The organism is Candidatus Zixiibacteriota bacterium (assembly GCA_034439475.1).
GTDB lineage: Bacteria > Zixibacteria > MSB-5A5 > GN15 > FEB-12 > JAWXAN01.
Genome location: JAWXAN010000016.1, coordinates 1 through 57,671, shown reverse-complemented (window position 1 = coordinate 57,671; position 57,671 = coordinate 1). Strand labels below are relative to the sequence as shown.

General features: G+C 48.4%; 27 protein-coding genes, 3 tRNA genes and 3 rRNA genes (1 of these 33 running past the window's edge). 10 read left to right on the top strand and 23 right to left on the bottom strand.

The genetic code is table 11. The features are described from left to right. On the bottom strand, positions 1–1,108 hold the 5' portion of the coding sequence (locus tag SGI97_01855) for an aminopeptidase (protein ID MDZ4722641.1). It extends 32 nt beyond the left edge of the window; the window shows 1,108 of its 1,140 coding nt (coding positions 1–1,108); its start codon is at positions 1,106–1,108; its stop codon lies off the left edge, out of view. Between the two features lie 120 nt (positions 1,109–1,228). Here SGI97_01855 and SGI97_01850 point away from each other — a divergent pair, with 120 nt between their 5' ends. Further along, positions 1,229–2,410, top strand: a complete 1,182-nt coding sequence (locus SGI97_01850) for a hypothetical protein (GenBank protein ID MDZ4722640.1) — start codon at positions 1,229–1,231, stop codon at positions 2,408–2,410. A 51-nt stretch (positions 2,411–2,461) separates the two neighbouring features. On the opposite strand, the gene SGI97_01845 is transcribed toward SGI97_01850, so the two are convergent. The 6 genes from SGI97_01845 to glgP form a co-directional block, all read right to left on the bottom strand. After that, entirely contained in the window at positions 2,462–4,942 is a 2,481-nt protein-coding gene (locus SGI97_01845) for a hypothetical protein (protein MDZ4722639.1), read from the bottom strand. Positions 4,943–5,056: 114 nt separating this feature from the next. Then, the gene (locus SGI97_01840) at positions 5,057–7,474 is read right to left on the bottom strand and encodes a hypothetical protein (GenBank protein MDZ4722638.1); all 2,418 of its coding nucleotides are present in this window, start codon (positions 7,472–7,474) and stop codon (positions 5,057–5,059) included. Positions 7,475–7,870: 396 nt separating this feature from the next. Next, entirely contained in the window at positions 7,871–10,537 is a 2,667-nt protein-coding gene (locus SGI97_01835) for a hypothetical protein (GenBank protein MDZ4722637.1), read from the bottom strand. A gap of 403 nt (positions 10,538–10,940) precedes the next feature. Continuing rightward, the gene (locus tag SGI97_01830; GenBank protein ID MDZ4722636.1) at positions 10,941–13,076 is read right to left on the bottom strand and encodes a pitrilysin family protein; all 2,136 of its coding nucleotides are present in this window, start codon (positions 13,074–13,076) and stop codon (positions 10,941–10,943) included. 18 nt (positions 13,077–13,094) lie between these two features. Further along, positions 13,095–14,600 carry a pitrilysin family protein gene (locus tag SGI97_01825; protein ID MDZ4722635.1) on the bottom strand — a complete coding sequence of 502 codons (1,506 nt, stop codon included), beginning with the start codon at positions 14,598–14,600 and terminating at the stop codon, positions 13,095–13,097. A gap of 359 nt (positions 14,601–14,959) precedes the next feature. Continuing rightward, the gene (gene glgP / locus SGI97_01820; protein ID MDZ4722634.1) at positions 14,960–17,539 is read right to left on the bottom strand and encodes an alpha-glucan family phosphorylase; all 2,580 of its coding nucleotides are present in this window, start codon (positions 17,537–17,539) and stop codon (positions 14,960–14,962) included. A 224-nt stretch (positions 17,540–17,763) separates the two neighbouring features. Here glgP and SGI97_01815 point away from each other — a divergent pair, with 224 nt between their 5' ends. Together SGI97_01815 and SGI97_01810 are read left to right on the top strand one after the other, a co-directional pair. Continuing rightward, complete coding sequence (locus SGI97_01815) at positions 17,764–19,152, top strand: MBL fold metallo-hydrolase (protein MDZ4722633.1); 1,389 nt, start codon at positions 17,764–17,766, stop codon at positions 19,150–19,152. An 11-nt stretch (positions 19,153–19,163) separates the two neighbouring features. Further along, positions 19,164–20,096 (top strand): TIGR00730 family Rossman fold protein, encoded by a 933-nt coding sequence (locus SGI97_01810; GenBank protein ID MDZ4722632.1) that lies wholly within the window; start codon positions 19,164–19,166, stop codon positions 20,094–20,096. Positions 20,097–20,111: 15 nt separating this feature from the next. Here the strand turns inward: SGI97_01810 and SGI97_01805 are convergent, their stop codons facing one another. The 5 genes from SGI97_01805 to SGI97_01785 all read right to left on the bottom strand — a co-directional run bounded on the left by SGI97_01805 (position 20,112) and on the right by SGI97_01785 (position 31,316). Then, positions 20,112–20,888, bottom strand: a complete 777-nt coding sequence (locus SGI97_01805) for a nitroreductase family protein (protein MDZ4722631.1) — start codon at positions 20,886–20,888, stop codon at positions 20,112–20,114. A gap of 106 nt (positions 20,889–20,994) precedes the next feature. After that, positions 20,995–23,685 (bottom strand): zinc-dependent metalloprotease, encoded by a 2,691-nt coding sequence (locus tag SGI97_01800; GenBank protein MDZ4722630.1) that lies wholly within the window; start codon positions 23,683–23,685, stop codon positions 20,995–20,997. 56 nt (positions 23,686–23,741) lie between these two features. Next, entirely contained in the window at positions 23,742–26,423 is a 2,682-nt protein-coding gene (locus SGI97_01795) for a zinc-dependent metalloprotease (protein ID MDZ4722629.1), read from the bottom strand. A 359-nt stretch (positions 26,424–26,782) separates the two neighbouring features. Further along, a complete protein-coding gene (locus SGI97_01790) occupies positions 26,783–27,454 on the bottom strand; it encodes a protein-L-isoaspartate(D-aspartate) O-methyltransferase (GenBank protein MDZ4722628.1) in 672 nt (223 codons plus the stop codon). Between the two features lie 115 nt (positions 27,455–27,569). Then, positions 27,570–31,316 (bottom strand): S8 family serine peptidase, encoded by a 3,747-nt coding sequence (locus tag SGI97_01785; protein MDZ4722627.1) that lies wholly within the window; start codon positions 31,314–31,316, stop codon positions 27,570–27,572. Positions 31,317–31,559: 243 nt separating this feature from the next. On the opposite strand from SGI97_01785, the gene SGI97_01780 reads away from it, so the two are divergent. Further along, positions 31,560–32,036 carry an EVE domain-containing protein gene (locus SGI97_01780; GenBank protein ID MDZ4722626.1) on the top strand — a complete coding sequence of 159 codons (477 nt, stop codon included), beginning with the start codon at positions 31,560–31,562 and terminating at the stop codon, positions 32,034–32,036. An 8-nt stretch (positions 32,037–32,044) separates the two neighbouring features. Here SGI97_01780 and SGI97_01775 read toward each other — a convergent pair whose 3' ends face one another. The 11 genes from SGI97_01775 to SGI97_01725 form a co-directional block, all read right to left on the bottom strand. Then, positions 32,045–34,645, bottom strand: a complete 2,601-nt coding sequence (locus SGI97_01775) for a T9SS type A sorting domain-containing protein (protein MDZ4722625.1) — start codon at positions 34,643–34,645, stop codon at positions 32,045–32,047. A gap of 40 nt (positions 34,646–34,685) precedes the next feature. Further along, positions 34,686–36,890 (bottom strand): FlgD immunoglobulin-like domain containing protein, encoded by a 2,205-nt coding sequence (locus SGI97_01770; protein ID MDZ4722624.1) that lies wholly within the window; start codon positions 36,888–36,890, stop codon positions 34,686–34,688. Continuing rightward, the gene (locus SGI97_01765; GenBank protein ID MDZ4722623.1) at positions 36,887–40,576 is read right to left on the bottom strand and encodes a S8 family serine peptidase; all 3,690 of its coding nucleotides are present in this window, start codon (positions 40,574–40,576) and stop codon (positions 36,887–36,889) included. The genes SGI97_01770 and SGI97_01765 overlap by 4 nt, the downstream gene beginning before the upstream one ends. A 173-nt stretch (positions 40,577–40,749) precedes the next feature. Further along, positions 40,750–42,600 (bottom strand): PKD domain-containing protein, encoded by a 1,851-nt coding sequence (locus SGI97_01760; protein MDZ4722622.1) that lies wholly within the window; start codon positions 42,598–42,600, stop codon positions 40,750–40,752. Between the two features lie 62 nt (positions 42,601–42,662). Next, on the bottom strand, positions 42,663–44,510 hold the full coding sequence (locus tag SGI97_01755; GenBank protein ID MDZ4722621.1) for a PKD domain-containing protein: 1,848 nt from the start codon (positions 44,508–44,510) through the stop codon (positions 42,663–42,665). Between the two features lie 292 nt (positions 44,511–44,802). After that, positions 44,803–44,876, bottom strand: a tRNA-His gene (locus SGI97_01750). Between the two features lie 106 nt (positions 44,877–44,982). Beyond that, the gene (locus tag SGI97_01745; protein MDZ4722620.1) at positions 44,983–45,138 is read right to left on the bottom strand and encodes a hypothetical protein; all 156 of its coding nucleotides are present in this window, start codon (positions 45,136–45,138) and stop codon (positions 44,983–44,985) included. 265 nt (positions 45,139–45,403) lie between these two features. Beyond that, positions 45,404–46,603, bottom strand: a complete 1,200-nt coding sequence (locus tag SGI97_01740; GenBank protein MDZ4722619.1) for a hypothetical protein — start codon at positions 46,601–46,603, stop codon at positions 45,404–45,406. 294 nt (positions 46,604–46,897) lie between these two features. Next, on the bottom strand, positions 46,898–47,698 hold the full coding sequence (locus tag SGI97_01735) for a choice-of-anchor V domain-containing protein (GenBank protein ID MDZ4722618.1): 801 nt from the start codon (positions 47,696–47,698) through the stop codon (positions 46,898–46,900). A gap of 204 nt (positions 47,699–47,902) precedes the next feature. After that, on the bottom strand, positions 47,903–48,553 hold the full coding sequence (locus SGI97_01730) for a hypothetical protein (protein MDZ4722617.1): 651 nt from the start codon (positions 48,551–48,553) through the stop codon (positions 47,903–47,905). 105 nt (positions 48,554–48,658) lie between these two features. Continuing rightward, positions 48,659–50,221, bottom strand: a complete 1,563-nt coding sequence (locus SGI97_01725; GenBank protein MDZ4722616.1) for a hypothetical protein — start codon at positions 50,219–50,221, stop codon at positions 48,659–48,661. Between the two features lie 706 nt (positions 50,222–50,927). Here SGI97_01725 and SGI97_01720 point away from each other — a divergent pair. The 6 genes from SGI97_01720 to SGI97_01695 all read left to right on the top strand — a co-directional run bounded on the left by SGI97_01720 (position 50,928) and on the right by SGI97_01695 (position 57,165). After that, positions 50,928–52,479: ribosomal RNA gene (locus tag SGI97_01720) — 16S ribosomal RNA — on the top strand. 143 nt (positions 52,480–52,622) lie between these two features. After that, positions 52,623–52,696, top strand: a tRNA-Ile gene (locus SGI97_01715). A gap of 10 nt (positions 52,697–52,706) precedes the next feature. Next, positions 52,707–52,779 (top strand) — tRNA-Ala (locus tag SGI97_01710). Between the two features lie 229 nt (positions 52,780–53,008). Then, positions 53,009–56,009: ribosomal RNA gene (locus SGI97_01705) — 23S ribosomal RNA — on the top strand. 98 nt (positions 56,010–56,107) lie between these two features. After that, positions 56,108–56,224, top strand: a 5S ribosomal RNA gene (rrf, locus tag SGI97_01700). The 16S, 23S and 5S rRNA genes sit together here with 2 tRNA genes alongside, the layout of an rRNA operon. A 122-nt stretch (positions 56,225–56,346) precedes the next feature. Then, the gene (locus SGI97_01695; protein ID MDZ4722615.1) at positions 56,347–57,165 is read left to right on the top strand and encodes a hypothetical protein; all 819 of its coding nucleotides are present in this window, start codon (positions 56,347–56,349) and stop codon (positions 57,163–57,165) included. The last annotated feature ends 506 nt before the right edge of the window (positions 57,166–57,671 follow it).

The window sequence follows — 57,671 nt, the reverse complement described above, 5'->3', positions numbered from 1 at the left end:
GCGAGAATGACCGTTCCATTTCGGTATCGGTGAACACCCCGTCTTTTCTGATGAGCTTGCCGTCAAACCAGATTTCACCTCCGCCGTATTCAGGGCGCTGGATGAGCACATTATCCCAGTGGATTGCGGACTGGTTGCCGTTATAGGCTTCATCGTAGCATTGGCCGGGGGTAAAATGGAATGAGCCTGCGATTTTCTCGTCAAAAAGAGTGTCTTTCATCGGATGCAGAATAAAGGGATTCACACCGATGGCAAATTCGCCGATATAACGGGCTCCTTCGTCGGTGTCAAAAACTTTGTTCAGCTTATCGACATTGGCATCGGCATGTGCCTTGATAATTTTGCCGCTCTCGAAGGTCAGGGTAATGTCATTATATACGACTCCCTGATAGAGAGATGGCGTATTGAAACGGATAGTACCATTAACGGAATCGCGCACCGGGGCAGTGTATACCTCGCCATCGGGTATATTGCGATGACCATCGCATTTGACGCAGTCAATTCCTTTGAGCGAGAAAGTCAAATCTGTTCCGGGTGATTTGATATGAACTTTATCTGCGGCAGTCATAAGGGCGTGGAGTTTGTCCTGGGCTTTGGACATTTTGTCATAGTCAGCGCAGCAGACATCGAAATAGAAATCTTCGAATGCTTCCTGCGATGTTTGTGCAAGTTGGGCCATGGCATTATTAGGATATCTGAGAACAACCCACCGCGTGCGTTTGACACGCTCTTCCAGATGGACGGGTTTGTAGAAAAGGGTGTTGTGCTTGTCCATTTGTTTGGGATCAATGTCGGCAAGGTCAAAGGGGTTGTCTGAACCGCGCAAGCCCATATAGCAGTCTGCTTTCTGCATTATGTGCATATGCAGATCGGCCTGCTTTTTGAACTGCTCGTCTTTGGCAGAGCGAAGCCACTGACGAAGTATCGATTCATCGCTGTAGTACCAAAAGACGACCACACCTTTCTCGGTAGCATGGCGAATCACCTGTTTACCCAGTTCGAACGTTTCTTTTCCTTTAATCTCAAGGTACAACGTTTCGAGCGGCTTCATTTCAAGAGAATAATCAACTAGCTGTTTCGCAAGGATTTCGTTTCGCTTATCTTTCATTGTCATGCCTCATAATACTAAACTGTCTTTTGCGATTTATATTGTCACAGAAGATAGCAGGAGTCGAGACGGTTGGCAAGTAGGCTGTGTGATAATGCCGAATATGGCTGGTGGTGACTAATGCCAATTGATTTTCTCTATTCAAATATAGGCCGCGGGCATGCCTTCTATCTGGATGAAATCATCGAAGCGCTAAAGTCCGGGTCTAACTTACAAAGCGTCGGGGAGGTTCGTGATGTGTTTACCGTGTCGCATGGTACATCCCGTTTGGCATGGCGGTTTGCCCGAGTGCTCTATACACGTGGTTCGTCCGGGGGAGTTCTGGGGAAAGTGTATTCCAAGCTCAGAAAATCCTCAGACTACAATAATCCGAACTCTGCGCTTAAAGTGCTCAGCAGAGACATTGTGGCACAATATCGAGATTCGTCGACTCCCCTTGTTGTCGACCATCCAATTTTAGTCGGCATTCTCAAGGGACGCAAAAACACAATTTACCAGCATGGAGAGCTTGTGGTGCCAGATGAAGCATGTGTCAGGGGTGCGTCGTTGGTAATAGTTCCAACAGCAGAATGCGCTCAGCGATTCATTGATGCCGGCTATGACTTGTCCTCAGTACTCGTATCAGGACTTTGTATCGAGCTGTCGCTTGTTAAACAAGCTAAAGGGGCGTTTACGAGACGAATTGAGAGAATCAAGAACACAGAATATTTGTCCGGAGGGTTTTTCTCATCGGGGGCCGAACCAAAGCAACATGTACACTCACTTATTGCGGCCGTTGAATCCTCGGTAGCGGCTGGAGGACGGGCGATATTATTCGCTACAGGAGGTGGACAACTGGAGAAAGCGGCGTTGAAGACCTTTGGAAGCAGGGTCAAAGTCATACATGGGTCATCCGAGGAGGAACACAATATTGACAGTACATTGGCTGAAAAAGAGACTCTTGTTCTCGCCATTTACACAACTCGCCAAGAAGAGAATGAACTTGTCGCATCCATGTTCCCGTATTTGGACTATTTCGTCGCGCCATCGCATGAGCGCACAAACTGGAGCATAGGGCTCGGGCTTCCCATATTCATGCTTGAACCGTCAATTGGTTCGTTTGCTCCTCTAAATCGCGCCCTTGCTGAAGCGCGCGGTGTCGGCATTGCCATCAATCAGACTGCCGCGCCGGATTTTGGCAGTATGCTGGCTGATTTTCGGCAAAGCGGGCGATTGTTGGAAATGTCACAGAACGGATGGGGCAGAGATCGAATAGACGGCTTTTCCTGTATCGCGCAGAGTCTTACAAAGCGACACACCTGACCATTAACAATCTGACGAATTATTTCGTCGAACTACAAATTCGTACGCCAGCTACTTAATAATAACAAATTTGCCAATCTGATTTCGACCTTCGGACTCGATGCTATAGTAATAGAGACCTGACTTTACGGCCTGAGTGTTTCGCGTAACAAGGTCCCATGAGTGCTGTTGGGAGGTCGGTCCGCCATCGGGGAAGTTGTGGTCCAGCTCTCTCACCAAATCTCCGTCAAGTGAAAAGATTCTGATAGTGCAAACACTCGGCAAGTTTGCAAAATAAATTCGCCTGCTTCGCTCTTTGGTCTGTGTGAGGCCGCGATTTTCGAATCCATCATCCGCATATTCGCCATCGGAACGATAGGGATTAGGGTACACATACGCATCAAGTGAATATGCCACGACTGAGTCCGATGATGTCTGCGGAAATTCGCGGATCATATTGTCGACAGGTTTGGTTTCAAGCGACGGAACCCCACTGGCGGCCGAGCCGAAATCGAATGCGGTCACGGCGACATAATAGGGAACTGTCGGAAGTATACTGTCGTACACATATTGGTACTCAAAATATTTGGGTAGTGGCCGGTCGTAGTCATAGATGACATCGTCTTCAGTCCACTTATTCGGATCAAGTCCGGGAAACGGTGCGTCCGGAAAGACTTTGTGAATGCCTTGAGTTGAACCCAAATCAGATGAGTTATAATCCTGAGAGGCGAAGAAGTAGTATTCATCGCCGATATTTAAAGGGTTTTCGCGGGTATACACTAATGGATTAAAATTGGAATCGTTATATTCAGCTCTGTAAACTTCTAAGCTTCGCGGGTTTCCTTCCTGAATCCATGTAGGGTCTCCATTCGAGAGCAGTTCAAACCGAAAACGGTTGTAATTTTCTCGGTCATAGGAACTGAGCAAGGCAAAGCTTGTGTTGCGGTCATCGAGAGCGGCATATACGCGATACCCTTCAAAATCAATCAGACCGGCAAGCGGATCGGCAATCTGTTCAGTGTAGTAACCGTTCCAGCGGATAGTCAGCTTTCCGTCGCTGGGCACGACATGAATAAAAGGTTTCTGCGGCGGGCCATCGGTACGAAAGTCGGCGACACCATCCCCCTTGTACCACATCGTATCATCGTTGCACATGCGATATTCGCCAAAATAACCATCGTTGTCGGTATCATAGCCAGGGTTGTCATACACCCATTCCGCCCATCGAGCGTTGAGCGCAAAATTAGAAAAATCCAAAGATTCATAAAACGTCCATGGATAACTGAAGGCAAAGAAATTTTTGTAATCGTTCGGATTTTGGTGAACATTGGAGCCGCCGACGAGAGCAATTGTGAACGAGGCCGTAGAACTAGGTGGGAGGTTAAATGGTCCAGCCGAGACAAGATAATAATTGCGTCCACCAGCGGTCACCTGGGCGGCGTTTGAGGGCGGGGGCTCCCATCCTTCGAAGGACTTGTTTATCCATGTTGTGAGTTGATCGTAGTCGTGCTCTTTGTGCGAGAGATAGTAGTAGGCAGTTACATCGTTAGATGAAAAACGATCGAATGGCACAAGGAACCCGCGGAATGGCTCTGTCAGTGTTCCACGCAATCTCGGGCCATATCCGTACGACCACCAGTTGTAGTTAATAATCGAATTGTCCGTTGGCTTTTTGAGGAAACTAACTCCGAAAGCCGACAGCGAGGCATTGATTCCCCATGAATTTCCACTGGGATCGCCATCGATATCCATGGCATACGCAATATTGACCGTGTCCTGAAGATCACATCCCTCGGGCGCCGGATACGATTTGAGGAAGCCGACTGCGTCATCGAATTTCAGTTCTGTCGAATCAACCCGAATGTTGAGTGTTTGGACAATACCAATATTATAGAAACCGACAAATGCGTCCTTGATATTCTTGCCGCTAATATTTTCTATTGTGTAATCAATCATTATGAAGTCATCAAGGTGGCCAGCGCTCCAGGTATGAGACCTCTGGGTGACCCGTATGCCAAGCGGAACGTGCGGGCGAATGTCAAACCAGGGGCCGGGGGAAAAGGCCGGAAACGTATCAGTGTATGTGGCGGTAATATCGAGATCAGAGATAGCATCCGGCGAAAACCGGCTGTCAGTCACGTCTGTCGATAAATATTTGAATTGACCGAGGGCGCCCTCCTCCGGAAGCGTCTCCCACCGTGTATGAGTAACCAGTGTGTCGACTCCTACTACGCCGCCGATAAGCATTGACCCTTGGAGCATGAACCGTGTGCCGCTTCCCTTTGGGTAGACCGCACCCGTTATTTTCTCCCCGGTATACGGATCCTTGATGGTAATGCCCCGCCCGAATGGAACAATAAAGAATTCGCCAAGCCCGACATTGCCTCTATTGTCAAGCGTCAACTGAACTTTGTTCTGGTTATGGACTGTTGCAAGCACAGTTGGCAAAACGGCAGCGTTGGATTGAGACTGCCATCGCTGACGAACAATTTCTACCGCAGAATTAAATACTATCGTATCTATGGGAGCTTCAATAATATATTCATTATCCATTCCGTGCTCTTGCGCAGAGGTAAATGAGAAAACACAAAGCATAAGGATAAGTTTCGTAATAAGGGAGAACAATCGTTGGTGCATGGTCGTGTATATCCGAGGTGTAAGGGAGTGTTAACGTATGATAGTGAATTTCCCGATTTGGTGTTTGTCCCTGGATTCGACGACAAAATAATATATGCCGGATACAACTTTTTGTGTGTTACGCGTGACCATATCCCAGGTTTCATGCATCGAGGACGGCCCGCCATCGGGAAAGTTGTGGTCAATCTCGCGTATGAGGTCACCGTCTATCGAGAATATTGAAATGGTGCACACACTCGGCAGATTAGCAAAATGAAGCCTGCCGCTCCTGTCTCCAGTTTGGTTAACGCGTCTGCTTTCATAGCCGTCCTCGACATATCCGCCATCGCTTCGGTATGGATTCGGGTAGACATACGCATCCAGATCCAATGCCTCGACGGTGTCCGCTGATGTCTGTGGATACTCGGTAATCGAGTTTGTTGTGGGACTTGTTTCCAGCGATGCAAGACCAACAAGCGGTGAACCAAAGTCGAATGCGGTCACTGCGATAGTATAGGGGATGGAAGCGAGGAGATCGCTCAGCACTATTTCGTACGTGTAGTATTTTGGCAGAGGAACACCGAATTCGGTTGTAATATCATCAGGCATCCAGAGCTTCGCATCTGCTCCCGGGTTTACGGCAGCAGGATATACCCTATAAATCCCAGTTGAATCATCAAGAGCCGAACTATTGAAATCCTGAGCCGCAAAATAATAGAGTTCTCCATTAGAAGTAAGCGGGTTAATCCGCGAATAGACAAGAGGATCAAAGAGCGAATCGGCATAGAGCAACCGCAGGGAGTCGATTGTGAACGGTATTTCCTCAAGTGTCCAGGCGCCGCTATCAGGGCGGACTAACCGCCAGCGAAAGCGATTGTAATCTTCGACATCGTACGATGCCCTGAGCGATAGGCTTGTCTTTCGCTCATCAAGTCCTGCGTAAACTCGATAGCCCTCATAATCCACCTCCTGCAAAAACACATCTTTTGTTGTTTCAGAGTAGAATCCATTCCATCTGACAGTCAGTTTGCCTTCCTGTGGAACTACTCTCACTCGCGGCGCAGGCGGCGGGCTGGCGCCTCTAAAATCGGGCACTCCGTCGCCCTCATACCAAAACGTATCGGTCTCATTGCAGATGCGAAACTTCCCCGAATAGAGATCACCATCAGTGTCAATGCCCGGATTGTCATACACCCATGAAGCCCAGCGAGAATTGAGCGCAAGATTTGAGAAATCAAGTTCATTATAATACGGCTGTGGGTTTTCGTGATTAAAGCTGGCGATGCCGGCGGTACTCTGATGAAGATTGGTTCCACCTACGAATGCAAATGACAGTGGCAGAGACTGTCCCGGGTCAATGTCAAACGGGCCAAACGAGAGGAGATAACGGGTGTCAAAGCCATCAGCCATATCCTTGGCCTCTGGGGGCGGGTATGACCAACCGTCGAAGAAATGATTCTTCCCGGTAAAGAGAAGATCGTAGTCGAATTCTTGTTTTCGCATCATATAGTATTTGTTCGCGTCCCCGGTCGGAGTTCCGAGCCGGCCTCCGAAGCTCCTGAATGGTTCTTCACTTGTACCCAGACGGCGGGGGCCAAAATCGAGCCTGTCATCGGTGTAGTTTGTTATCCACCAGTTGAATGAGTAATTAATTGAATCAGACGGGGTTCGTACAACCCGAACACCTACGGCATTTCTTGCCGAGCGAAAATCCCAATCGCCACTCTCCGGATCGCCGTCGTTATCTGCCGTCCAGGCGATATTCACTGTGTCAATGAAACCGCAGCCTTCCGGAGAAGGATGGGTGCGATAAAAACCCACCATGTCGTCATCCCAACCGATTGGTCCCTGTCGTGTCGCATGCCAGACGTCGCCGTCGACCCAAATACCCATATACACTTTTCTCAGGCGCTGCTGTCCGATATTTTGGATTTCATAATCGAAAAGCACAAAATCGTCTGCGTATTCATAGCTCCACGCCATAGATCGCTGATTGACTTTGATGTTGAGCGGTTTGTGAGGACGATTGTCAAATGGATCAATTCCTGCAAGCGTGATATTGTCAATTTTGTCGGTGTATGCACATATGATATCCTCTTCCGACACCGCCTTCTCTGAGTAGTAATTACTCGCCAAATCAATTGAACGATAAATAATCCCCGGGCCACCCACTTCGGGAAGCAGTTCATCGCTGACGTAGAAATCTTCAGAGCCTACCGAAACCAAGGTATCACGTCCGACTACCGCCCCTATCCAGAAAGCAGCAACATAGAGGTAGAGGACGTCGCTGTTTTTGGGATACACACAGGAAAGGATTTGCTCCTGAGTCAACGGATCAAAGAAAGTCTCGCCAAATGTCCCGATTGTGCCATTATTAGTAATGGCGAGCTGCATATTCCCCCGTGTGTGAGCGGTCGTAATTACAATGGGGTCAGCGGTAGAAATAGCCGGAATGTGTCTCTTTGACACCTTAGGGTTCCCAATTGGTTCTCTGGATTGGGCCAGAGCGTCGTTTCTATACCCAAGTATATGAATTAGTAGTACACAGAGAACCTTAAATGTAAATGACCATCCGCGCATAATTATTATTTGGAATACCTCACGAAGTATCCGAAAACTCTCCTTGTCGGCTTCAGGTTAGCCCCCGAGGCGGCCACAGACTGAGCAGGCTATTGTAGTGCATACAATTAAGCTATCGTGAGGCAAATTTGCAAGGGGATTCAGTGGTGAAAGCACAAACGCCGATCCAAAAGATTGGGTATTCGCAATCAAATCAGGCCAATGTCCTAACACAAGTACTGAATGAAAAAGTGGTGACTGAATCTTCAGTCACCACTTAAAATCACAAAATCAGCGATAAAAAACTTAGAGTATAATCACGAGTTTACCGAGCTGCATATCACCAGTTTCGAGATTCTCAACAGACCAGTAGTAAAGCCCAGATGCCACCTTTTGCGTATTTCGGGATATAAGGTCCCATGTGTCGTGGTTATGGAGCGGATCGGAAATGTCAATATTGTGGTTAATTTCACGAACCATATCGCCATCAAGAGAGAAGATTCTAATGATACAGCGGGACGGAAGATTGGCGAAATTGATGATCCTGAGGCGATCAGTCACTACCGCATCGGAAGAGGTATTCTGACGCTCGTAGTAATCATCAAGATAGGCGCCGTCTCCCCTGTAGGGGTTGGGGTAAATAAAAACCTTGCCGGAGCTATCACTGGCATTGTTAACGCCGAAGGCATAGGTATTGGCAGGTGACAGAGTAATCGATGTCTCAAGAGGTGGAAGTCCAGACTTAGGAGATCCATAATCGAACGCTGTTACATTAATCCAGTACGGTACAGATGACTGTAGATTTTTAAGGGTGAATTCATATTCATAAAATTTGAAGAGATTGTCCTTAGTAAGGTACAGATCGCGCTCGTTATTAGGGATGGAATCAATAATCAAATAATTCTTCGGCGGTTTTGGCGCGTTCGGATACGTCTTATGGATTCCATTAGGGTTGGAGAGGTCAGATTGATTGAAATCCTGGGCAACAAAATAAACTGTGGAGTCGACGCCGCCATGGTTAAACCTGAACGGGTTGTTTCTCGGATAGTCAAGTGGATGCCAAGTTGAATCACTGCTTGAGTCTGGGGCGTAAAGCGTTCTGAGCTGAGCGAGGGTAAACGGATTAGCCTTGAGGACGTAATTGCCGACAATTGCATCATAATCATACCGATTATAATCTTCTACGTCGAAGGAAGCTACAAGAGAGTAGCTGGATGACCGATCATCCCGACCATAGTAAATTCGATATCCCTCAAAATCCAATCCGGAACCTCCGGCGGTCTTAGCGAAAACATCAATGGCATTCTCCGTGACTGCGCCGTTAAATCTGATGATAATCTGGCCAAAGAATGGCTCTACACGCTTCGACGGAGCCGGGGGCGGCGATGCTCCCTTGAAATCAGGAACGCCATCTCCTTCATACCACGTTGTGTCAAGTCTGGTGTAATCATAATTGTCTACATAGTAACCTGTGTCAGGACTGGCCGAGGTATCTATGACAAAAAAAGAATCAAGAAAAACCGAGTCGAGCGGGCAAACCCGGAATTTACCGAAGACGCTATCGCCATCGGTATCAAAACCGGGATTGTCATAAATCCAAGACGCCCATGTTGCATTTAATCCAAGATCTGAAAAATCGAGATTCTCATAGAATTCCTGAGGTTTATAGCTGTTGTCAAGATTTTCAGTATAATTATCCGCTTTATAATGAATATTCTCACCAGCCATGTATGAAAGCGATAAGGGAAGGGTCTGGCCCGGATCGATATCAAAAGGACCGAAAGAGAGAAGATAGCGCGTATCAAATCCCTTAGATACAGGACCAGAAATTTCTGGCGGAGGATAGGTCCAAATCGGATCCAATGGACTAATATCGGCAGTGAACGCCTGGTCGTAATCAAATTCGCCGTTACTTAGGAGAGCATATTTATTTCGATCCCCTGCCGGAGTCCCAGTTCCTCCGTGACCCAGGTCTCTGAAAGTAGCCTTTCCCTGTGGACCAAAGTCCAACTGCGCATTACCATTACTAACCCACCAATTGAAAGAAACGTTCAACGAATCGGAAGGCGTTCTTACTACTCGCAAAGCGGTAACATGGGGCACAGGCGCTGATGGAGGGCTCAACTCATTGAAATCTCCGTTGTTGTCAAGAATGAAGGCAAGATTCACCGTATCGAGGGCGGGGCAAAGGTCGGTGTTTCCATATTGCGCCTTTATTGTGTCGAGAAATCCGCATAAATCATCGGCTGAGCCACCAAGCGGAGCGCCTCGACCGCCGACATCGGCATCAACATAATAACCCATATAAACCTTACGAAGGCGCTGGGTACCAATATTCTTTATAGCATAATCAAATAATACGATATCCTCGGCATAGCTGTATGACCAGGAGAACGATCGCTGGATTACTTCAATATTTAGTGGACGGTGAGGACGAGCATCTATTGGATCGCTGCCTCCGCAAGACACGCAGGTGTCGTAATATACCGCAATATAGTCCTGCTCGGACACAGCCCCATTAAAGGCTGCTTTACTGGGATCCAGGGTTGATCTGAATTTCAGATTGCCAAGCGGAGGTGACTCGGGGGCAAATTCTTCCGTAGTCCCGGCCCATCCGTCGGCTGCCGTTGAGACAAGTGTGTCGCGTCCCAAAATTGCGCCAATCCACAACAGGCCGGCGAAGAGATATTCGTTGTTCGAGCCCTTAGGATATTCACATGACGGAAGCTGCCGTCCTGTGAAACAGTCGTTGCGCGATCCCTTTATATACCCATTGCCAATACTACCATGGTTATTTATTGTCAGAGCAATCTTGCCAATATTGTGAACGGCTTCGCAATACGCAGGGGCCGCAGCGGAAAATGGTTGTGCTCTTTCTGTTATTTCGCCTGAATTTCTTCCGGAAGCAGTACTGCCAAAACACAATACAACAGCAAGGCTTGCTATCAGAAAACGTAACTCTATTCTATGCATATTCTAAACAACCCTCAAATAATAATGTTTCAGCCGATCTGAGTATATCTTTTTGACGCACTCCTGTCAAGGATTGTTCGAAAAAAAAGTGAATTTGTGAGCGATTTCGGCAGGTAGGGCTGAATGAAGACAGATCGCCAATACAGGGCAATCCAGTATATACTCGAGATTGACGAAGACGAGGCTTATCGCGGTAGTCCAGATTTTATATTCACTTCAGAATCACAATAAAGCCGTCATTGTCGGAGTCGCAGATTCTGCGTTCAAAAAGAGGATAGATTTCGGCCGATATTGGTCCATGCCTCTTTCTATTTGACGAGCAAATAAGCCAACTAAGTCGACAAAAAAAGACCGGCTGACATTTCAATCAGCCGGTCGAACATAAACTAAAATAAAAGGAAAATTATTCAGGCTTCTCGAATGAATTCGCCGGAACTTGACCGTTTATGACTACATCGGACATGTCGATATTGCTGTACTTTTGACCATCTTTGGTTATTGTCGAACCCACGAATATCTTGACTCCATTAAATTCACCGATTCGTGTATATGTCTCTTCGAGCTGTCCCGGACCCATCATTGTTTCACCCCAATAGGAGCGGGCGATGACTTGATTGTTGCTCCGGCTTACTCCGAGACGGCAGATAGTTTCGCCGCTCTTGCTCAAAATTGTTACGTAGTCAACAGGCGAATCATCGACTTTGCCTGAGCCATCGTAAACGGCCTGGTATGACGGATTGTCGGACTGGCGGAAGATATTTATAATTTTGCGGGCTTCCTCTTTATCATCTTTAACCAGGTCATCTTCTGTTTTAGCCATGAGCCCAGTCTGTGATGACTGCCAGCCGGCGTTGCCATTGCGGACATCGTACATTTTCTGTCCGAAAGCGCTTACGACCTGACGGCTCTTGCCGGGGAAGACTTCAACCGATTCCAACCCAAGCGGTATTTCACCTTGCGGTGTGGTCACGGTAACTGTGCCCTTCATCGAAATAGAGTTGATCTTTTTAAATTGATCAAGGCCGCCGTGAGCCTTGACAGCCTTATCAAGAAGTTCTTTCCCTTTCGACATATTCTCGGGAGTAACAGCCAACTCTTTTTTTTCCTCGCCTGACGGAATAGTGACATCTAATGTTGTGATGGCTCCGAGTCCAAGTTGATCGAGGGGCATCTCGAAATCTTTCCCTTTTCCAACGACAAGGATATTCATTGCGTCTGTACGAAGATTCTTCTTGGCCGTCGCGATAACATCGGCCGATGTCACTTTTTCGACTTCGGCTTTTTGTCTGAAAATCAGATCATCGGGAAGCTTATAGAAATCATAGGTCATGAGGCGGTTGATGACTTCTCCTTTAGAATCAAAATTGAAGACAAATGAATTGAGATACCCGTCTTTGCCCATCGCCATTTCTTCGGGGGTTGGAGCATCGGTTTGAATTCTTTTAATCTCTTGCAGCATAACTTTGATGGCCTTGGCAGTAGTTTCCGATTTGGTTCCGACGTAATTATAGAAGACGCCCGGGTAAGCGATATTCGCCGTGTACACACCGAAGGTTGAATAGGCGAGTCCTTCTTTCGAACGCACGGTATTAAATAGACGGCTGCCGAAGCTACCACCCAGAATATTGTTCATGACTATGCGCGCGGCATAGTCCGGGTCGGACACAAGTCCGCCGATATGACCGATGTATATGTTGGACTGATTGACATCATCCTTGCTGACATAATACACTTTGCTCTCGTAGGTATAGTCAACAGTCGGCGGAGGCGGGACAGGTGTGCTCCCCTTTTGCCAGGCGCCAAAATGCTGTTTGATTTTATCAATCATCCCGGCCTTGTTGATATCACCCCAGACTGCAATCTGGATATTTTCCGGCTTATAGTATGTCGCGTGGAATTGAACCAAATCGTCACGCGTGATAGCTGAAATTGACTCATATTCCGTCTGACGGGCGTAAACTGATTCAGCGCCATAGATAAGTTTTGAGAATTCTCTTGATCCGATATCCTGCGGGTCATCATTGCGCCGTGAGATTGCCGAACGGTTATTGACCTTTGCCAGATCAATTTTATCTTCGTCAAATACTGGCCTCTGAAGAACCTCAGAGAGGACTTCGAGGCCCAAGTCGGTGTAATCAGTCAGGACATTGACCGAGGCATTGCCTGAGAGGAGCCCGATGCCCGTCTCGACGCTTCCGCCAACCGCTTCAAGCGCGGCATCGATTTCATCCCCTGTCCATTTTTTGGTACCGCCAGTGCGAAGGACTTCGCCACAAATTCCTGCGAGGCCAACTTTGTCGGCAGGCTCAAGATACGAGCCGGCGTTGACTCGCACGGACATGTTAACGACCGGTAGGGATTTATCTTCAAGCAGGTAGAGGCGAATGCCGTTGTCGAGGGTGACTCGTTCTACCTGAGGAATGACCATATCGTTCAGTTTCGGGAATTTTATTTTCTTCACATCCTGGGCTGAAAGGCTGGCGGCAACCAAAGCCAGCGCAAGCAGACCAAATGAAGCCTTCAACATATTTGTTTTCATTCTGATGCTCTCCTTCTATTAGCTCTGGCTGGGGTTGGACATAACAACCACTCGATTGTTTTTGGTGAAATATTCTTTGGCGACTCGCTGGATGTCTTCCGCGGTCACGGCATTAATGCGGTCAAGCTGATGGAAAAGCTCTCTCCAGTCGCCCCAGATCTGTTGGAATGTTGCAAGTTGTAAACCAAGACCTTGATTATTATCAAGCTCATTAATAAAGCTGGCCTTTGCACGAGCTTTGATCTCACCTACTTCTTTTTCAGTGAGAAGTGTATTCCGGAGCTTTTCTACCTCGGCGAAAATCTCCTTTTCGCATTCCTGATTGGTTTTTCCCTTTGACGGAAAGGCGTAGACCAAACTCATGGTAGGATATTTATCGCCAGGAAAGCCGGAGAGCGCTCCTATCTGAATTGCGGCCTTTTTCTCTTTGATAAGATTCTTGTAGAGGAGCGAGGTTCGGCCGGAACCAAGATAGTCAAGCATGGCATCAATGGCGGCTCGATCAGGATGTGTTCCTTCGGGGATATGCCAGCCAGCTACATAGACCGGCTGTGAAGGGTCTTCCAGTTCCATTCTCCTCTCGCCCAACTGAGGCGGTTCAACTGAGGCAATTCGTTCAGGAGCGGGGCGATAGGGGATTCTCTCCCAATATTTTTCAGCGAGTTTGAAGACCTGCTCGGGCTGGACATCTCCGACAACACAGACAATCAAGTTAGAGGGACTGTAATATTTCTTAAAGAAAACATCAGCTTCCGCGCGAGAATAATATTGAATATCGGACATATGTCCCACACCGGGGACTCCATAAGGATGGCTCTTGAAGGCTAAGCCAAGGAACTCTTCGATGAGACGGCCAATCGGATTTGACTCAGTTCGCATGCGACGCTCTTCGGCGACAACATCGCGCTCTTTGTACATTTCACGGAAGACCGGATTTAGGAATCGCTCAGATTCCATTGCCATCCACAATTCCACCTTATTTGATGGCAAACTGAAAAAATATGCGGTCTGATCGTTGGAAGTGAAGGCATTGAGTCCAACTCCGCCCTCGCGCTCGACGACATTTCCAAACTCGTTGGGGATGACATGCTGGTACGAGGCTTCGCGGGCCGAATCATATCGGGCATTAAGTGCCTGGACTTTCGTCGAGTCGGTGAAGCGCCCTTTGTTGCGCTCGGAGCGAAGAAGCATAAATAGCGAGTCCTCGATTTTGATGGCTTTGAGTTCGCGGTTGATATCTTTGGTCCCGAGAGTGGTTGTTCCTTTAAAAGCCATGTGCTCAAACATATGGGCCAAGCCGGTATATCCTTTGGGGTCATCGACCGAGCCGACATTGGCCCATGTTGCAAATGAAGCAACAGGCGCATCGTGACGCTCCATCACCAGGACTTTCAGTCCATTTTTCAGGGTCCGCTCGTGGACGCCTTTTTCGAGTGTCGAAAAATCAAAACCGTGCGTCGAGCCCACAGTCAAAGTTGAGAAGCCCGCTATTGTGACAAGCAGACAAAGAGTTCTCAATCTCATCACTACCTCCATGGTTTATCCAGTTAAGTTATTTACGCCAAGAATTAATACCGGATTTAGGTCTATGTCAAGCTGTTCGAGTCCCATTGCCAAAGCTATCGTTTCGATTAAAGCATATCCAGTTGGCTTTTTAGGCCAAATTGTGCGCGAAAACGGCTTAAAGTTGCTAAAAAATGAGGAGATTATAAATTTTGATAAGTACTAATGCAGTGGGTATACCAGCCATGAGTCCGAGAACTGGATGGAAGGAGAGGGCTGTGGTATGAACCTGCAAAACATTGCGTGCGACAGCGACTATTCGCTCGAAAACTTTTAACCTGAGCCAGCCGACAGTAATGTATGGTGTAGGTCCGTCGACTTTACCACCAACTGATGAGTTTTGGCTTTCGCGTGTGGAGCATGTTGTCGTTTCTCGGTATTACCCGTGCGGTAATACCTAATCGGCCAGACTCCTTACACGTTATTTCCCCGTGATAGGAATAAATTCCCTCATTTGTAACCTGCTGAGGATCGCTCCCGTTAAGATTTGCCCCGACAGCGGCCATATCAAGAAACTCTTCCTGAGTGTCAATGGGACCAGAGACAATCTCCACACGAATATCTTCGGGCTTTATCGCTCCGAGGCGGACATGGAGGGTAATCGGAATTTTCTGTCCGACTCTGGCAGTTGGGCCGATCGCAGGGAAATCTATATCGGTGATTTCGATGGAGTTCCAGCTATGACTGACGCGATCAAACCATGAGGAAATTTCTTTTGTCATGGAAAATTCCTGTGCGGTTAACTTTTGTTCGGCGCGCAATGCAGGAATGTAAAAATGATTTGTATAATCCATTAGCATTCTCTGCGCTGAGAACCGCTGACCAGCCATGTGAATTGCTGCTTTCATCTTTGTCACCCAGCCTTTTGGGACATCGGAATCATTGCGGTTGTAGAACAACGGAATTATTTCACGCTCAAGAGTATTATAGAGCGATTCAGAGTCAAGGTTGTCTTGCACGTCGAGATTGTCATATTCTTCGCCATTTCCGATTTTGAAGCCAGTTTGTTCGCTATAGCCTTCAACCCACCAGCCGTCCAGAATTGAAAGATTCAGACCGCCATTGAGTGCGGCTTTCATTCCGGAGGTGCCCGAGGCTTCCTGCGGGCGGCGAGGATTGTTTAGCCAGACATCGGCTCCCTGCACAAGGTATCGCGCGATATTGATGTCGTAATCTTCAAGGAAAATTACCCGCTGACGAAATCTCGGGTCGCTCGAATTGTCTATGACTTCTTTAATGATTTCTTTTCCCGGGTTGTCAAGCGGGTGCGCTTTTCCGGAGATAATTACCTGTACCGGCAATTCTTCGTTGTTGAGTATGGCATTCAAACGCTCGAGATTGTGAAATATAAGATCGCCTCGTTTGTAGGTGGAGAATCTGCGGGCAAAGCCTATCGTTAAGGCATGCGGGTCAAGCAGTTGATCGGCCTGTTCGAGGTCGGCGTATGATGCGCCGCGTCTCACAAGCTGCTTTTTCAGAAGTTTCCTTGCAAAGAAGACAAGCCGCTCGCGGCGTCTGTTATGAACTCGCCACAATTCGATATCAGGAATCCTGTGGGCTTTTTCCCAGATTTCAGGCGCGCCTGGTCTTTCGGTGAATTTGGGACCAAAATACGATTCAAAAAGCTCATTCATATCATGGGAAATCCACGACGATGGATGCACACCGTTTGTAATAGACTTTATCGGAATTTCCTCGCGGGGCAAATCGGGCCAAATATTGTGCCACATCTTTCGGGAGACCTGACCGTGAAGTTCCGAAACGCCATTACAGAAAGCGGAAAATTTTAGAGCAGCGACGGTCATCCCGAAATGCTCGGACTCATCTTCTGGGTTCACCCGGCCAATTGATAAAAATTCTTGCCAACTGATTCCAAGTTGTTTAACTGTCTCACTGAGATATCTGTTTATCAATACCGGATCGAATTTCTCGTTACCAGCAGGGACAGGAGTGTGAGTCGTAAAAATGGACGTCGACCACACGAAGTGGCTTGCCTCTTTGAACGAAAGCTTGCGGCTCTCCATGAGTCCGCGTATCCGCTCAAGGGTCAGGAACCACGAGTGTCCTTCGTTTGAGTGGTATATTGAAGGGGAGATATCTAAGGCCCGCAGAGCCTTGATTCCGCCTATACCGAGGACAATCTCCTGACGAATGCGAAGGTCTTTATCGCCGCCATAGAGTACCGAGGTGATATCGCGCGCACGGGCTGAATTTTCCTGTAGGTTTGTATCGAGGAGGTAGAGCGGCATTAGCCCGACTACAACTTTCCATATTTGCACTTGTACCGGCATGCCGTCCAACGTTAGTCCAATCCGGATTGGAGTTCCGTCCGGACCTTCGACCAACTTTACGGGCATGTGATACCAGTCATTTTTCTCATATCGTTCAAGCTGCCAGCCGTCGTTGGAGAGTGACTGCCTGAAGTAACCGTCACGATACAGTAGCCCGATGGCTACCATCGGAAGACCTAAGTCCGAGGCTGATTTCAGGGTATCGCCCGAGAGTACACCCAGGCCGCCTGAATAAACCGGCAAGCCAGTATCAAGACCGTATTCTAATGAAAAATAGGCGATTGTTTGTTTTTCGAAATCGCCGTATTTGAAGTGAAACCATTTCTTACGGCTAAGATAATCCTGGTACTTCTCGTAAACCTTGTCGAGGCTTGAAAGGAAGCCGTCGTCGTTGGCAGCTTTTTCAAGCTTATGTTGGGCAAGTCGTGCCAGCATTTCAACAGGATTCTGGTTGCAGCGCTCCCACATCTCGGCATCGAGGCGAATGAACAGGCGCACGATATCCCAATTCCATGAATACCAAAGGTTGTGAGCCATTTCCTGAAGAGGAGCAAGTCGAGGGGGAAGGTCGGGGAAGACCAGAAGTTGTTTGATATGTCTTACGCGCATGTCTAAAAGCCAGTCTTTCTTAGTAAATCCGTTCACATAATTGTACCATTACATAGTACATAAGTATCGGAAGATCTGTCAATTACTTTGCAGGCACCCGCCGATTCTCTTTTACGATGGAAAATATCGCACGCTCCGACACAATTTGCAAGTAAAGTGATGAGCCGCGGCGTAAAAGAAAAAGATTTTATTTTATGAGATTATCGTGTACGTTAACATACTAGATGATCTCACTTTCATTTCATGGAGCTGCCGGGACCGTAACCGGCTCAAAGTATTTGCTCAAAGCAAATGACAAAAGCATTCTTATTGATTGTGGGTTATTTCAAGGCTCCCGTGAACTGAAAGAAAGAAATTGGTCCAAACCGGCCTTCAATCCGACAGATGTTGCCGCAATAATAATCACTCATGGCCATATAGATCATATCGGTTATCTGCCCCGTTTAGTCAGTCTCGGTTTTAATGGGAAGATTTTTGCTACTCCACCGACTGTCGATATATCAGCAGTGTCGCTTCTTGACACGGCAAAGATTCAGGAAGAAGATGCCGAGTATCGCAACCGCAAGAAACTCACACGTCATGCCCCGGCTTTGCCGCTGTTTACCGTTGACGATGTCGAACAAGTAGGCAAACTTATGTCGCCAGTCCAATTTGGTTCATGGACGCACATCGGCAAAGAATTTAAATTTCGCTATCATGTGGCCGGACATCTCCTCGGTGCAGCAGGTGTGGAAATTGAAGTGAATGATGGGAATAAAACAATTACGCTTTTGTTCTCGGGCGATGTCGGCCGTTATGGCAATCTTCTAACTATCGACCCCAGCGAGCCGCCGCAATGCAATTATCTTATATGTGAATCCACATACGGCGGACAGATGCATCCGGTAGAAGATCCGCATACTATTCTGGCTGATCTAATTAACGACGTTATTCGCCGCAGCAGCATACTGCTGATTCCAGCCTTCGCGATTGGAAGAACACAGCAGATAGTATATCTCGTCAACGATCTCATAATCCATGGCCGGATACCGCCGATTGATATTCATGTTGACTCGCCAATGGCAATAACTGCTACGGACATTTACACGAAATATTCGAGTTATCATCGCCTCGAGGCTGGTTTACCTTGTGGTCTGAAGGGAATAATTGAGGGCGACCATGTGAAACTTCACCGTACAAAAAAATCCTCAAAAAGTCTCAATGACCTGGCCGGTCCAGCAATAATTATCTCGTCGAGCGGAATGATGACCGGAGGACGCATCATGCACCATCTGCTGAATAGGCTCGGAAACCCGTCGACCACAATTGCTGTTGTCGGGTTTATGCCAGAAGGAACTTTGGGAAGAAAGTTGCTTGATGGCGAAAAGCTTGTTTATATTCACAAAACGCCAATAGATGTACAGGCAAAGATTGTAAAAATATCGAGTTTATCAGGACACGCCGACTACCAAGAGTTGCTTCATTGGGTTGAGCCCATGACAACTGCGCCGCGAACAGTGTTTCTTACTCACGGCGAACCGCCGATGGCCGCCGCGATGGCAGATCATCTCAGTTCAGTGCGGGGTTGGAATACCCTAGTGCCGGTTATGGATCAAGTTGTGGAATTAAACTGAAGGAATACCTTTTGAAAGTAGACAAAGAATTAGAAGCCAAAAAGCGCAGAATGATTGGCAAATTGACGAGATCCAAGGCATATCGTGTCGCCTATGAAGACCTTGAATTTCTCGGCTCAGCCTATGCAAGACCGACTCGACTTCAGCTGGAACTGTTAAAGCCCGAAGTCATTTTCCGCGAATTGGGCATTGAATCGACCATTGTTGTCTTTGGAGGAACCCGTATCCTCGAACCGGCGCATGCAAAAGAACGGGTAGAAGAACTGGAACGAGCCATCAAAAAGCATCCCCAAGACGCCCAGTGTAAAAAGCAGCTTGCAGTTGCAAAATCAATCGTCGCTAAATCCGGCTACTATGATGAAGCTCGGAGATTTGCGCAACTTGTGGCCACTGAGACAGCCTTACCCGACCAGCATGAATTTGTTATTGTGACTGGAGGCGGCCCTGGTATAATGGAAGCGGCCAATCGTGGGGCCTACGATGTCGGCGCGAAGTCAATCGGTCTGAACATAACGCTCCCCCTGGAGCAGGAGCCAAACGCCTATATTTCTCCCGAACTCTGTTTACAGTTCCATTATTTTGCCATTCGTAAAATGCACTTTCTCCTGCGGTCAAAAGCGCTTGTCGCCTTTCCGGGCGGTTACGGAACACTTGATGAGCTGTTTGAAGCGCTGACACTTGTGCAGACCGGGAAAGTTCTTCCGCTGCCGATTGTCCTTTTTGGCGAGAAGTACTGGCGCGGATTGATTAATTTTCAGCACTTGGTAGACGAGGGGACAATCGCCGAAGCCGATCTTAATCTTTTTGTCTATGCCGACAAAGCAGAAGTAGCATGGGAATACATCAAGAAATTTCACCGGGTGGCCAGCGAAAAGGAGAAGGTCAAGATGGCGATTGAGCATGCCAAGCTCACCAAGAAATCGCAGAAGAAGCCCGGAACTTGACAATGACTGACTTTTCTATTTGCGGAGGAAACCGCGCTCTTTAAGATAGCCGAGCATATGCCCCCGAAGCGTTCCTTGGTCGGTGGTCGCCATACGGCGTGCCGAGTGCTCTGACCAAGAATACAGGTCATCGAAATCTTTGTAGTTGTCGCGATTTACTTCGCGCCCTTTTAAGTATCCCAGTTCGTGGATTGTTTTATCATACTCCATTACCACTGATTCAAATTGTTCGGACGAATATGTCTCGCGGTGGTATATTCCATCCATTGGCAAGCGTGGCTTCGCTTTCGGTGTCTTGGGAGGATAACCCAATGACATCCCCATGACAGGATAGACAAGCTCAGGTAGATTGACCAGCCTTCCGACTTCGACTGGGTTGTTGCGGATCCCGCCCACCATGACACCGCCGAGACCCAATGCCTGTGCCGCAACTAAAGCCCTGTCAGCGGCAAGGGCGGCATCGACTGTGGCGACAATGAACACCTCGGTGTATTCGCCATGAAATGGGTACTCGCGTGTCTTGTTAAGGAGACTTAACCGGTACAGGTCAGCGCAAAAAATGAGGAAGAGAGACGATTCCGCAACATGACTCTGCCCTCCGGTTAATTTGGCCAGCTCATCCTTTGTGGACTGGTTGCGAATACCTATTATGGAGTACGCTTGGAGATTTGACGATGTGGCCGACCTCTGGGCTGTCTCTATTATAATTCGTTCTTGTTCATTTGTAATCTGTTCGCCAGTAAACTGACGTACCGAGGCGTGGCTTTGAAGTAGTCTCAAGAGTTCGTTCATGTATCCCTCATAAAAAACAAGTACACAAAAAAAGACCGGACTGAAAATCAGTCCGGTCTAAATATAACAATGCGACAGGCAGGGTCAACACCCGCATGCAGTACTTCTAATTCGATCCGTACTCGCGGCTTGCCTGCTGAGCGGCGTTTATCTGTCTGACTACTTCTTTGAAGTGAGCCTGTGACATGCCATCGACCGCCGTTGAGCCGGCAGAGCGGGTGGCTGAGGCCTTTATGGCATCGAGGTCATTTCCTGCAAGGGTGCGGGCATCTGAAGGATATTGAGCCGGAGTGCTCAAGTAAATGCCGATAAGCTGATTGAGATTGCTCAACTGGAGCTGGCGGCGGAAGGAATTCACATTTCTATTATTCTCCGCCTCGCTCCAGATTGCTTTGCGCACGTCGCTGAACATTTCATACATCGTGTACATATCATCACCTGATTTGACCCTCTCGGTATTGTTGAGCAGTCGGCCAAGTGTTAAAGGATGGTACAGTTTATTGAGCGCGCTGTTCTGGACACTGAGTACCTGCTGGTGGAGCGGATAGTCGACTTGTTGAACAGAGAAGGCGGAGAATGAGAAGTCCTGGAACTGTTCGGGTTGCAGCTTATTAAGTAAATAGTTCGAGAGATTAAAGGCATCGGCAGCGAAAATCTTATCTCTCAAAAATGCCATGGCGCGCCGCTGTTCTTTTGCGGGTATAGGTGTGAATGGTAGTTCGCCGTCCTTATCGCCGACATGCATTCTGCTATGGCGAATACCGCCGACAAATTTAGGAACAACAGCGGCTGCATATAGATAGGGTGACCAGCCGTTCTGGAAGGCAAAGAGGATATCCTGGTAACGTTTGCCCGGCTGTTCGAACTTCTTAATGGCATCGGTCCAAATCGTCTGGGTAATGGCGACACTTCGCTCAAAATAATCAATCGGGTCAGAGCCGATATCCCAGATATTGCAATAGGGGTCGATTCCTTTGGCCGACAGACCAAAGGCGTCTTCGTCGGTGCCATACACATTTCCAGCCTCTGAAGCGCGATTGGCAATTTCTTTCAGTTTGTCAGTTTCATCCTGAGGCGTTTTTGAACCAAGATCGGAATATGAATATGCAATAATCCAGTCATCATAGGGACCAGCGGCATAGGTGTAAAAGTCGCCTTGCTTAGTACCTACTCCTGCGATATTCGGAGCCGGATAGTCCATCACAGTGCCGAGCTGGCCGTGCACTGAACTGAAAGCCGGGTCATTGATCTGATCGAAAGTATAAATACTTGATGACTCAAAGTTATGCCTGAAGCCAAGAGTATGGCCAACCTCGTGCGAAACCACGAAAGTCAGGAAGGATTTGACATAGGCGTCAGAGAGAGAATCCTTGTCGGTCTTCTCATCGGTAGTTGCAATAAGATATGCCAAACCATGAGAGGCGACAAACGCTCCTTCGGAACCGGCAGCACAGCGATGGCCAAGGTCGTTGATGTGGGCTTTGATGGCGCTCGCCAAATCAATGGCCGGCTCTTCGAGCGACACGCCATCGTAGGATAACGGTTTGACCCGTCGAGCAGCCCCGAGCATTGCATTTCTGACAAAATCAGAATTCAAGTTGATATCGGCGTCGAATATCTCGCCGGTCATCGGATTTGCTCGGCTGGGCCCAATGGCCGCATACGGGCTGTTCTTGGTAATTGACCAGCGAACTACGCTATAGCGGATATCAGCTGGATCCCAGGTGGCGGTATCGGGCATGACTTTGGCCACGATGGCGTTACGGAAGCCGATTTTTTCAAAGGATTGATTCCAGTATTCAATACCTCGAGCAATGGCGTCGCGATACTCAACCGGCGTTGTATTTTCAATCCAGTAGACGATCTGGTTGACCGGCTCAGAGATACGAGCTTCGGGATTCTTTTTCTTGAGATTCCATCGATTGATATAGCGAACATAGGGTGTTTCCGTTTCGATTTTGGAATAGTCCTGAATGAGGGTCATGAAATGTCCCACACGGTCATCGGCCAACCTTGGTACATAGTCAGTCTTAAGTATTTCGCTGAGCGAATAGTTGTATGTATGGAAAAAGCTGTATGGATTCTGTAGCGCATCGCCGCCTTGAGGACGCGACGTCTTAAAGTGAAGTTTCACTCCGATTTCCGTGTTTTTTGGAAACGACCTCACACCGGTAAAATAACTATTCTTCTGGTCAAATGAAATTCCCGTCTGTCCGGCAGAACCAAGAAAGAAATTAATGTTCTCGGCATCACGAACAAAAAGCGGGGAAGGGTCAATCAGAATCGCATTGGTAGAATCCTGCGGAAGGGATTTAACAGTTGTTGAGGCAACCAAGGCATCCGAGATGCCCGATTGGAGCGCACGTTTCATCGATGACGTGCTATCGGCGCTAAAGCGGACATTCTTTTCGAGGAGCATAACAGATTTTCCGACTCTTTTAAAAAAGAATGGAAAAGTCTGATTCATTAGACTTCCTTCGGCAAATTCGCCGTCGCCACCGGTTCTTGTCTCACCGCAGAGGAATACCTTGTCAAATTGATCCGGATTAATAGCCATGAGCATTGAGTTGTCTGTGCTGTCATAGTAGAAAGTGAATAATCCATTTATGGCCACTTTGTCCTTGATCATCTCTGAAAATGGTTTTTCGTCTTCCTTTTTCGCGGGTCCCTTTGACGAGGTCTTTGATTTTCCCTGGCGCTTAATCTGGGAATGGTCGGTGAAGGCGCCAGCCGAAGGCGCCGAAGCAGCCATAAGCGCCGTCACACTCAGTATGACAATTAAGTGTTTTAAAGACATATACTTTCCTCGTGTATTGCTATTGTTCTCATTCTGTGTTGCGGGAAGAGACTGGGTTACCATTGTGAGTAACTCCTTTTGGTCTCCTGTGCGGCCTGAATTTGACGATTGACTTCTTTGCAGTGAGCCTGAGAGATTCCGTCGAGCGCAGACGAGCCAGCGGCCAGGCGTGCGGACGCGGCGATAATCTCAAGGTCATTCGATGCGAGACTTCGGGCATCGTAGGGATACTGACCTATGGGACTCAGGTAAATTGTGATTATGTCATTTAGCTGTGAGAGCTGGAGCTGACGTCGATAGGAATTAATCGACCGCGGGGAATCAAGTTCGCTCCATATTGATTTTCTCACTTGGGTAAACATGTCAAAGATAGTGTACTTGTCCTGACCTTCGGCAAAACGCTCGATATTATTGACGAGCCGTCCGAGCACATGGGGGCTGTAGAGCCGGTCAAGCGCGGTATTTTGAATACTCAAGACTTGCTGGTGCAGGGGATAGTCAATCGAGGCCGCAGTAAACGCGGAGCCCTCGAAATCAAGAAATTGCTCAGGCTGTAATTTATTCGCGAGGTCTGCCGGAAAATCGAAAGCATCCGCAGCCCAGATATTTTTACTCAGGAATTCGACTGCTCTGCGCTGGTCAGCCGCGGAAACCGGGGTAAATGGAAGGTTTGCGTTTTTATCTCCGATATGGCTCTTGTTGTGATAGAGACCGCCAACATATTTCGGAGCGACAAGAGCCCCCTCACGAAATCCGCGCCAGCCCGACTGAAACGCCGCCAGTACTTTCTGGTATCTATCGCCGGCTTTTTCAACTGAATTGACACCTTTTGTCCAGAGCGCTTTGGTTAAGGCAATTTTTCTCTCGCTATATGCAAGAGGATCACTTCCCATTTCATGCTGGTTTACCAGAGGATCAACCGATTTAATATTCCAGCCGAAACCGTCTTCGTCCGTTGAATAGACAAGCAGTGGATCTCCTGAACGCGAAGCAATCTCTTTTAGTTTTACAACTTCCTCCTGCGGAGTTTTTGCGCCAAAGTCAGAATAGCCATATTCTACAACCCATTTGTCATATGGGCCGGGTACTGATGCATAGAATTCACCTTGTGGCGTTCCGGGAAGAGCGAGGTTGGGGCCGTTGTAATCCATGACCGAGCCGCCCATGCTGTGTTTGCGGGTAAAGTCACGGTCCGCAAGCTGGTCAAGCGTATAAATGGTGGAAGCTTTAAAATTATGTCTGAAACCGAGTGTGTGTCCGATTTCATGGGCTACAACTTCGACGGTGTAAGCATGGACATACTCTTTGGTCAACGAGTCTCGTGAAAGTGGATCGGCCATCATGGCAAGATTGCCGAGTACAAATGCGGCATCAGATAGCGATTCTTCGCCGCGCAAACAGGTCATTCCTTTCACCGAGTGCTGATGATTGTCAACTTTGTTAAACGACTCGTCTTCAGAAGGCGAGCCATCAAAAGTCGATGAAGGTTTGATATAACTGGCCATGGTGGTGTACATGAACCGAAGCCAGTCGGCCGACATGCGGATATCGGCATCGTAGATTTGACCGGTGTACGGATTTGATCGGCTTGGGCCGACAGCATAGGCGGCCCCGGGCTGGATCATCCAGCGCACAACACTATAACGGACATCGGCAGGGTCCCAGTCGGCATCGTCCGGCATCTGTTTAGCAACAACCGCTCCGCGGATGCCTATTTTTTCGAAAGCCGGATTCCAGAACTCTATGGCTTCAGCGAATGCATCGCGATATTCTTTGGGAACCGTATTCTCAATCCAGAATACTATAGGCTCGACCGGTTCAGACATTGATGCCGTCGGGTCTTTTTTCTTGAGATTCCAGCGATTGATATACCGCACATAAGGCGTTTCCGATTCTATACCGCTATAGTCCTGATACACATCCATGAAATATCCTATACGGTCATCTCCGAGTCTGGGGACATAATCAGTTTTGGGGAGGGATGATATGGAATAGTGATAGCCATGAAAAAAGCTATATGGATTCTGCATGGTGGCTCCGCCTTGCGGGCGCGGAGTCTTATAATGAAGCTTTACCGAAATCTCTGAATTTTCCGGAAATGATTTCACGGTTTCAAAATAGCTGTTCTTTTGATCAAACGAGATCCCGGGACCTGTCGGACCATTGAGAAAGAAGCCAGCATTGGCCGGATCTTGGAGGAACAGGGTGGAAGGATCAACAAGTACCGCCTTCGTTGAGTCTTCCGGCAGTGACATGACTGTTGCGGAACCAACCAAGTGATCGGAAATCGCTGTTGGTATCGCCGCCTTCATTGTCGAAGCGCTGTCGGCTCGCACTCTAAGATTTTTTTCGAGGAACATTATTGATTTGCCTACTCGCTTGAGATAGACAGGATAGGTGTTGCCCATACTCGAGTTATCAAAAAATGCGCCCTCAGCCGATGTGCGTGTTTCACCGCAGAGGTAAACGGGACCGAGTTGGTCGGGTTTGACTGCCATAAGTACGCTGTTGTCTACTGTGTCAACATAGAAGGTAAATAGCCCAGCTACTTTGACCCGAGTTTTTACCAGTTCGGCAAATGGTTTCTCATCACCCTTTTTTGCCGCACCGGCTGTGGAAGGCCTTTCTTTTGTCCGGACTGACTGGGCATGATTTGAACCTGCGTGCGCCAAACCCGTGAGACCAAAAATCAGCAGAAAACAAACGCTTGCCGCCAATTTCATACTCCTGTGTGTCATTCAGTTCTCCTTGGTATTAATTCAATCGAGGAATTTATCTTTTCGAAATGTACTAGAAATAACATGTTTGCAAAAGTCCACATTACCTGTCTTGTGTGACGAAAGAAAAACAGCAACCTGCCAGGGATCAGTTGGTCAAATGACAGATTTGAGAGGCTTGAGCGGTTATTTGGACTAATGACGGTTACGTCTCACTCTAAACTAAACATTCATCATTGTGCATTCTTCTCATTGTCTCACAACAAAGTACTGACAATATTACGACTGTCAACCCCATATTGTTCAATTTATTAAAACAATGAGAGGATTATGTTTTGAAGGTGCGCTAAATTGGCCGGTATCTGGGAGAAAAGTGACTCTCATTCAGCGCTTTTCGAGCGAAGCGGAACGAAGCGAACATCATACAGAACCCGGGTCGAAATACCAGATTCCCCTTTTTCAAGAAGAATGAGCTCCTGTTTCCCATCTTCATCCGACACCAGTGGAATAAGCATTCGGCCATTACTCCCAAGCTGATTTGTCAGCGCCGATGGAACAGTTTTTGAAGCCGCGGCCACCGTTATCGCGTCGAATGGGGCCTTATCAGGCCACCCTTCGTTGCCATCTCTCAGTTGAGTAAACACATTTGTATATCCAAGCTGGCGTAAGAGTCTGCTTGCATCACTAAAGAGTTCCGGAATAATCTCAACTGTATAGACTTCGCGTGCTATCTCTGCCAGAACTGCTGTCTGGTAACCACAGCCCGTGCCAATTTCAAGAACCCTGCTACGATGCGTTAATTTCAAATGCTCGGTCATGGAGGCGACGATAAAGGGCTGTGAAATGGTTTGAGCGTGACCAATTGCGACAGGATAATCGGCATAGGCTTCGCCTCGGTTATCATTCGGGACAAAGAGATGGCGGGGCACCGTTCGCATCGCCGCCAGAACATCTGGATCTTGAACGCCACGGGATATTATTTGATTTTCGATCATTTTCATCCGGCGCGCGAAATATTCTGATTCAGATAATGTCAAATTGTGCTCGGTCATCTCATTTCCTCATCGCTATTTTAATTATACAATGAAATTAGCTATTCCGTAAATCAGGTAAAAAAAGACCGGCATTAGCCGGTCTTTTGTATCTTATAACTGGGATACGCCTGCTCTAATCGCAGCAAAGCGGTTGAAGACTGATGAAAAGGAAGTCGATGAGGACCGTTAAATCTGAAATGTCAATGATATCATCGCACTCGACGGCTCCCGAACCAAATGGATCCGGTGCTGGGCCGCCAAGGAAAAGGTATTCAATCATGTAGGTAAGGTCGGCAATATCCGGAGGTGAGTTGCTTCCATCCACATCACCGCAGATAAAGCTTCTGAAAAGAAATGACGATGCCGGGCTGTAATTTGAAGCGAAGCCCGCCGAATCAAGTCCTTTCACACGCCAGTAATATGTCTGGGACTGAATCAACTGAGATGTCGGGAATACGAAGCTGTCGGCATATACAAATCCGCTGAACGTATTGAAATCGATGAAATTCGCTAATTTTGAAATGTGCAGATAGTAATATTCTTTAGATGTGGCAACACCGTCATCCGGAGTGCCACTCCAATCAAAAGTGATGCTGTCCGTTCCGATGGTCGCTGTATGAGCTGGTAATGACAGCGTCGGAATAACAGGCACTTCACTGTCAAGCAGGAAGGTTGACGCAGCCGAGAAAGCAGATTGATTTCCTGCAAGGTCCACCCGTTTAACACGCCAGTACCATAGTCCCTGACCAAGCGAATTCACAAGTTGGGAAGTAGACGTAACCGGCTCAATGGTGGTCACACCAGCATCAAATACTGGACTCTGAGAAAGCTCTATTTTAAAATGCTCAGGCGTTATTAGCGGCGGCGGAGTGCCTGTAGCCGTCGTAAACGACAAGTTGACAGTCGAAGTCGAGATGACCGCGCCAGATGGCGGCGAGACCGTATTTGCTGAAAGAGGCGATACGTTATCAATATGCAGAGACCGCGGTACAGCCTGAAGTGAGGATGAGTCAGGGCCGACAAATGTCCTCACACCCCAAAAGTAATGTCCGTCGGACAGCGAATCGACCGAGGGCATTGAGAAATTTGTTGTCGCAAGTCCGGTGTATGTCCTGACGGTATTGTTAAAGAGATTATCGGTTGCAACGTAGAGGGAGTAATTATCTCCGGCAGCACTCCACGCAAAGGATTGGACACCATTTTTCGTGTAGATAGTAGAATCAGGCGATTCAAGCACAGGAGGGAAGACCGGATTTGTAACCACCAGTGAGAAACTTGCGCTATCGGCGGCAGAATTATCAGAAGATGTTGCGATAATAGTAATTTGGTTACTGCTTAGATGCGAGACCTCGGGCGGTACTTGGGCTGTAAAACTCACAATAGAATCAGCGTTAATTCCAAGCTGGATAATTCGCGAAGGTGGCGCAAAACTCCATCCGGCGATGACGGATGGAGTGACAGTGATATTATCCGAGGAGTTCGATATGTTTTGCAATTTTATTGTAAACGGGAAGCTCGAAGGCGAAGTCGTAGTATCTTCGGCTGGCTCCTCTGAAAGCAGAAGTGAATAGACTGCATTTGCAGAAACCAGTGTCTGGCGCTGAGCCTGTACCAGAGTATCGCTGAGACTATTTGCCCGGCAAGTCACTGTTGATCCGGTTCCTGCCAAGGTCCCGGGCGGGATATTAATAAGTTGTCCAAACAACGAAGAATCAAAAGGCGACAGCAAAATAACAGAGTCAACAACTGCCGCAGACCAGTTTAGGTTATCGCTAATACGCACTCGAACAGAGTCCGGCGATGCCCCAATATTTTTCACCCAGAATTGCGCTGTGCCGGTGGCTCCCGGATTGGCTGAGAGGTCGCCAGCATCAAAAACTTCAACAGCACTCAAGCTCCCGGGAGTGTGAATGCTGTCAGGTGTAAAGATTAGCGAGTACTTTTGCGGGCCGGTGGGAATATTAAAGCCGTCAATTTTGGCCTTCCACAGTCCGGGGGCGGGGTTATTGATTTCGACAGTTTCGACGTTATTTGTCCGGTCTATGCCGCGGGTGGCGGCGGTGGAGGGGATTGCCGGATTTAGAATCCATGACTGCGTGGCAGCATTCGATGGACTCAATAAGGTCAGGTCTAAGTCATTGATTAGATTTTTGCCGGCGAATCCCGAGCCACCCGGATCGTCCCAGACAATGGTAACTTTGAGTTTCGCAGTTCCTGATGGCACAGTTAGGTCGTAGAGGTTTGTGACGCCTGTAGATATTTGTCCTTCAACATACGAAGGGCTTCCGATGCCGATCTTGTTAACAGCCTTGACGCCGTCAACTTTTCCATGTCCGTTCTGAAAATCCGGCCCGACTGAACCAAGATCGATAGCGGTGTTAATGAGGATTCCCTTGATGGTAGAGGGCAATATGGTACCGCTTCCGATCTTTATATTCCACTGCTCTTTCATCAAGGCCAGCATTCCAGCGACGGCAGGGGCAGACATCGAAGTCCCGCAGAGAGTGGCGTAGCCGTTTCCCAAGCTTGTGCTGGTAACGCCGCCATCGCCATTGCTTTGACAGCCCGGACCAACCACATCCGGTTTAATACGGCCATCGTCACAAGGCCCCCACGATGAAAAACTGGTCATACTGCTACTGTTGGAGTTGATGGCCCCGACTGTGATGAGATTTTTCCCGGTACCCGGAGGCGAAACAGTATTGTACGTCCATCCGATCGAACCGCAATACTGCGTTGAAGTGCCCCTCATGTTCCCTGCTGACCAGCAGATAGATATCGGAGCGCCGGATGAGCCTCTTACAATGTTATCGATAGTTGAGCTGACACTGAAGTAGTTTCCGAGTGTATTTTGACATGAGCTTTCTGTGGCGGGATCACTCACACCATAACCCCAGGAATTTGTGGATATCTCTGCTCCATTACTAAGAATAGCATCACTATACTCGTTGCTTGCCTCCGACGCAGAGTTCCACCAAAGCTGAGTGAGCATCTGCGCGCCGGGAGCTACTCCTTTATATGCCCCGCCAGATTGCTGACCGGAACCAAGCACTGTTCCAGCGACATGGGTGGCATGGGTGGCAAAGGCTGCACCGTCGGCGGATATGACCCGCCCGGCAAAATCAGCATGAGAAACATCGGCACGGCCGCCATCCCACTCGGCAAGCATGACTCCGGCGCCAGTCAAATTGTAAGGCGAAGCCTGGGTAACCGAAGCGCCAAGATTTGTTCGCACTCCGTCGTTGTGTTCCTGTGGTTCTGGCATAGCCGGCTCTATCCAAAGAACTTCATCAAGTTCAGATAATCTGTAGATGGCCTGCTCAGGGAGGACAAGTTCAATGACATTGGTGGAGCTTTCGACTCCGAGAATCTGCGCTCCGAACTCCTGCTCAAATTTTGCTGACCACTGTTGAAGATTTTGGTCGCGGTGAAGCACGATTGCGAATTGCAGCGAATCGCCGCCACGGCGGGCTTGTTGGGGAATTTGATTTTCCGAAATGAGCGGGGATATTTTTTGAATGGGTTGAATCTCGCCAATCCAGCGAATGTCGTTTGACTCAACGTCCCTTTGGCTTAGTGAACGAGTTAACACAGCGGTAAAGGCGAAATTAGGCACATAGTCAAGCAATACTATGCCTTGCGCTTCTAACTGAATTTTATCCTGTTCATCAAGGGCGCGTTCAAACTGGATGAGCAGATGCTTTCCGGAGGCCGAAGCCGCGATTGCCGAAGGTACAGTTTTGACAGGCTGGGGAGTGAACTCTCCCGTGGTTAGTTTCACCGCAAAATCAAGATCGGCTGAAAACGCAGAGTTCATGATCAGCAGAGATGCCGCAGAAAGAGAGACAAAACGTTTGAAAGAGTGCCAAATGTAGGTCATTCAAATAATTCCAATTCCGTGAGGAGAAGTTAATCTGCAATACCGCAGTACAAAATGCAGGGATTCAACACCGCAATATAAGCTTTAGACCGAGGGAAGTCAATACGAAACCCTTTTGCAGCACAGAGTTTCGCAGTTTGAGACTTCGTACAGGACTCACTCAAAACTCTCATCTTAATCCGTCGCAGAAACTGCTTGTGTTACCATTATCGGTTTAATAATCTAAGTGTAAAGGAGTAAAAGATGGCAAAACGATACTGGCTTTTTAAGTCCGAACCCGACTGTTTTTCGATTGACCACCTCAAGGCAGCCGATAACTCGACTGCGTCATGGGACGGGGTACGCAATTATCAGGCGCGAAATATGCTCAGAGACGAAATCTCGGTCAATGATGAGGTATTTTTCTACTACAGCAGTTCTGATCCGCTGGGAATATCCGGAGTCTGTTCTGTGTCAAAAGGCGGATATCCTGACCATACTGGCTGGGATATTAATGGACAGCATTATGACCCTAAAGCCTCGCCTGACAATCCAATCTGGTATATGGTCGATGTTTCGTTTGTCAAAAAATTCCCACGAGTAATTTCACTCGCCGAACTGAAAGGAATGCCCGGGCTGGAAGACATGGTTGTGACTCAGCGCGGAAGTCGGCTCTCGATTCAGCCTGTTCGGCCTGAGGAATGGGAAATTATTTTGCAGTATGCAAAGAAGCTCAAATAAACAGAAAGCTATTTGATGAGGGAGAGTTTTCGGACGGCGACTTCTTTGCCTGCTATCAGGCGATACATATAAACTCCAGATGCGGCTGAATGGCCTAAATCGGTGTCTCCATTCCATTTGATCGAATGATTTCCTGCTCCAAGTAGAGTTGCCGAGAGCAATGTTTTTGTTCTTTGTCCGAGCAGATTATAGACAACCAAGTAGACCTGCGAGACTTTAGACAGCGAAAAGTTAATTGTCGTGCTTGGATTGAATGGATTGGGGTAGTTCTGTGCCAGAGAGAAACTGAAGGGAAGGGGCTGCGTGTCATGCGGACTGTCTGTAGCAGCATCGACAGTGATGTTTTGTGAAAAAGCCGAACTGTTACCTTCTGAATCAGTGGTAAAAGCCGTGAGAAGATCACCTATATTAAGAAGGGCTCCATAAGTTTGGTCTATTGAAAAAGTGAAACTGCCGTTGCCATTCAATATGAGTGTCCCGCCAATCTCGATTTCGCCTTCGCCCGAATCCGAGGGATCAGGGGCCGCCTTGTACAGAGTAATAGTTCCCGATGACGATAATCCCTCTCCGGTGACTGTCGAATCAGAAGCTGACAATATAACCGGTGGAAGAAGATTTCTCTGCGCACCGCCACGCAGTACAATCCCAAGGCTATCATTATTGAGAAAGCTCGTGTTTATTACGGGATTGGCGAGCGTCTCGACATCGCTGAAATAGATTCCAAAGCCATCATTATTCGCAATTAGGTTTTTGTAGCCATTTATGGCTCCAATTTGGTTATGCTTCGCTCCGCCAAAGACCCCGATGCCGTGGCCCCGATTCGGCAGTTGGCCTGACCCGTTTGCCGTGGTGCCTATACGATTGCCGGTAATTTGATTGTAATCTGTTCCTAAACCTTCAATGTGAATTCCCCTGCCCAAACCGTTTGTATAGCTGTCGGCCCCGTTTCCGGAGATAAGATTTCCAGCCTCGGCAGTAGCCCCACCGATAATATTGTACGATGCGCCATTGCCAATAATGATTCCCGCGCTCCCATTTCTAAGTGCGCGAGTCCCGCTCAAATCAGTGCCGATATAATTTCCTGCGATATGGTTATCGGTGGTTCCTTCGTCATAAAGAATGACTCCCGCGCCATAAGGATACTGATCGGCTCGATTGCCTGAGATGAGGTTTCCGTGAGCAAGTGTCTCCCCTCCGATGCGGTTGGAACTTGCCTCGCCGCGAATCATTACACCTGTGCCATTCAAGAGCGAGGAATTTCCGCTGATATTGACGCCAATAAAATTGCCCTCGACAATATTTTCTCGGGCATGCTTCTCAATCACCAGTCCGATTCTATTATTGCCTGAGATGACATTTATATCCCGGATGCCAAGACCGCCAATTTGATGTAATCTCGCACCGTCGGTTATGACAACTCCGTCACCGTCGACTGTGCCATTCGTCATTGGCCCAACCCCCCTGTACTCGGTACCTACAAGATTGTTTTGAACAACATTCTTCTGTGTGGTCACCCCTGAAATATAAATGCCATTTCTGTCATTGCCTGAAATGACATTGCGGGCAGGCGAATAACTGTCTCCGATGAAATTCTGTGAAGCGCCGTCAGTAACGACTATCCCGTTCCCTCCATTGCCGCGGGGGAGACGTCCTGTTCTGTCGAGGCCGATATAATTGCCAAAGATATAATTTCCAGTGGTATTGACATCACGCAGGAGTACTCCATCACCTTCGTTTCCTGAGATGACATTACGATTAGCAATACTATCTCCTCCAATCGTGTTCGCTTTCGCTCCATCGGAAAGTAAGATTCCTCCGAGAGTGTTTCCGAGAGCAGTGATTCCAGTTATTGAGGTTCCGATATAGTTGCCGCTTATTTGGTTGTTTAAGGCGCCGGTTGAAATTGCAATTCCATACTTACTGTTACCTGAGATGATATTCCGTTTGGCATCACCGTCACCCCCGACAAAGTTATTATGCGCGCCTGACTCGAGCGACACCCCTATTTTATTTGGGCGCTTGGAAAGTCCTGAGTGGTCGACGCCAATATGACAATTAATTATTGCATTATAAGCCGCTTGAGTGCCAGAAATTGTAATCGCGGCTGTCTTTTCGAGGTCGAGACCATTGTCAGTGAAAACAGTCGTGGAGTTGATTCCGGTATCACCGAGAATGTTAAAGGAGCTTGATATATTAATAGCGTTGCCGCGTGAGCGACGAAACGTAAGATTTGAGATTCTGTTACTATCGGATTCCAACGATAGCGTGTGAGACGCATAAGGATTGCCGAGACCGTCAATTATTGGCTGCCCGCTTTCGCCCATGAGAATGAGCCTGTTGCCAGTGACCCTCAGCGGACCAAAGTAGAGTCGCACAACCGTAATCGTCTGGGAGATAATGATGGTGTCACTGTCAGGAAGCGCGTTGGTCTCCTCGATTGCCTGTCGAAGGCTGCATCCAAGCGAGTCGCCGCAGAGGGCATCGCCGACAACCACCTCGTGTCTCTCGAGGTTGTTTGTCACATAGAATGTTTTAGAGAAGACACGTGAAGTCTGCAGTGAAACTACAAGGACTGCAAGCAAAAGGATTGTGAGGTTACGATGCGACAAAACAGTTGTCCAATCTGGTTCTTTATGAGCGTAAACGCGCTTAACGTATCAAAAGCATCTTGCGTGATTCATGCAGATTTCCAACGGTGAGTCTATAGAAATACAGGCCGCTTGCAACATGCTCTCCACTGTCTGAGCGGCCATCCCATGTTGCAGAGTTGCTGCCGGCTGGCCGCTGTTCGTCTACCAGTGTCGCTACTGTCTGACCCAGTATATTTAAGACAAAAAGTCGGACTGCTGATGTATGCGAAAGGCTAAAGGATATGGTAGTGGTAGGATTAAACGGATTCGGGAAGTTTTGAAGAAGAACTGGTGAAGATTCTCCGCTATCTTCGACCGGGACCTGTGCGCCGTTCGCATTTAGCAAAAATATATTGATAGCCCGTCCGTCGGATACCGCGACCCGCCCTGATCCGGCCGCGATCATACTTCCCCCCCGTCCACCAAAATCGATCAACACCGGGTTTCCTCCGCTTATATCAAACATTCCGATGCCTGACGCGCCTACTGTGAAAAGCGTGTCTGAGGTGACTGCGGAACTGACTATATCAAAGGGGAGCAAGAGCGTTGAGTCGACTCTTGCCTGCGACGGTAATGTAAGATCAAAACGAAGTATGGTTGATCCCCCGAGAGCGAACAATCTCTCAGCCGTAGAATCGCCGGCATTGACGGGATTCTTAATAACAATGAGATCAGTTGCCATTTGGGAGAGGAGAATGCGCGAACGGAACTCTGTCTTCAGATCGCTGAGAAGCCGGTAGACCCACAATTCTTTTTTGGACGTGGAAACCACAAGCAAGGAATCGACAAGTTCAACATCGAGCACTCTTCCGATGAATGTAACTCTTTTCCTGAGAACGGGTGCGAGGGTATCTTGGAGTGAGAAGATATTTACCGAAGCCTGGCCTATCGTGACCAACGCCTGCATGGTGTCATTATCGAGAGGGAGGTACTTTACTCGGGCAATGTCTACAGAATCTGCCGGAAACTGCGTGACGATGGGAAACGTACCGCTGGCAACACGGTATCCTAATATTGACTCAAGTTGAGGATAAAGAACAAGGACAGTGTCCCCGACTGACTCGATGTCTTTGATGTGATTTATTCCGTCATTTAAGACCGTGTCTCGATTTGCCTTTCCGCTTGTGGAAAAACGATAGACTTCCAGTGGATTTGCAGTGCCTCCGGTGTAAAGGTAGTCACCATCGATAACAATATCATTGATTGGACCGGTGCGACGATAGTGACGAAGAGGCGAATCAGTCAGCCTCCAGGTGTCCAGGCTGTGTGAAATAATCCCTCCACCTGCAGAAGGAAAGTAAACACGAGTGTCCTGAAATGTGACATTATCGGTGAATAGCGTAAAGCCGTTAAGTCGTGAGTCAAAAGATTCCTCGAAAACTATCACACTCGGCACAAAGACATTTAATTGAATTGGAGTTGCAAGAGGTTGGCCTCGCGGCAGAGCAAGCGCGTACTGATTTGACAGCATCAGCTGGTCAACTGAATGTGTGAGAGTAACAGTACTTCGAATTTGGGGATCATTGTTGGTGTATGTGCACTTGAGGACAGAATTTGCGAGAGTCCCGACGATTATGTATTCGGCGTTCGCCGCAAATGTGGAAACTTGAAACGGCACGAAGAGATAATCTAAAAAATCCCCAAATCCCGATCCGGCGATATCATACAAAAGTATACCATTGTAATCATCGAGGGCAAAGAGCGTTTCGCCTACTCGTTCAAGCTGCGTGTAATGGATTCCAAGCATGCTTGAGTCGAGAAACTGAGGATTGGCTATGTCATCGACTGAATATCTCCATAATCCTTCGAATCCGTGCGCGAGATAGAGGTCTCTGCCGTGTAAGAGGTAATCTTCGAACGGCTCATCGACATCGACTTCGCCAATCAAATAAATCTCCGGCAGATTGGAGACGTCAATAAAATAGAGAATATCAATTGAGCTTCGGAGCACAAGAATACTCCCGTCCAACTTGGCTTCGATCGGTTCTGAGGAAAGAAAGAGATGTCTGATCGCAAAAAACTCCGGGCTGTAGTCCCGTTCTATCATCACTGAGATTCCGTCACGAGAGGTAGCCAGTGCGAAAGTCGTTAAGCCCCTCTTGATGATCGTGACAGAATTGAAATGATTCCACAGCAGTGTCTGATCAGGAGTGGTGGGAATATCAGCGAACAATGGTTGACCTAAGGCAAGGCCAAAGAGAAAGGTTAAAAGTACATTTCTCATTTGACAAACACCATCTTCCTTGATGCAGTGAAATCACCTGCGCTTAGTGTGTAGAAATAGAAACCTGAGCTATACGCAGATGCATCAAAGGGTACCGAGTACCTTCCGGCGGTCAATTGCTTATCGATTAAAATCGTTACCTGCTGGCCGAGTACGTTGAATATCTCAAGTGTTACATTAGACTTTGTAGGCAGATCAAAGACGATACTTGTGGTCGGATTAAATGGATTTGGATAATTCTGCCACAATTCAAATTTCTTCGGCAGAAGCGGATTGGGCTCTTCTACATCTGTGACAACCTGTCCTGCGGGAATGAAACCGCTGTTCCGATTGTCTGCGAACAGCCTGCCGCTGTTTTTTCCATCCCGGGAGGAAGCATCAAAATCCCAGATATAAATTGCGCCCGTTTCGCTGACAAGAACAAGTTCCACAAGGCCATCATTATCAATATCATCGACAAGCGGCGCGAAGATTGTAGAAAAGACCTGCAGAGGCGGGGCGGGTGTGCTAACAGGCCATCCCGCAATTGGTGAAATTGTGAAATCAAGAATATGTACTTTTTCTGTACCAGTACCCGGGAAAATATAACCGGATCGTATCACAATTTCCGGATGGCTGTCTCCGGTAAGATCGGCAACTATCGGAGTGCCGAACGTAAGAGGCAGTCTGTAGGCTTCTCCGTATGGCCGCCCTTCGCGTTCAATATACGGTGTTCCATCGGACTTAAATATATACAGCGCGCCGACGTCGAGTTCAAAAAACGTAAGGATAATCTCCGGCCTGCCATCCAAATCCAAATCGGCCGCTGTGGGAAAACTACCGCGCCATCCTGCCACCTGTGGAAGAATAATCGGCCAGCCAGGCAGGTTAGTCACTCCGTGCGTTTTAGCATAGACAATGCGATTTCCAAATGAATCGACGCCACAGCTGACAATATCAGGCAGGTTATCGCCATTGATATCTGTCATTACCGTTCCATAACAAATATTCATCTCGATAACCTGCGGTAGCGGTCGGTCAAATGCCGGCTGGCCTGTTCGTCCCTCAAAGACTGCAACTCCCGCTAAAGGGCCATTTGTCGAGTAAGTAGCGATGACTTCGTTATGACCGTCGCCATCCAGATCCGCAGCGCTTACAGAATTCCCACCATAGATATAGGATAATGACTGTTCGGAATTGAATGACGCAAACCATCCATCGAGAGAATAGAAATACGGGTCGCCGTTGAATTCATACGCAAGTATCTGTCCTGAGCCATTTATTGTGATTATTGCCGAATCCTCAAATGTCCCAAGTCTTGCTATTGACGGGTGCGGAAAGCCATAGGATGTTAGGCCGGTCGCGCATGGTTGTGGCCAGCCTGAAGTCATAGAACCATCCATCTCAAAGCTGAGTATCCCGTCCTCGTTGAGGCAGATAATTTCCTGACTCCCATCGCGATCAATATCGTAAATGGCTGGAATCGAGCGCATATCATTATTAGGCATCACGGGAAATCCGGGCAGGAGTTGTCCGTCAAAGCGAAAGGCAAAGAGTCCATTTGTTGCGCCGACGATGATCTCCTTGTACTGATCACCATCAAGGTCCGCGCTCACCGCGCTCAGTGCCCCATGCCCAGTAATCTGTTGCGGCCATCCCGCCGCAAAGGCCGAGGTGATAACTATCCGAACGCTATCACGAACAAGCAGGGATTGGTAGTATCCGTGCAAATGAACGGTATAGGTATCGGCCGGAACTCCAGACACGTCCCATGTGTAGATGAGCGAATTAAAATATTCGCGGGTAGAGCTAAAAATGGCGGTTCGAGAAACTGTTGGCGATGAGTAAAATAGTTGAACCGAGTCGTAATCTCTTCCAAATGCTGAGCCGATTATCGGAATCGAATATTTATATTCATTCCCCGTGACTGGCGACTCAATTCGCAGGTGGGAGCTATTGACGTAAGTAAATCTCGTAATCTTTGATCCGCCAACATCATTTGAGAGACGGAGGTGCATGATTCCGCTCAAAGAAGTATCATTGAGGAAAAAGAGCGTTGAATTCGTCGGAAAGTTTGAGCCTTGCGCCATAAGCTGCCAATTGAATGCGGTGTCGTCAAGAGCATATTCTAATTTCCAACCCCCTGTATAATCTGCAAACTGAGACCCTTTTATATAGAGACTATCTGTATATCTAACGTTTGAAATCGGTTGTGTGAGGAAGATACCGCCGCTCGTAATGAGTTCAAGGGCGTTGTCTACATTCAACATGCCGTAACCGGATACCGTGTCCGGTCCAGGATAGAATTTGCTGGTGTTGTGGGGGTCGACCATATCAGTGGCTCCGAGTCTGAGGATCGTCTCGAGTTCATTGAGCGTAAGGTCAGGCCGAATTGAAAGTAGCAGGGCAGCCGCGCCTGCGACAAGAGGCGCGGCCATTGATGTTCCATCGGCGAGATAATAAAGCGAGTCTGGCCCAATTATGTGAACACCTGATTCATTGATAGCTGAGTAGAGGTCCGTTCCGGAGGCGCGAAGCGATAAAATGTCCTGACCGGGAGCGACTAAATCAATTATCGCGCCCCACGTCGAAAATGTCGTCATGTAGCCGTTTGATGCGAGCGCTCCAACCGCAAAGGCAGAATCGAAGGCAGCCGGGTAGAATCGTTGATTGGAGCCGCTGTTACCAGCGGCAATGACCACAAAAACGCCGTTCTGCCGCGCGATGGAAACTGCTTCGCGGAGAATGAGCGACTCGTAGGGGGTTCCCCAACTCAGATTGATGACCTGAGCGCCGGCATTGACGGCGTACATAATTCCTGCCGCCCCTACCGCATTTGTGGCGTTGGGACGAATCTTGACAGTCATAATTTGCGCAGTAGGCGCAACACCTATAATTCCAGTGCTATCACCACGTGCGGCAATAATACCGGCAATATAGGTCCCATGCCCCACGATGTCGCTAGGGTTATTGTCACCAGTGATCTTGCCGAAGGTCTGGATGTCTCCTGACACGTCGTATCCAAGTGTGTCATCTATAAATCCATTGTGGTCATCGTCAACGCCATTGTATGGGATCTCATCGGGATTTTTCCACATCTGTCCCTGAAGTTCCGGGTGGAGTAGGTCGGTCCCGGAATCAATAATAGCCACCACCACTTTGGTGTTTTCTGCGGGAGGAGTCTGGTACAAGGATTCTTTGCGGACATCAATTCCGGCCAATCCTGATTTCAGCACGACTTGGTCATTGAAGTCTCCCGCCAGTCGATTTATTCCCATGTATGTCTGACCAGAGTTGTGCAAATACCATTGCTCTCCAAATAGCGGTTCGGTCGGATAATCAAAAAACTCTATTGTTCGATCCTGCTCGACAAATTCGATATTGGCGCTGCCCAAAATTGAGACAACACCAGTTTTAGTCAACGTCGAATCATCAGTCTCGAGGAGCAGATATCTGTTCCATGCATCGCGACCTTTAATGGTGTTTTTGATATTGAGCCGTGATATTGAATTCAGCGCCTGGCCAGTGGAAAGGGCGCTTCGGATTCTTCCGATGGACGCTTCTGATTTTACCTTAACAATAAACCGTCCCGGAATTATCGCAGAAGCTGAAGTAACAGAAGCAACAATACTGAGAATGGTTGCGCCTAACAAAATTTGAACGGCAGAACTGTTGAATGCGTGTCTGGCCACGGTTCTTAATGTCACTACAACCTCATAGTTACGACGGTTTATCTGAAGTGAGAGATGCTACTAAATGACGTAACAGTACCTGCGACTGTTCAATCTGACATGTAATATACCTAAAGATAGCTGAAGGTCAATACCGCAGTGAATGGGTCGCGAAAAGCAATACCAGACGGTGAGGCATGGTAATACCTTTACTGACAGAGAGGCAGTTGAGCCAGAGTGATAAAGAGATGATCTATAAGCTGGGTCAGATCGGCAATATCAACTGTTCCGCCTGCATCGCCATCACAGTTTGCTTCTGCTTTACAAGCCAAAGGAGTAAGGCTAATGAAGAGATGATCGATAAGGGCCGTGATATCTGCAATATCGGTAATATCAGAGGCGTCATTATCAATATTACCGGTTCGGACCTTACAGCAGGACATACTGACCGAGCCGCCAAAGACAGCCGGGGAATATAAGCCAGGTTGGGCGGTAAATTGAACGCTCCACAGAGCGACAGTGTTCAATGAAATATTATTCACTCCAGCCAAATTGAAAGGAGGCAGACGAAACCACAAGCTAAGGATTGGACCGCTTCCGGGCGCAAGGGTGGCTCCCGCTATACCTGAAATAGTGAGCACTAAACGTTTGTTCGCCGGATCGGTGAAAAGTGTGTCCACATCCATAGGAGCGGAGCGAAGACCTGTCGTCCGAATAGAATCAAGAGGAAGGGATAACGGGCCAGACCAGGTGATTGGTACTATGAGATTGCCTAAAGGAATATAGTTCTGCGCGCTTATGTCTACTTTAATCTTTTGTGAAGGCCCTCCGGTAACTTCGGCAGCATCGATCGTATCGGCATGGACGTAGATCAAATCGGGCTGTTCAGCGCTATAATTACCCGATGCCGTTGTTATAGTTACTGAAACATCGCGCAAGCCGGGCGTTTGATAGATGTGGTTCGGTGATTGATCGCTTGATCCATTTTCATCGCCAAAATCCCAATCCCAAAGTGAGACCACTTTCGCGGTCTGACCGACAAAATTTACACTGAGAGGCGCGGGACCAAAATTCGGAGACGAACTAAATGTTACACCCGAGAGCCAGGTCGCGAGCGCGTCCTGAATCCAGCAGCGCATTCTTCCCATCTGCTGGAGAGAGAAATTAGTGTAGCAAGCATCGCTTGCATATCCCATGTAGTTTCTGAAGGAACTCGGCGCCCAAGTTGCGCCATTGCATGGACTCGTACCAGCAGGATCAGAGCAGTTAAAATTAGTCGGGGTAGGGCGGGTATCGGCGCAAAGATCGCCGGTCAGATCCGTATCGGCTGCGCCCGGGCTTTCGTAGCATGCATCACACGCGTTAACCTCGCTCACACCGCGCTGGGTATGGTGCAGCCCAAGGTTATGTCCGACCTCGTGGGTCATTGTCTTACGGCCGGCTCCGAAACCGCCATTGGCTGCATCCGTGACAACACAACCGCCAGTTGTCTGAAGTGAGTTGGGCGACCAGGGAAGATAGGCGTATCCGAGGAGTCCCTGGGAGGCAAGCGAGACCACAAAGACATTGAGCTGCGAATCGGGGGAAATGGCGTAGGTATTCTTCATCGGATTATCTTCAGCGTTGGTAAGATTTCGATAGGTCGTCGAGTTGACAAAGCGCCAATCATATTCAAACTGAATCCCTGACGGCAAAAAATCCGAATTCAACTGATTCATCTGATTGGTCACATCAGCGGCTGTGGCAGCAGCATTGGTTCCATCGGTATTTCGAAAAACATGAATGTACATGCGAATGGTTAATATCGGAGGATTGACACCGGGTATATAGCCGTTTCTGGTCAGCGCATTATCGCACATGCCGTCTTGTGGGCAGGCATTCGGCGAGCGGTCGAGACGACTCATAATGGCTTCGTTCACAGCCGGAGTTCCGCACCAGTCAGTCTTAAGTGTGCCGGAGACGACTCTGTTCTGAGGCGATGCCGAGCTTACCAATAGAAATATAAGAATCGAACTGTGAATCAATTTCAGGAGAGAAGTCCTATTTACCACACCAACCATTTTGTTACGTACTCTTTCTATCGAAGCACTTTAATACAGAACGCTATCCTATTCGCCAACGTCTACTGGCAGACGGACAGCTGTGCCAGTGAGATAAAGAGATTGTCAATTAGCGCTGTCAGGTCTGAGATATCAACCAAACCGCCTCCATCGCCATCACAGTTTGCTTCTGCTTTACAAGCCAAAGGAGCAAGGCTTATGAAGAGATGATCGATCAGAGCAGTAATATCGGAAATGTCTGTTATATCAGAAGGGTCGTTGTCGACGTTGCCAGCGCGGACCTTACAGCAGGACATGCTGACAGAGCCGCCAAAGACGACTGGTGAATACGAGCCAGGTATTGCAGTAAACTGAGCGCTCCATAGAGCGACGGTACTCAGTGAGATATTATTTACTCCTGCGACATTAAAGGGAGGCAGACGGAACCACAAGCTAAGGATTGGACTTGTTCCGGGAGCAAGCGAATCTGTCCCTAAAGCGGTCATGGTCAATACTAATCGCTTGGTGGGCGGATCGGTGAAGAGTGTGTCGACATCCATAGCAGAGGAGCGAAGACCAGTAGTTCGGATCGAATCAAGAGGCAGTGCGAATGGACCTGACCACGTTATCGGAATTGTGAGCGATGTGAGTGGAAGATAATTTCTCGCAAAAATATCGACCTTAATTTTTTGTGATGGAGTTCCAAGAACATCCGCGCCGTCAACGGTATCGGCATGAATCCAAATCAATCCTTTTTCAGTATTGGTATACGGGCCCTGCGGTGTCTCAATGTTCAATAACACAGTCTGCCGTCCGGCAGTGGTGTAGGTGTGCTGAGGCGATTGAGTGTTTGAACTGTCACCATCCCCGAAAGCCCATGTCCATTGGCTCACTGTTTTAGAGGACGACCCGGTAAAGTCGACAACGAGTGGCAACGGTCCAAAAGTCGGAGCTGCCGTAACTCGGGCATTCGCTATCCATCCGGATAAGACAGTATTTGTCCAGCAGTGAATACGACCGGCCTGTTGGGGTGTGAAATTATCATAACAGTTAGCAGGTGCGTAGCCCATATAGTTGCGGAAGGGGGTTGCACCCCATGCAGTCCCGCCACAATCTGTGCCGCCAGGATTTCCGCATGAGCCTTGGTTCGTCGGAGTCGGGGGGGTATCCTCACACAAATCTCCGGTCAGATCGCCGTCGGGGGAGTTTGCCAACTCATAGCACGGCCCGCAGGATTCAGTTTCATCAACACCATGAAAAGTATGCCATAATCCAAGACAGTGGCCGATCTCATGGGAAATTGTTCCTCCGTTATCTATCGGCGGAAAGTGCACAGGGTGAAGCAGTACAATACCACCCTGCTTACCGAGAGCATCGCTATCCCAAGGAAATGTGCCGAACGAATATGAGAACTCAGGGTCAGGCACATAAATATTCAATTGTGAATCAGGACTGACGGCGTAGAGATTTTTCATCCCGAAGATTTCACCTTCGCTCAGAGAACGATAGGTGGTGGATTTGACTACCCGCATTTTATATTCAAATTGAATGCGGCGGGGAAGGAAATCCTGATTGATAAAGGTAACGGCATTGGCGACATCAGTAGCAGATGCCGTTTGCCCGCTTCCGTCACTGTTGGCAAAAACATGGAACATCAGACGGATATAAACGATAGGGCTCGTTGAGTCGGGAATAGAAAGATTACGTGTCGCGGGGTTATCACACGATCCTTGTAATATACAGGCGGCAGATTGCCGGAGGTTTGGGTTATGTTGAGCTTTTTCATCCCAGACGATCTGAGTTCCACACCAGTTTCCCGCGCGCGAAACAGATTGGTCTGAGGCGTCTTCAGCCGAACCGCTGCGTGGCACGAGCGCTATTGTTGAAGAAACTGTAAGAATTGCAAAAAACAGACGTAATTTAACGCTCATGAGCATCCTCTCCTGTATCCTTTCATGTCCAGCGCAAAAAAAGTCAATTGGCGGGAGCTGTAGAAGTGTAATCCGTGTCAAAATGAATCAAAATTAGTACCTGTTAATATAGGCTCTATTAGGCGTTTCGGCAAGGATTTTTTGCACATAAGATGCTTTCGCTTCAAAGTTTACCGGAGAAGAACGCCTTAAACCCGAACCAATAGGAAATTAATATTATGCGCAGTTTTTGCGTCCTTCGTGGTGTCTGAGGCGGAATTCGGGTTTAGGATTTCGTTCGAAAATCAATTAATACCGAGGGGCAGGTTCGAACTGCCGACCCCCTGCTCCACAGGCAGGTGCTCTAACCAGCTGAGCTACCCCGGCATTACGAGAAGCCATAAGCTATATAATTGGAGCAGTATGTCAAGAGAATTGCCGACAGGGTTTTAGAGCCTGCTTAAAAGCTCAAAACATCTAAATTAAGATTGATCTATTCACAGTCACCGCTTTTGGATTTATTGGACGGCCCCGATCCCACTGAAACATGATAGCCGCCGGTTGTGCTTCCCCGTGAAACATAGTCGATATTTACCCCGCCAAACCGCTCAAGGTATTCTTTGAGACCCGGCTCGATATAGACAGTCACACCCTTATCCTCAAGCAGCTCTAAACTTTCAACTGACTCATCCAGAGCCAGACCAAGACTCGGCCCGCCTCAGCCATGTCCTTGAAAATAGATGACGAGTTTGTTTCCCTTACCCTGAGGAGAGAGCATCACTTTCTTGAGTTCTTCGCCAGCTTTGTCGGATATTTGCAACATTAGTATCCCTTCATCGAAGCACAGTCCAATCGGAAGGTAATATAGCGAACACTCCCGATAATCGATTAAAAATAAACGGAGGCGGGATTAGTTAAGGACAGTCTGTCGTTGAAGCCAAACTAATAAACAGATGGTCGATTAGGGCCGTCAGGTCCGAAATGTCGACCGCTCCTGTTCCATCGGTGTTGGCTTCGTTCGGACAACACAACGGAGAGAGGGAAATGAAGAGATTGTCAATTAATGCGGTCAGATCGGATATATCGGCGACATCTCCAAGATCACAGTCGACATTGCCTGTCGCGGCAAGACAACAAGGCGTGATAAAATCTTTCAAAAACCAAGCGCCAGTATATGGTGAGGTTTTGAAAAACTCTTCAAGCATCGAAGCAACTTTTACCCGCCCCGAGTCTGAAGGATGTGTCCCATCAGAAACGAGATCCGAACAAAGCCACGTAAGTCCGTCGATCTGACGTGGTATGACCCCGTCCGCCCATAAGTACGGGCCCCAAGCGAGCCACGGTGCTTTGACCGCGCCTGAGTCACTGAGATAGTTAAGAGAATCGTTTCCTGTGAGCTGAGATTCGATGAGCCAGCGGTAAGAAAACCCGGCCTCATACGAAAAAGGTTCAGGATTGAGCGTTGTTGACGCGTAACCGGCGTAGATTCGCGATGAGACAAATACCTGAAGGATATTGGGATATTTCACCTTCAAAAGACGCACTACATCGCGAAGATTATCCCTTAAAGAGATTGCATGCCCAGGGAAGGGATTAGTGGGCCCTGCATTCGCCTCCTTAAGCCAGACAGCTCGCACCTGTTTTGATGATAGGCCTTGAGTGGTGAGTCTGTTATTAATGACGGTCCAGAATGCAGCCGTGTCATAAACAATTTTAGCTGCGGTCTGACCGCCCTGTGCGCCGTCAACAATGCGAAGTTGCGGATGTCGCGTTGTATCCCCCTGCATGTCCAGGACAAAACGGCTGAATTCCTGGGTTGTATTCGACATGCCGACTGAAAGCAGAACCCATGATCCATTGACCGTATCTGGCAGACCTGAGGTATTGAGCGGAACAAAACTTTGTGCGAGCGATATGCCATTATTATGATGCCAAATTGGCGGCTGGTTGATTCCCCCCGGGTATAGCCCACCAGGCTGTCCTTTGTAAGTTCCGGTAAGCTCGGTAAGCGGAATGAAACCTTTTGATGTGCTGTCGCAGTTTGCGGCGTGTGAGAATGACCCGCCCACACAGATGATTGTGACTAAGATACTTTGGATAGCTCCGCTCAACATAACGCCTCCTGTCATCGACATCAAAAAGATTGGCCAGCCTGAGTTGCCATGAGTCTTCTTAAGATAGGACAAAAGACGGCGGATGCAAGAAAATTGTGGGAGCCATAACTAAACTCCGCACAGATTACCGCACCCGACCCTCATATCAAAACGATGACGGCTGACCGAGATGTGTTGTACGGGCATGACTCAGACCTGCCACCAATACCGCAGGAAACGTCCACAGAACAATATAAAAGAGACGCCATTTCCATTTGGACGATCTGGCCGATTGTGCGTCAGGTCCTGTCATTCTCACAGTTCATTACAGACCGGCAATGGATTAGTCGTGATGAAAAGAAAATCTATGAGAGCCGTGAGGTCGCTGATATCAACTATACGATCCAAACTCCCATCCATATTCGCCTCTTCAAGACAACAGGGGTCGGTAAGTGAGATAAAAAGATGATCCATAAGCGCTGTCAGGTCGGCTACGTCGACAACATCCTGCCCATCACAGTCGACATTGTCCGCAAAGCCAGTACAACATCCGGCGGGTTTCACCTGCCACGATTTCGTGTAAATGTAATCGCCTGAGTTTATAGAATCACCGTTGGCGGCGTTACCCGCAGCGTAAAATGTAATTATTCCCGCTGGAGTTGAAGGGGCGACCCATTTCATAGTCCAGCTAAACGAGGTGTCGCTTTTCCCAATATCAGTACCGTGGAATGTTTGCTTGAGGTACTGCCTTCCATTATTTGAAACGGATTTTTGGGTCCTGATCGTATCGGTTGCCAGAAGTGTTCCGATGGGCCTTCCCAATGAATCAAGCACAGTCATTTCAAAACCCCATCTCTGCTGGCCGCTGTGCGCAACGGTGAGATCGATATCCAATGTATCGCCTGCACGGTATCTCGGGGATGAGACAAAAAAAATACCGCCAGTCCCGGTGTTGAGATTGCCGTGGCACAGTCCTATTCCGCAACTGCTTTCACCGGGCGCACCGGTAAGGCCGTTGGGAGGATTTGCCGCTGTTGCGTAGAGAAGGCCCGAGACCGCAAGGGACACGCATACAAGAGCTATCAGCGTTTTAGCTATGATTCTTGAACTAAACATCTTCTGTGCAAAACTTCAATGCAGGAGTGTCAATAGAAACGTCATACCTATCCAGAACAGTATACCTGAATTCAGCAATTCGTCAAGACCGAGATTTGGCGAATCCTCTTAAATTTTGCTTGTCGTCACCTTATCAGAGCTTCAATAAAAAACCGCAGGCCATTTGCTGAGCCTGCGGTATATCCGATAATTTAACACGAAATTCTACATACAGGTTGCTGTCGGAGCCAGCGAAATGAAAAGATGATCAATCATATTCGTCAAATCCGAAATATCGACCAGACCATCAATCGAACCGTCGGTGTTCCCTTCGGGATCACATGCCAGCGGAGTGAGCGCTATAAAGAGATGATCGATTAATGCTGTCAGGTCAGAAATATCGACAAGATCGTCGAGACTGCCATCGGTATTCCCAGTCAGGTTTATACAGCAGCTTGCCGGGCCGAAATTCTGCCAGAAGCCGCTATTGAGTTTGAAGCTTGGCGATGTGCTCGGTCCGACTGCCGTCTGTCCGACTGTGCTGCTCAGAATATAACTTGGCGATGTTCCGCGGTTTCCGCCGCTTGAAATGACCTGCCATTTTATCTGTTCGCCTGTTTGGCTCGCTGATCGGAAAATCGAAGGCGTTCCAGAACCGTTTTCTACAGCGGTCACAGGTGGGGTCGATGTGACAGGGACCAGCGCGACCGCAGTTGAAGTGCTCGAACCAGTTCGGGGCGATGACTCCACCGGCGCAACAACCGAAACAGGTTTTGGCTTGGATGTTGATTTCTTGGTGTCTGCTCCATTGACTGTACCTACGAACAGTAAGGCGCAACATCCAAGCAACAGTGTTTTTATAATACTTTTTCTCATAGGTTCAATTCCCTTATCCTGAAAAGTCTGAATTATACTTTATAAATATGCCTTTTTGGGCTTTCGTCAACAAATTTATTCGCACAACCTTTCACAAATATCAACTTACTGCTTGGGACTCGTAGTCTGCGCTTGTTGGTCACGCATTGCCTTCATTTCGGCTTCGAGTTTCGCCATGCGCTCCCCTATCTCAGCCCGTTGTGCGGCAAGTTCGGCTTCAACTCGCGCGTTGTGTTCCTCGACAGTAATGACTTTACGGTCGAGAGATACGAGCGAAGGATTCGCGGCATCGCCGGGTACAGGGGAGATCGCGGGTATGGTCAGATCAACTGTCCCGTAGGCGGTCGGGAAATACTTTGCGCGAATCCAGCGTATATTAACAGACGGGGTACCAAGACCCGAGGACTTTCGGGCGTTGTAGTAGTATCGATGCGTCCCCGCCCCTTCTGAAAAGAGGCGTGCACATGAAATCGGTTCAATGGACCCGTCCGTCGGCGAAGCACTCCCTACGCGATGGACACTTGAACCCGGAATGCCAAAGGCGGCGTTGCTGGCTGTTTTATCTACTGTGAAATATACTTCTGTGTATGTTCCGATGACGTGACTAAGGACTACGTAGCCGCCCGCCGTGACCTCCACATACCCCGCTGCTGGGATAGTGATATCCACTGAGTCAAGCGTGTACGAACTGATCGCGGCAAAGGGGAAAGAGAAACTCGTCACTGTATTAGCTACACCCGGCTCATCAAACATTTCCCCTGCGCTTATCGAGCTTGATGGCAGAAGAACGGCTCCATTCCCAGTTAATCCAGCATCAATTGAGGCAGAGACTGTTCCAGCGGAATTTCTCATAGTGAGAGTCGAAGCTGTTGATGTAGTACCTCCGGAAAATCGCATCCCGGGACTCCCGGTTTCTTTATTGAGCTCAAGCAATCCGCCGCCGTCCAAGTTTGCCGAAAGATAGGCAGTGGTATTGTTGCCGGATAAATCGTTCAATATGAGTTCTCCCCAAGTCGAACCCCAAATGCGGAATTGCTCCAATCCGTCGGAGCCATATCCGACGCAAAATTGAATCCCGGGATTTATTTCCATCCACGGCTGAGCAGAAAATTGCCACTGGCTACTTGCATCCAGATGGCTGGTGTTTCCTGTCATTGCCCCGCCAGACAAGGGCAGATAGTCTGGTGCGAATATTGCCGTTCCAGCTTCGATGGCTGAATACGCCGATGAAGCAGTCCAGGCATACGGAACAGAAGTTAACTTACTACAGGGGGAAATCTCCGGATCAGCGCCGACCGTTATCCCTAACCATCGACTGGAATCGAGAAAATCGGTTGGGTCGATAGGAGCCATGGGAGTTTGGCCAAGCGCGACAGTGAAGAGGCCACTTGTTGTAGTCACACTCACGGCTCCGCTGTTCCATATCAGATTTGCTGGGGCCGAGGCAACCGCATCGTTCCAGACTCTAAACGTGACGGTTTGAGGACCATTGGGGACAACTATCCCGCCGGCATCGGTCAATCTACCCTGGTAATTGACAAGGTGCGGAGTCGAAGGAGTCACAGCAAAAGCTGTGTTCAGAATTACTCCATTTAACAATACTGCGCAGAGCAGTCCCGTCAGCGTTTTGCTTATCCCTTTGGGGATGTGGACATTAGAGAGAGTCATCGGTTTCCTCCTGTGTTTTGTGGATGCAAAAAACGTGTAGATTCGATGGTAATTACGATTTCAATTTCCTTTACGTGCGCTGTAACTCATCGGGATGGGCAATTATGAGATCAATATTATGCCACAGGCCGACCAATTGCTATTTAAGCGTGTCCAAGAAGTCTGTGGAACCAATATACAAACAAAGGCCGGATTGACAAGATAATTTTTGAAATGTGCTTTGTTGGACACGTTTGTTTAGCTCCGTCACACGCCGAAGCGGGGAATTGGCAATAAAATAAATATTAAGAGATGACTTGACACGGGTGCGCGGCTGATATATTATCGAATCCCAGCCAAGTTAAAGGATTTAGTTGGTTGGAACATTTAGAGTGTGAACCTGTTGTAAATACGCTTACTAAAGGCGGAAAACAGCGGGTAAAAGCAGGGATATAAAAAAAAGTTAGTAAGTCTAAAAAAAGTTCTTGACATCAAAGTAGTCAGTTAGATATACTGCAAATCTGCCCAGCAGAAATGCTTGGCACTTTTTTTCGATAACGGTTCTTTGAAAACTAAATAGCCACGTGATAAGACAGAAACAATAGATTCTGTCCGCAAGACGCGGGTCTATAGATTCTTTGGAATCTTGAGATCATTTTTGATAGATAAATCAGAACGATGCGTACGTTTGTACGTGTCATGGATCACGAATGTAAATATTTAATATTTTACGGAGAGTTTGATCCTGGCTCAGAACGAACGCTGGCGGCGTGCTTAATACATGCAAGTCGAACGAGAAAATCCGGCTTCGGTTGGGTGAGTAAAGTGGCGACCGGGTGAGTAACACGTGGACAATCTTCCTTTAAGCCCGGGATAATCCCTCGAAAGGGGGTCTAATACCGGATAACATTACGAAGCGGCATCGCTTTGTATTCAAAGGCGGGGCAACCTGTCACTTATAGATGAGTCCGCGGTTCATTAGCTTGTTGGCGGGGTAATGGCCCACCAAGGCTACGATGAATAGCCGGCCTGAGAGGGTGAACGGCCACACTGGGACTGAGATACGGCCCAGACTCCTACGGGAGGCAGCAGTAGGGAATATTGCGCAATGGACGAAAGTCTGACGCAGCAACGCCGCGTGAGTGATGAAGCATCTTGGTGTGTAAAACTCTGTCAGTGGGGAAGAAACGTAGAGGTAGTAACTGCCCTCTGCCTGACGGTACCCACAGAGGAAGTCCCGGCTAACTCCGTGCCAGCAGCCGCGGTAATACGGGGGGGACGAGCGTTGTTCGGATTTATTGGGCGTAAAGGGCGCGTAGGTGGGCTTTCAAGTCGGTTGTGAAAACCCCGGGCTTAACCCGGGGCCTGCACTCGATACTGTTAGTCTTGAGTACGGTAGAGGAGAGTGGAATTCCAGGTGTAGCGGTGAAATGCGTAGATATCTGGAAGAACACCAGTAGCGAAGGCGGCTCTCTGGAACGATACTGACACTAAAGCGCGAAGGCTTGGGTAGCAAACAGGATTAGATACCCTGGTAGTCCAAGCGGTAAACGATGGGTACTAGATGTCGGGGGTATCGACCCCCCCGGTGTCGCAGCTAACGCATTAAGTACCCCGCCTGGGGAGTACGATCGCAAGATTGAAACTCAAAGGAATTGACGGGGGCCCGCACAAGCGGTGGAGTATGTGGTTTAATTCGAAGCAACGCGCAGAACCTTACCTGGGTTTGACATGCTTGAGACCGTCGGTGAAAGTCGACTTCCTCTTCGGAGGCTCTTGCACAGGTGCTGCATGGCTGTCGTCAGCTCGTGCCGTGAGGTGTTGGGTTAAGTCCCGCAACGAGCGCAACCCTTGTTCATAGTTGCCATCAGGTTATGCTGGGAACTCTATGAAGACTGCCGGTGACAAGCCGGAGGAAGGTGGGGATGACGTCAAGTCCTCATGGCCCTTACATCCAGGGCTACACACGTACTACAATGGCCGGTACAGAAGGTTGCAAGACCGCAAGGTGGAGCTAATCCCCAAAACCGGCCTCAGTTCGGATTGGAGTCTGCAACTCGACTCCATGAAGTTGGAATCGCTAGTAATCGCTGATCAGCAGGTAGCGGTGAATACGTTCCCGGGCCTTGTACACACCGCCCGTCAAGCCACGGAAGTTGGGAGCACCCGAAGTCGTTTGCCTAACCGCAAGGAAGGCGACGCCTAAGGTGATACCGACGACTGGGGCTAAGTCGTAACAAGGTAGCCGTAGCGGAAGCTGTGGCTGGATCACCTCCTTTCTAAGGAGTACGGTGTGCGTCCCGATCGTTACGGTCGAGGACACATCTAGGTCGAGCGTCTCGGGCAGGAACATTGTTTCGTCTTTCCGTGGCTGTTTATTATAAATTTTCGCTTATAGGCGAACGTTTCTAAATTAACTCTCGGGCCTATAGCTCAGTTGGTTAGAGCGCGCGCCTGATAAGCGCGAGGTCAGTGGTTCAACTCCACTTAGGCCCAGTAAGATTTCGGGGATGTAGCTCAGTTGGGAGAGCGGCGGCTTTGCAAGCCGTAGGTCACCGGTTCGATCCCGGTCATCTCCAGATGAAGTACTTGGTTTGTTGTAGAGATACAGCTGGCCCTCTCACAGAGAATGTGGGAAACAAATTTTTAGTCAGTCAGCAATGATTGACCGGTTTCGGAAACGAGACCAACGGTTCTTTGACAACTTCATATCGTATAGTAAAGATGCGTAACGAGTATCTTCCAATAGGCTGCGCAGTGAATGCGCACCAATTTTATATAATGTATGCTCTTAGGTGAATTAATATCGATTAAGCTACTAAGGGCAAACGGTGGATGCCTTGGCACAGAGAGGCGATGAAGGACGTGGTAAGCTGCGATAAGCTCCGTTTAGCCGCAAACAGGCTTCGAGACGGAGATTTCCGAATGGGGCAACCCGACCGGGGTCACACCCGGCCATTGTACGATGAATACATAGTCGTCCAAAGCGAACGCGGAGAACTGAAACATCTAAGTAACCGCAGGAACAAAAGACAAAAGTGATTCCCTCAGTAGCGGCGAGCGAAGCGGGAAGAGCCTAAACCGGCCGACACGTTAAAGCCTGATAGCGTTGTGTCGCCGGGGTCGTGGGAGCCATCGATCTGGTATCTGACAGATCAAGAAGTTACAAAACTCATATATAGGAGAACGGCCTGGAAAAGCCGACCGGAGAAGGTGAAAGTCCTGTAACTGAAATGTATGAGACTTCTTTGGATTTCCCAAGTAGGGCGGGACACGTGGAATCCTGTTCGAATCCGCCGGGACCATCCGGCAAGGCTAAATACTACTCTGTGACCGATAGTGAACTAGTACCGTGAGGGAAAGGCGAAAAGTACCCCTAATGGGGAGTGAAATAGTACCTGAAACCGTTTGCCTACAAGCGGTCGGAGGAAAGGCGACTCTTCGGAGTTTCCGGACTGACGGCGTGCCTATTGAATAATGACCCGGCGAGTTACTTCTCAGTCGCAAGGTTAAGCGAACATCTCGCGTAGCCGTAGCGAAAGCGAGTCTGAATAGGGCGATTCAGTGGCTGGGAGTAGACCCGAAACCATGTGATCTATGCATGACCAGGATGAAAGTTCGGTAAAACGAGCTGGAGGTCCGAACCCACCGGCGTTGAAAAGCTGGGGGATGAGTTGTGCATAGGGGTGAAAGGCCAATCAAACTTGGAAATAGCTGGTTCTCCTCGAAATAACTTTAGGGCTAGCCTCGGAATATAGTATCGCGGAGGTAGAGCACTGAATGGGCTAGGGGTCCTAAAGATTACCAAACCCAATCAAACTCCGAATGCCGTGATATGTTCTCCGGGAGTCAGGCAGTGTGGGATAAGCTTCATTGCCGAGAGGGAAACAACCCAGACCATCAGCTAAGGTCCCAAAATCATACTAAGTGGTAAAGGATGTGGAATTACTTAAACAGCTAGGATGTTGGCTTAGAAGCAGCCATCATTTAAAGAGTTCGTAACAGATCACTAGTCTAGTGACTCCGCGCCGATAATTAAAGGGACTATGTATGATACCGAAGCTATGGGTTTGCACTTTGTGCAAGCGGTAGAGGAGCATTGTGTGTTAGATTGAAGGTTTGCCGTCAGGCAGGCTGGACCGCACACAAGAGATTATGTCGGGACGAGTAGCGATAAAGCAAGATACAAACTTGCTCACCGTAAGCCTAAGATTTCCTGGGCAAGGTTAAACCTCCCAGGGTCAGTCGGATCCTAAGGCGAGGCCGAAAGGCGTAGTCGATGGTAACCAGGTTAATATTCCTGGACTTGTGAAGAGGCGTTTTAAGCTATGGGGTAACGCAGAAGTGAAGGTTAGCCGGGCGATGGTTGTCCCGGTCCAAGGTGGTAGGTGGGGAGCGCAGGCAAATCCACGCTCCTAACACCGAGAGCCGAGTGGGTGGTCGCAAGACCTGAACTAACCATAATCATGCTGCCAAGAAAAGCCTCTATGCTAGTTGCTTCGCAATCCGTATCGCAATCCGCCACAGGTAGGCGAGGAGAATATCCTAAGGTGCTCGGGATAACTCATGTTAAGGAACTAGGCAAATTAACTCCGTAACTTCGGGAGAAGGAGTGCCATGAGTAGGTGACATAACAATTGAAGCCGAAAATGGCCGCAGAGAAATGGCCGCGGTGACTGTTTACTAAAAACACATGTCTCTGCCAAGTCTAACAAGACGACGTATAGGGACTGATACCTGCCCGGTGCTGGAAGGTTAAAAGGAGATGTCAGCCGCAAGGCGAAGCATTGAATTGAAGCCCCAGTAAACGGCGGCCGTAACTATAACGGTCCTAAGGTAGCGAAATTCCTTGTCGGGTAAATTCCGACCTGCACGAATGGTATAACTATTGCGGCACTGTCTCAACATGGGCCCCGGTGAAACTGTAGCAGCGGTGAAGATGCCGTTTACCCGTATCGGGACGGAAAGACCCCGTGAACCTTTACTATAACCTGACATTGGTGTTCGGTGCCGTGTGTGTAGCATAGGTGGGAGACGTTGAAGCTGGTCCGCTAGGATCGGTGGAGTCACCGGTGAAATACCACCCTCATGTTATTGAATATCTAACCTTGGAATCATTAGCAGGTTCAGGAACAGTGTCAGGCGGGTAGTTTAACTGGGGCGGTTGCCTCCAAAAAAGTAACGGAGGCGCGCAAAGGTTCCCTCAGGCCGGGTGGTAATCGGCTGTAGAGCGTAATGGTATAAGGGAGCTTAACTGCGAGACTTACAAGTCGAGCAGATGCGAAAGCAGGTCATAGTGATCCGGCGGTAGTGTATGGAAATGCCGTCGCTCAACGGATAAAAGGTACTCCGGGGATAACAGGCTTATCTCCTCCGAGAGTTCATATCGACGAGGGGGTTTGGCACCTCGATGTCGGCTCATCACATCCTGGGGCTGGAGAAGGTCCCAAGGGTTTGGCTGTTCGCCAATTAAAGTGGTACGTGAGCTGGGTTTAGAACGTCGCAAGACAGTTCGGTCCCTATCTGATACGGGCGCAGGAAACTTGAAGAGATTTGACCTTAGTACGAGAGGACCGGGTTGAACCAACCGCCGGTGCACCTATTGTCACGCCAGTGGCATCGTAGGGTAGCTGCGTTGGGAAGGGATAAGTGCTGAAAGCATCTAAGTACCAAGCCCACTCTAAGATTAGGTTTCCCTTGGCGCAAGCCTCTAAAGACCCCTGGAAGATGACCAGGTAGATAGGTCACAGATGTACGCACAGTAATGTGTTCAGTCGAGTGATACTAATCGGTCGTGAGGCTTAATCGTAAAATTTACCTACGAGTGTATCTTAACCAATTGTCTGCGCTCCTGCGCAACCTATTGGGCGATACGTTACGCCTTTACAAATACGGTATGAAAATATTCTCGGTGGCAATAGCGATCGGGTCACACCTGTTCCCATCCCGAACACAGAAGTTAAGCCGATCAACGTCGATGGTACTGCGTGGGAGACTGCGTGGGAGAGTAGAAAGCTGCCGGGGTAATTGTAAAACCCCTCTTGCGGATAAGCGAGAGGGGTTTATTTATTTGTGATTGTCAAATAGCTTTAAAAATCTCTTATTGCTAATCAAAACTAGGTAGGTGATCTATTAGAAGATATCCATTGAACGAAATCAAACCGCATCTTATAGCGAATTCCGATACCAAGATCAGAAGCCGCCCCTTAATTGATCGTCGATTCGATAGCGCAGTGAATATCGGACAATTAGTAACAAACTTCTTAATGGTACTTGTAACGAGTTGGTTCTCTTACATCTCAATAGATGTCTACAATAAGAACAACGACTTACATAAGCAGTCTCGCAGGCTTCAAATTCAACCCATCCTAGAGTTTGTCGAAGCGCAGCCGAATAGTGACAAGACTTGGATATCTCTTAGAATCAAAAATATCGGCGCCGGCCCTGCCTTAGACATACGTCTCATCATTCACCAAGACACCATATTAAGCGACATCGCTTATTTTTGTTTTCCACTTGGTGTCAATAAAGACACCGCTCTTCTCAGAAAAAGAAGGGCATCTGACGCAGTTCAGAGAATCGGTGACTATGATGTTCAAGACCATATTGACTCAAGAGAAGAGGTTATATTCGAGTTCATGCAAAATCCCACATCCGAGGCTTTCGGTGTCTTTGGTTCAAAGTATAGTTTTTTCTTTTCGTATTTTGATAGTGATGGCAATGAATATCTCCGAATATTTAATGAGAGCTCTAGTTCACCAGTTTTTCCCATTATTATTATTCCAAAGAAAGGCTTTTTTCAGGATAGTTTAAGAGACCTAGCTAGAAATATACCTCAAGGCGGTGCAGGAACATTGGAAAATATATCGATACGCGGACCTCACGGATGGTTTCAAGACATAGATTCACTTTATTTGGAAGAATCGAACATGGAATCATTGAAAGATTCAGCCAAACAATTTTAACTCTACAAACGCTTTAGATGATGTCTCATTTATTAATCTCCAGAAACGGAGTAAGGCGGCTGGGCTTCTTCAATCACGGTCGCCGGTGTTCCGCACGAAGAACCATGACGATGATATTCAGATCAAATCAAAGGCAATCCAACTGCTATGTAAGTTTCTCCAAGACAAACTGAGGTGTCAGCCAAGAATGTGAACCACCCGAACTCGGAACTCCCCTCCAAGACTTCTCGCGTCCCGCCACGGCGGACCTGAGAACCTCGTGCACCAGCTTTTCTTTGCTTACACAAATACCCCTCGGCGCGCGACAGCCTGTCTCACCACAGCGGGCAGGCGTGGCGGGCCACGCGAAGATGTTCATGGATGGCGCTGAGGGGACGTCAGTCCGCCCAGGCGGACTGACCTACGGGGCATCAAGGTAGTAGGTCAGGATCCTCGTGATCCTGACTCTTACTTCTTTCACATTGTAATCGCATGTCAAATTGTTTCGTGGCTGGTGTACGTCCCGC

Coding starts and splice junctions, on each gene's coding strand:
- SGI97_01760 (MDZ4722622.1), bottom strand. CDS start 42,600: ATGGTTGGTGTGGTAAATAGGACTTCTCTCCTGAAATTGATTCACAGT.
- SGI97_01735 (MDZ4722618.1), bottom strand. CDS start 47,698: ATGTTTAGTTCAAGAATCATAGCTAAAACGCTGATAGCTCTTGTATGC.
- SGI97_01825 (MDZ4722635.1), bottom strand. CDS start 14,600: ATGAGATTGAGAACTCTTTGTCTGCTTGTCACAATAGCGGGCTTCTCA.
- SGI97_01725 (MDZ4722616.1), bottom strand. CDS start 50,221: ATGACTCTCTCTAATGTCCACATCCCCAAAGGGATAAGCAAAACGCTG.
- SGI97_01780 (MDZ4722626.1), top strand. CDS start 31,560: ATGGCAAAACGATACTGGCTTTTTAAGTCCGAACCCGACTGTTTTTCG.
- SGI97_01830 (MDZ4722636.1), bottom strand. CDS start 13,076: ATGAAAACAAATATGTTGAAGGCTTCATTTGGTCTGCTTGCGCTGGCT.
- SGI97_01790 (MDZ4722628.1), bottom strand. CDS start 27,454: ATGACCGAGCACAATTTGACATTATCTGAATCAGAATATTTCGCGCGC.
- SGI97_01815 (MDZ4722633.1), top strand. CDS start 17,764: ATGATCTCACTTTCATTTCATGGAGCTGCCGGGACCGTAACCGGCTCA.
- SGI97_01850 (MDZ4722640.1), top strand. CDS start 1,229: ATGCCAATTGATTTTCTCTATTCAAATATAGGCCGCGGGCATGCCTTC.
- SGI97_01835 (MDZ4722637.1), bottom strand. CDS start 10,537: ATGCATAGAATAGAGTTACGTTTTCTGATAGCAAGCCTTGCTGTTGTA.
- SGI97_01845 (MDZ4722639.1), bottom strand. CDS start 4,942: ATGGATAATGAATATATTATTGAAGCTCCCATAGATACGATAGTATTT.
- SGI97_01800 (MDZ4722630.1), bottom strand. CDS start 23,685: ATGTCTTTAAAACACTTAATTGTCATACTGAGTGTGACGGCGCTTATG.
- glgP (MDZ4722634.1), bottom strand. CDS start 17,539: ATGCGCGTAAGACATATCAAACAACTTCTGGTCTTCCCCGACCTTCCC.
- SGI97_01770 (MDZ4722624.1), bottom strand. CDS start 36,890: ATGAGAAATGTACTTTTAACCTTTCTCTTTGGCCTTGCCTTAGGTCAA.
- SGI97_01795 (MDZ4722629.1), bottom strand. CDS start 26,423: ATGACACACAGGAGTATGAAATTGGCGGCAAGCGTTTGTTTTCTGCTG.
- SGI97_01730 (MDZ4722617.1), bottom strand. CDS start 48,553: ATGAGAAAAAGTATTATAAAAACACTGTTGCTTGGATGTTGCGCCTTA.
- SGI97_01740 (MDZ4722619.1), bottom strand. CDS start 46,603: ATGTTGAGCGGAGCTATCCAAAGTATCTTAGTCACAATCATCTGTGTG.
- SGI97_01805 (MDZ4722631.1), bottom strand. CDS start 20,888: ATGAACGAACTCTTGAGACTACTTCAAAGCCACGCCTCGGTACGTCAG.
- SGI97_01785 (MDZ4722627.1), bottom strand. CDS start 31,316: ATGACCTACATTTGGCACTCTTTCAAACGTTTTGTCTCTCTTTCTGCG.
- SGI97_01755 (MDZ4722621.1), bottom strand. CDS start 44,510: ATGAGCGTTAAATTACGTCTGTTTTTTGCAATTCTTACAGTTTCTTCA.